The sequence below is a fragment of the Aquimarina sediminis genome, assembly GCF_002895435.1.
Lineage (GTDB): Bacteria > Bacteroidota > Bacteroidia > Flavobacteriales > Flavobacteriaceae > Aquimarina > Aquimarina sediminis.
This window is the reverse complement of record NZ_POYJ01000011.1, coordinates 57,672-115,342: the sequence shown is the minus strand read 5'-3', so window position 1 is coordinate 115,342 and position 57,671 is coordinate 57,672. Positions and strand designations below refer to the sequence as shown.

General features: G+C 33.9%; 49 protein-coding genes and 1 riboswitch (2 of these 50 cut by a window edge). Of the genes, 33 read left to right on the top strand and 16 right to left on the bottom strand.

The genetic code is table 11. The features are described from left to right. The 9 genes from bluB to C1X07_RS19765 all read left to right on the top strand — a co-directional run. Positions 1-9: the 3' portion of a 5,6-dimethylbenzimidazole synthase gene (bluB, locus tag C1X07_RS19805; protein ID WP_103071775.1), read on the top strand. Its footprint begins 648 nt before the window's first position; the window shows 9 of its 657 coding nt (coding positions 649-657); the start codon falls outside the window, past its left edge; it ends in the stop codon at positions 7-9. Positions 10-223: 214 nt separating this feature from the next. After that, positions 224-1,408 carry a precorrin-6y C5,15-methyltransferase (decarboxylating) subunit CbiE gene (gene cbiE / locus C1X07_RS19800; protein ID WP_103071774.1) on the top strand — a complete coding sequence of 395 codons (1,185 nt, stop codon included), beginning with the start codon at positions 224-226 and terminating at the stop codon, positions 1,406-1,408. Positions 1,409-1,466: 58 nt separating this feature from the next. Beyond that, positions 1,467-2,474, top strand: coding sequence for an NAD-dependent epimerase/dehydratase family protein (locus C1X07_RS19795; RefSeq protein ID WP_103071773.1), 1,008 nt, complete (start codon positions 1,467-1,469; stop codon positions 2,472-2,474). Further along, positions 2,471-3,484, top strand: coding sequence for a glycosyltransferase family 2 protein (locus C1X07_RS19790; RefSeq protein ID WP_103071772.1), 1,014 nt, complete (start codon positions 2,471-2,473; stop codon positions 3,482-3,484). The genes C1X07_RS19795 and C1X07_RS19790 overlap by 4 nt, the downstream gene beginning before the upstream one ends. Positions 3,485-3,584: 100 nt before the next feature. Further along, complete coding sequence (gene cobM, locus C1X07_RS19785; RefSeq protein ID WP_103071771.1) at positions 3,585-5,441, top strand: precorrin-4 C(11)-methyltransferase; 1,857 nt, start codon at positions 3,585-3,587, stop codon at positions 5,439-5,441. After that, positions 5,438-6,169 (top strand): precorrin-6A/cobalt-precorrin-6A reductase, encoded by a 732-nt coding sequence (locus C1X07_RS19780; protein ID WP_103071770.1) that lies wholly within the window; start codon positions 5,438-5,440, stop codon positions 6,167-6,169. Before cobM ends, C1X07_RS19780 begins: the two co-directional genes overlap by 4 nt. 245 nt (positions 6,170-6,414) lie before the next feature. Next, entirely contained in the window at positions 6,415-7,512 is a 1,098-nt protein-coding gene (locus tag C1X07_RS19775; protein ID WP_103071769.1) for a cobalt-precorrin-5B (C(1))-methyltransferase, read from the top strand. Then, positions 7,509-8,219 carry a hypothetical protein gene (locus C1X07_RS19770; RefSeq protein ID WP_103071768.1) on the top strand — a complete coding sequence of 237 codons (711 nt, stop codon included), beginning with the start codon at positions 7,509-7,511 and terminating at the stop codon, positions 8,217-8,219. Before C1X07_RS19775 ends, C1X07_RS19770 begins: the two co-directional genes overlap by 4 nt. A gap of 36 nt (positions 8,220-8,255) precedes the next feature. Next, positions 8,256-8,714, top strand: coding sequence for a tRNA (cytidine(34)-2'-O)-methyltransferase (locus tag C1X07_RS19765; RefSeq protein WP_103071767.1), 459 nt, complete (start codon positions 8,256-8,258; stop codon positions 8,712-8,714). A gap of 300 nt (positions 8,715-9,014) precedes the next feature. On the opposite strand, the gene C1X07_RS19760 is transcribed toward C1X07_RS19765, so the two are convergent. The 3 genes from C1X07_RS19760 to C1X07_RS19750 form a co-directional block, all read right to left on the bottom strand. Further along, positions 9,015-10,499: a S41 family peptidase gene (locus C1X07_RS19760; protein ID WP_103071766.1), complete on the bottom strand. Its 1,485-nt coding sequence runs from the start codon at positions 10,497-10,499 to the stop codon at positions 9,015-9,017. A gap of 89 nt (positions 10,500-10,588) precedes the next feature. Next, positions 10,589-11,377 carry an AraC family transcriptional regulator gene (locus tag C1X07_RS19755; protein ID WP_103071765.1) on the bottom strand — a complete coding sequence of 263 codons (789 nt, stop codon included), beginning with the start codon at positions 11,375-11,377 and terminating at the stop codon, positions 10,589-10,591. Positions 11,378-11,454: 77 nt separating this feature from the next. Further along, a complete protein-coding gene (locus C1X07_RS19750; protein WP_164914206.1) occupies positions 11,455-12,933 on the bottom strand; it encodes a DUF1254 domain-containing protein in 1,479 nt (492 codons plus the stop codon). 414 nt (positions 12,934-13,347) lie between these two features. On the opposite strand from C1X07_RS19750, the gene C1X07_RS19745 reads away from it, so the two are divergent. Then, positions 13,348-13,665: an Hpt domain-containing protein gene (locus tag C1X07_RS19745; RefSeq protein WP_103071763.1), complete on the top strand. Its 318-nt coding sequence runs from the start codon at positions 13,348-13,350 to the stop codon at positions 13,663-13,665. Positions 13,666-13,690: 25 nt separating this feature from the next. On the opposite strand, the gene C1X07_RS19740 is transcribed toward C1X07_RS19745, so the two are convergent. Continuing rightward, positions 13,691-14,854, bottom strand: a complete 1,164-nt coding sequence (locus C1X07_RS19740; RefSeq protein WP_103071762.1) for a response regulator — start codon at positions 14,852-14,854, stop codon at positions 13,691-13,693. 412 nt (positions 14,855-15,266) lie between these two features. Between C1X07_RS19740 and C1X07_RS19735 the strand changes: the two genes are divergently transcribed. The 18 genes from C1X07_RS19735 (at position 15,267) to C1X07_RS19650 (ending at position 37,579) form a co-directional block, all read left to right on the top strand. Then, positions 15,267-16,931 (top strand): AAA family ATPase, encoded by a 1,665-nt coding sequence (locus C1X07_RS19735; protein WP_103071761.1) that lies wholly within the window; start codon positions 15,267-15,269, stop codon positions 16,929-16,931. Between the two features lie 74 nt (positions 16,932-17,005). Then, positions 17,006-17,878 (top strand): helix-turn-helix domain-containing protein, encoded by an 873-nt coding sequence (locus tag C1X07_RS19730; RefSeq protein ID WP_103071760.1) that lies wholly within the window; start codon positions 17,006-17,008, stop codon positions 17,876-17,878. A 252-nt stretch (positions 17,879-18,130) separates the two neighbouring features. Then, the gene (locus C1X07_RS19725; protein WP_103071759.1) at positions 18,131-19,318 is read left to right on the top strand and encodes a serine hydrolase domain-containing protein; all 1,188 of its coding nucleotides are present in this window, start codon (positions 18,131-18,133) and stop codon (positions 19,316-19,318) included. Positions 19,319-19,634: 316 nt separating this feature from the next. After that, positions 19,635-20,930: a cobyrinate a,c-diamide synthase gene (locus tag C1X07_RS19720; RefSeq protein ID WP_103071758.1), complete on the top strand. Its 1,296-nt coding sequence runs from the start codon at positions 19,635-19,637 to the stop codon at positions 20,928-20,930. Continuing rightward, positions 20,921-24,667: a cobaltochelatase subunit CobN gene (cobN, locus tag C1X07_RS19715; RefSeq protein ID WP_103071757.1), complete on the top strand. Its 3,747-nt coding sequence runs from the start codon at positions 20,921-20,923 to the stop codon at positions 24,665-24,667. Before C1X07_RS19720 ends, cobN begins: the two co-directional genes overlap by 10 nt. Before the next feature lie 869 nt (positions 24,668-25,536). Further along, positions 25,537-27,372 (top strand): type VI secretion system Vgr family protein, encoded by a 1,836-nt coding sequence (locus tag C1X07_RS19710; RefSeq protein ID WP_103071756.1) that lies wholly within the window; start codon positions 25,537-25,539, stop codon positions 27,370-27,372. A gap of 12 nt (positions 27,373-27,384) precedes the next feature. Further along, positions 27,385-28,941, top strand: a complete 1,557-nt coding sequence (locus C1X07_RS19705) for a polymorphic toxin-type HINT domain-containing protein (protein WP_103071755.1) — start codon at positions 27,385-27,387, stop codon at positions 28,939-28,941. 4 nt (positions 28,942-28,945) lie between these two features. Next, complete coding sequence (locus C1X07_RS19700) at positions 28,946-29,308, top strand: hypothetical protein (protein ID WP_103071754.1); 363 nt, start codon at positions 28,946-28,948, stop codon at positions 29,306-29,308. A gap of 41 nt (positions 29,309-29,349) precedes the next feature. Next, on the top strand, positions 29,350-29,778 hold the full coding sequence (locus C1X07_RS19695) for a polymorphic toxin-type HINT domain-containing protein (protein WP_103071753.1): 429 nt from the start codon (positions 29,350-29,352) through the stop codon (positions 29,776-29,778). A 107-nt stretch (positions 29,779-29,885) separates the two neighbouring features. After that, positions 29,886-30,536, top strand: coding sequence for a hypothetical protein (locus C1X07_RS19690; protein ID WP_128755330.1), 651 nt, complete (start codon positions 29,886-29,888; stop codon positions 30,534-30,536). A 263-nt stretch (positions 30,537-30,799) separates the two neighbouring features. Next, positions 30,800-31,390 (top strand): Crp/Fnr family transcriptional regulator, encoded by a 591-nt coding sequence (locus C1X07_RS19685; protein ID WP_103071751.1) that lies wholly within the window; start codon positions 30,800-30,802, stop codon positions 31,388-31,390. 68 nt (positions 31,391-31,458) lie between these two features. Beyond that, entirely contained in the window at positions 31,459-32,085 is a 627-nt protein-coding gene (locus C1X07_RS19680) for an FMN-dependent NADH-azoreductase (protein ID WP_103071750.1), read from the top strand. A 125-nt stretch (positions 32,086-32,210) separates the two neighbouring features. Continuing rightward, positions 32,211-32,708: a ClbS/DfsB family four-helix bundle protein gene (locus C1X07_RS19675; RefSeq protein WP_103071749.1), complete on the top strand. Its 498-nt coding sequence runs from the start codon at positions 32,211-32,213 to the stop codon at positions 32,706-32,708. Between the two features lie 75 nt (positions 32,709-32,783). After that, complete coding sequence (locus C1X07_RS19670) at positions 32,784-33,362, top strand: DUF1287 domain-containing protein (protein WP_103071748.1); 579 nt, start codon at positions 32,784-32,786, stop codon at positions 33,360-33,362. A gap of 205 nt (positions 33,363-33,567) precedes the next feature. Further along, positions 33,568-34,485 (top strand): DUF6268 family outer membrane beta-barrel protein, encoded by a 918-nt coding sequence (locus C1X07_RS19665; RefSeq protein ID WP_103071747.1) that lies wholly within the window; start codon positions 33,568-33,570, stop codon positions 34,483-34,485. Between the two features lie 71 nt (positions 34,486-34,556). Further along, the gene (locus C1X07_RS19660; RefSeq protein WP_241507295.1) at positions 34,557-35,099 is read left to right on the top strand and encodes an HD domain-containing protein; all 543 of its coding nucleotides are present in this window, start codon (positions 34,557-34,559) and stop codon (positions 35,097-35,099) included. Between the two features lie 238 nt (positions 35,100-35,337). Further along, entirely contained in the window at positions 35,338-36,891 is a 1,554-nt protein-coding gene (locus C1X07_RS19655) for a phospholipase D family protein (RefSeq protein WP_103071746.1), read from the top strand. 178 nt (positions 36,892-37,069) lie between these two features. Further along, a complete protein-coding gene (locus C1X07_RS19650) occupies positions 37,070-37,579 on the top strand; it encodes a hypothetical protein (protein ID WP_103071745.1) in 510 nt (169 codons plus the stop codon). 26 nt (positions 37,580-37,605) lie between these two features. Here the strand turns inward: C1X07_RS19650 and C1X07_RS19645 are convergent, their stop codons facing one another. The 7 genes from C1X07_RS19645 to C1X07_RS19615 form a co-directional block, all read right to left on the bottom strand. After that, positions 37,606-38,007 (bottom strand): HIT family protein, encoded by a 402-nt coding sequence (locus C1X07_RS19645; protein ID WP_103071744.1) that lies wholly within the window; start codon positions 38,005-38,007, stop codon positions 37,606-37,608. Positions 38,008-38,033: 26 nt separating this feature from the next. Then, positions 38,034-38,972, bottom strand: a complete 939-nt coding sequence (locus C1X07_RS19640) for a sirohydrochlorin chelatase (RefSeq protein WP_103071743.1) — start codon at positions 38,970-38,972, stop codon at positions 38,034-38,036. Positions 38,973-39,125: 153 nt separating this feature from the next. After that, positions 39,126-39,848, bottom strand: coding sequence for a uroporphyrinogen-III C-methyltransferase (gene cobA, locus C1X07_RS19635; RefSeq protein WP_103071742.1), 723 nt, complete (start codon positions 39,846-39,848; stop codon positions 39,126-39,128). 2 nt (positions 39,849-39,850) lie between these two features. After that, the gene (locus C1X07_RS19630) at positions 39,851-40,666 is read right to left on the bottom strand and encodes a Rossmann-fold NAD(P)-binding domain-containing protein (protein WP_103071741.1); all 816 of its coding nucleotides are present in this window, start codon (positions 40,664-40,666) and stop codon (positions 39,851-39,853) included. Then, entirely contained in the window at positions 40,653-41,474 is an 822-nt protein-coding gene (locus C1X07_RS19625; RefSeq protein WP_103071740.1) for a (2Fe-2S) ferredoxin domain-containing protein, read from the bottom strand. The genes C1X07_RS19630 and C1X07_RS19625 overlap by 14 nt, the downstream gene beginning before the upstream one ends. 2 nt (positions 41,475-41,476) lie before the next feature. Then, positions 41,477-41,659 carry a hypothetical protein gene (locus C1X07_RS19620; protein ID WP_103071739.1) on the bottom strand — a complete coding sequence of 61 codons (183 nt, stop codon included), beginning with the start codon at positions 41,657-41,659 and terminating at the stop codon, positions 41,477-41,479. Between the two features lie 104 nt (positions 41,660-41,763). After that, positions 41,764-41,952, bottom strand: a riboswitch (cobalamin riboswitch). Positions 41,953-42,111: 159 nt separating this feature from the next. Then, positions 42,112-44,160, bottom strand: a complete 2,049-nt coding sequence (locus C1X07_RS19615; protein WP_103071738.1) for a discoidin domain-containing protein — start codon at positions 44,158-44,160, stop codon at positions 42,112-42,114. Between the two features lie 123 nt (positions 44,161-44,283). Here C1X07_RS19615 and C1X07_RS19610 point away from each other — a divergent pair, with 123 nt between their 5' ends. Both C1X07_RS19610 and C1X07_RS19605 read left to right on the top strand, forming a co-directional pair. Next, positions 44,284-44,718, top strand: coding sequence for a hypothetical protein (locus C1X07_RS19610; protein ID WP_103071737.1), 435 nt, complete (start codon positions 44,284-44,286; stop codon positions 44,716-44,718). A gap of 669 nt (positions 44,719-45,387) precedes the next feature. Next, on the top strand, positions 45,388-47,586 hold the full coding sequence (locus C1X07_RS19605; protein ID WP_103071736.1) for a response regulator: 2,199 nt from the start codon (positions 45,388-45,390) through the stop codon (positions 47,584-47,586). Between the two features lie 26 nt (positions 47,587-47,612). Here C1X07_RS19605 and C1X07_RS19600 read toward each other — a convergent pair whose 3' ends face one another. Genes C1X07_RS19600 through C1X07_RS19585 form a run of 4 tightly spaced genes read right to left on the bottom strand, consistent with a single transcriptional unit; the run spans position 47,613 to position 51,530 of the window. Next, a complete protein-coding gene (locus C1X07_RS19600) occupies positions 47,613-48,140 on the bottom strand; it encodes an AAA family ATPase (protein WP_103071735.1) in 528 nt (175 codons plus the stop codon). Next, positions 48,140-49,066, bottom strand: coding sequence for an adenosylcobinamide-phosphate synthase CbiB (cbiB, locus tag C1X07_RS19595; RefSeq protein ID WP_103071734.1), 927 nt, complete (start codon positions 49,064-49,066; stop codon positions 48,140-48,142). The genes C1X07_RS19600 and cbiB overlap by 1 nt, the downstream gene beginning before the upstream one ends. Next, positions 49,048-50,070, bottom strand: coding sequence for a pyridoxal phosphate-dependent aminotransferase (locus C1X07_RS19590; protein ID WP_103071733.1), 1,023 nt, complete (start codon positions 50,068-50,070; stop codon positions 49,048-49,050). Before C1X07_RS19590 ends, cbiB begins: the two co-directional genes overlap by 19 nt. Further along, on the bottom strand, positions 50,067-51,530 hold the full coding sequence (locus C1X07_RS19585; RefSeq protein WP_103071732.1) for a cobyric acid synthase: 1,464 nt from the start codon (positions 51,528-51,530) through the stop codon (positions 50,067-50,069). The genes C1X07_RS19590 and C1X07_RS19585 overlap by 4 nt, the downstream gene beginning before the upstream one ends. A 723-nt stretch (positions 51,531-52,253) precedes the next feature. On the opposite strand from C1X07_RS19585, the gene C1X07_RS19580 reads away from it, so the two are divergent. The 3 genes from C1X07_RS19580 to C1X07_RS19570 all read left to right on the top strand — a co-directional run bounded on the left by C1X07_RS19580 (position 52,254) and on the right by C1X07_RS19570 (position 56,747). Then, positions 52,254-52,976, top strand: a complete 723-nt coding sequence (locus tag C1X07_RS19580; protein ID WP_164914205.1) for a zinc-dependent peptidase — start codon at positions 52,254-52,256, stop codon at positions 52,974-52,976. A gap of 72 nt (positions 52,977-53,048) precedes the next feature. After that, positions 53,049-53,750: a Bax inhibitor-1/YccA family protein gene (locus tag C1X07_RS19575; RefSeq protein WP_103071730.1), complete on the top strand. Its 702-nt coding sequence runs from the start codon at positions 53,049-53,051 to the stop codon at positions 53,748-53,750. A 486-nt stretch (positions 53,751-54,236) separates the two neighbouring features. Then, the gene (locus C1X07_RS19570) at positions 54,237-56,747 is read left to right on the top strand and encodes a tail fiber domain-containing protein (protein ID WP_103071729.1); all 2,511 of its coding nucleotides are present in this window, start codon (positions 54,237-54,239) and stop codon (positions 56,745-56,747) included. Positions 56,748-56,789: 42 nt separating this feature from the next. On the opposite strand, the gene C1X07_RS19565 is transcribed toward C1X07_RS19570, so the two are convergent. Beyond that, positions 56,790-57,671 carry the 3' portion of a YpdA family putative bacillithiol disulfide reductase gene (locus tag C1X07_RS19565; RefSeq protein WP_103071728.1) on the bottom strand. 90 nt of this gene lie beyond the right edge of the window, so only the last 882 of its 972 coding nucleotides appear in the window; its start codon lies off the right edge, out of view; the stop codon is at positions 56,790-56,792.

Genomic DNA, 57,671 nt, shown 5'->3' with positions numbered 1-57,671 from the left:
TATATATAAAGTCATTAACATGTGAAATTTTTTCTTTTCTATTGTTTCGATGTCAAACTGAGCTTGTCGAAGTTTTTTAAACATATGATTTTCAAACGGATTTCGACAAGCTCAATCTCACAATAGTAAAATGAATAGAAAACTAAAAATTAGATTTAATCAAACTTTCGGAAGCTAGTGATATGAAGTAATTTCCTGAACTATAAAATATGATACTAAAATTATGATGACCTTTTACATTATAGGAATCAGAAATAAGATACCACTTTTTACTGAAGTACAGAAAGAGCGTATTTTAAATACAACTATATTTAGTGGAGGAAAGCGGCATCATAACTTAGTAAAAGATCTACTTCCTGAGGGATACCAATGGATTGCAATAGAATCCCCTATGATCAAAGTGTTTGAAGCCTATGAAGGAGTAACAGAAACCATTGTCGTTTTTGCTTCGGGAAATCCACTGTTTTACGGGTTTTCTAATACATTAAAAAGTAAATATCCACAAGCTGAAATAATAACGGTACCTTATTTTAGTTCCATTCAATTGTTGGCAAATGCAACAAATACAAATAGTAATCAGTTACAAACAGTAAGTGTTCATGGTAGGAGCTGGAAAGCTTTGGATAGTATTTTAATACAGCAACAAGAACTTATTGGTGTACTTACCGATACAGAAAAAACACCTGCCCATATTGCAAAAAGGTTGATGGCTTACGGGTATGATAACTATACAATGATTGTGGGTGAAGATTTGGAAGGAGAAAAAGAAAAAATAAAGAAATTAACCCTTTCTGAAGCCGCTATAGAAACGTTTCATCCTTTGAATTGTATTCTGTTAAAAAAGACGCACCATAGAAATATAGATTTTGGAATAAAAGATAAAGACTTTTTGGGATTACCAAACAGACCCAAAATGATTACCAAAATGCCTATTAGATTAACAACATTACATTTTTTGGATATTCTTAATACCAATACGTTATGGGATATAGGTTTTTGTACAGGATCTATTAGTATCGAGGCCAAACTGAAGCATCCTGATCTAGAAGTAATAGCTTTTGAAAAGAGACCAGAATGCGAGGCTATTATGGTAGAAAATCAAAAACGATTTGGAGTTCCGGGTATTCAAACAGTTATGGGAGATTTTTTTGATCAGAACTTAGAAGAATATTCCAAGCCTGATACCATTTTTATAGGAGGGCATGGCGGTAGATTAGAAGAGTTGTTTGTAAAAATGGTTCCTGTATTACAACCGCACACAAGTATAGTGATCAATGCTGTTAAAGAGAGTTCTATACAAACGTTTAAAGAAGGATGTGCCAAAATAGGATACACGATTACAGAAGAGTATATTGTAACCCTTGATGCGCACAATCCAATTACATTGCTCAAAGCAATTCGTAAATAGAAAATTCATTTTGAAGGATATTTTTCTAATATAGGATCAATTTATGTAGGTTTGCCGTATGGAAATAACTTCACTTGTCACTGGAGGAGCAGGCTTTATAGGTTCGCATGTAGTGAACCATTTACTAAAACAAAACCACAAAGTTGTAGTCTTGGACGATCTTTCTGGAGGAGTACAAGAAAATGTAAATGATGCAGCAATATTTTGTGAAGGTTCGATTCTTGATGTTGATCTGATCAATACACTATTTGAAGAACATAAATTTAACTATGTATACCATTTGGCAGCATATGCCGCAGAAGGACTAAGCCATTTTATCCGCAATTTTAATTATCAGAATAACCTGATTGGTAGTGTTAATCTTATCAATGCATCTGTTACATATGGAATCAAATGTTTTGTGTTTACATCTTCTATAGCCGTTTATGGGACAAATAGCTTACCCTTGGTAGAAACACAGTATCCACAACCAGAAGATCCATACGGAATAGCAAAATACGCTGTAGAGCTTGATCTGATAAACGCCAACAAAATGTTTGGTATGGATTATATTGTTTTCAGACCTCATAATGTATATGGTATTCATCAAAATATTGGAGATAAGTATCGTAATGTGGTAGGGATATTTATGAATCAGATTCTGGAAGATAAACCTTTGACTATTTTTGGAGACGGAGAACAGACAAGAGCCTTTACTCATATCGATGATGTTGCACCTTACATTGCCAATGCCGTAAATGTACGCGAAGCATATAATAAAGTTTTTAATGTAGGAAGTGATACCGTATATTCTGTAAAAGAATTAGCAATAGCTGTGTGCAAAGCAATGCAGTCGAATCTAAATATCAAACAATTAGAAAAACGAGAAGAAGTGATACATGCCTATGCCGATCATTCAAGTTTTAATGCTGTTTTTAAGCCAAAAACTCTTACTGATTTAGAAACAGGACTTTTAGAAATGGCAGCATGGGTAAAAGCATACGGATCACGGTCTAGCAAAGAATTTCAGAATATTGAAATAACTAAGAAACTACCCGCCTCTTGGAAAAAAAAATCAGGACAATGACAAAACAACCACTAGTAACCATTATAATGGCAGTTAAGGATACTGCCCCATATTTACGGGATTGTTTGGATTCTATATTGGCTCAGACATATAAAAATTGGGAGCTTATTGCTGTAAATGATCACTCATCAGACGATAGCCCAAAAATTTTACAGGAATATGCCAAAAAAGATTCCAGAGTTCGGTTTTTTAATAGTGATCGACCTAAGTTGATTCCAACATTACAGGTTGGTTATGCAGAAACCAGGGGAACGCTGATTAATAGAATGGATTCTGATGATAAGATGCCCGAGTATAAAATTCAGGTACTTGTCGATGAATGGAGTAAATATGGAAAAGGAACAGTGATAGCTGGAGGAACCGAGCATTTTGTGGATCAGGGTGTTGTGGGTGATGGTTTTATAAAGTATGAAAAATGGTTAAATGAGGTGGCAAGAACAAGCACTCATTATCAAGAGATCTATAGAGAATGTGTTATCCCTTCTCATTGCTGGTTACTACATAAAGATGATTTTGATGCTGCCGGAGCTTTTGATCCTATCATTTATCCAGAGGATTATGATCTGTGTTTTAGATTTTATAGATTAGGATTAACTGTGGTTGGGATAGACAAAATCTTACATCACTGGAGAGATAGATCCAATAGAATTTCTCGTACATGGGCAGAATATAAAGACAATCGTTATTTTGATCTTAAAATGCGTTTTTTTTATGAGTTAGATAGAGACAAAACACGACCATTGGTTTTATGGGGGGCTGGAAGAAATGGAAAAGATATGGCTAAACTCTTGCAGTCATATGATGATAAGTTTCATTGGGTATGCGATAATGAAAGAAAAATAGGAAAAGATATTTACGATGTACGATTAGAACATTACAATGATGTTAGAACAATAGAAAATGCTCAAATCATTATTGTTGTAGCATCTCCAGATGGGAAAAAAGAAATAGAAGAGATTCTTCTTTCCTGGGGTAAAAAAGCAGTTGCCGACTTTTGGTTTTTTGCTTGATGTTTGGTGCCAATTATCTCCATAAACATTTTTTAAGATGTCGGTAACCTAATATCTTTGTCTCATAGGAGAATTTAATAGCTTTTATCAAAAAGTATATATGTCAGAACAAACTACTAAAGTTGCCATACTTTGTTTTACGGATCAAGGAGTATCAATAGCCAAAATTTTGCAAAAAGAATTTTATAGATCTAAGCTTTTTACTACCAGATCTATAGAAGCAAGTAAGGATGTTAAACAGATTAATTCTGTATCAGAATTAATGGAAAACTCTTTTCACAATTATGACGCCTGGATTTTTGTGGGTGCTTTAGGAATTTGTGTTCGCAGTATTGCAGCCTACATTAAAGATAAAACGACTGACCCCGCAGTAATAAATGTGGATGATCAGGGAAAATTTGTGCAAGCAGTTCTTAGCGGACATATTGGTAAAGCAAACACACTTACTTCTCAGATTGGTAGAATACTTAATGCCCAACCTATACTATCCACTTCAAGTGACTTGCAAGATATCTGGTCATTGGATACTTTGGCAGAGCAGTACGGTTGGAAAATGAAAAGTTCAGTCTCTATAAATAGTGTCATATCGCTATTTGTAAATCGAAAACCCACAGCAGTATTACTAAAAGTTAAGGACAAAGGAACTCAGTATCTAGAAAAAACACATCCTGATTTTGTGGATGTTTATTATGAAAATGAGGCTTTTGATCATCATAAGTATGAGCTAATCATATATGTTGGCTATGAGGTAATGATATCCGAAACACCTGTGCTTTCATTTTACCCACCTTGCATTGCATTGGGTAGTGGTTGTGCCAAAGACATAGAACCATCATTATTGATAAAAGGACTGGAACAAGAATTAAAGAAGCAGAATATAGCCATAGAAAGTATCTGTGGTATTGGATCGGCAACGATCAAAAATGAAGAACAAGCCTACTTGGATTTTGCAGAGAATTATGATATTCCTTTTATTACCTATACAGGAGAGGAGTTAAACACAATTACCGTAGCAAATCCATCAGAGGTGGTAAAGAAAAAAGTAGGGGTTTATGGTGTTTCAGAAGCTGCTGCGGCTTTAATTTCTGGTCAGGAAGAATGGCTTGTAGAAAAAACCAAAGTAATTACATCATCTGGCAAAAAGTTTACTTATTCATTAAGTTTGTTGAAAGGGTATGAACGAAAAGCAAGTATCGCAATAGTGGGAGCAGGTTCTGGCGATCCGGAACTGTTAACCATAAAAGGGCAATACATTTTAGAAAATGCGGATTGTATCTTATATGCTGGTAGTCTGGTGCCTGAAGCCTTAACACATATGGCAAAAGAAGGAGCACTAGTACGTAATTCTGCCTCTATGACTCTAGAAGAACAGATATCCATTATGGATCAGTATTATGAACAAGGAAAATCTATAGTACGATTACATTCTGGAGACCCTTCTATTTACGGAGCGATACAAGAGCAGATGACCATTTTTGACGAAAAGGGCTATGACTATTATATCGTTCCCGGGATTTCTTCTTTTCAGGCAGCAGCGGCATACCTTAAATCAGAATTTACGATTCCCGAAGTAGCGCAAACTATAATTCTTACTCGAGGAGAAGGGAATACACCAATGCCAGAGCACGAAAAAATTGCTGATATGGCAAAATTAAGAGCTACCATGTGTATCTTCTTGAGTGTTGGTATTGCCAAAAAGATACAAGCACAACTGTTAGAACATTACCCAGAAGATACCCCGTTGGCAATACTATATCGCGTTAGCTGGGAAGATGAAGAAGTTTGGACGGGTACACTTGTAGAACTAACGACCATTATCAAAAAGAATAAATTAACCCGTACTGTACTTATTGTAGTAGGAGAAGCTGTAGGAGCGCGTAAAAACAGATCATGGTTATACGACGATAAATGGCATCATATTTTTAGAAAAAAAGAGAAAACAACCTCAAGCATATGATACTTGTTTTTGGAGGGACTACAGAAGGTAAACAGGTCGCCAAAATATTGGATGAATTAGAATATCCATATTACTATTCCACAAAAACAAAAGTAATATACGAAGGAAAAGGGACCCCAATATACGGTGAAATGACAATTCCCTTGCTCGAAACTTTTTGCGTAACCAATAAAGTAACATGTATTATTAATGCTTCACATCCATTTGCAATACAATTACATCAAACTATTGCCAACACCTCTATAAAAGTACCGTTGATACGATTTCAAAGAAAATTCCCTGAGAGAATAGTTCATTCTTTGATATCTTATGTAGATAGTTTTGAAGAAGCGATGGTCCGTTTTGATAAAAATAGATATACATCTCTGTTAGCATTGTCAGGTGTTCAGACTATAGCAAAGTTACAATCATATTGGAAAAGTAATCATACTTGGTTTCGTATTTTGGATCGTGATACTTCTAGAGTTGTTGCTAAAGAAGCGGGTTTTCCCAAAAACAATTTAATATTTGGATATCCGCAATCTAAGAATGAAGAAGTGATCTTGTTTCGTAAATTATCACCAGATGTTGTTTTTACCAAAGAAAGTGGTAGTAATGGCAAATTAGAAGAAAAAATTGAAGCTGCAATAGAAGTTAATATCCCTATAGTAATCCTCAAAAAACCTAAAATATCTAATCGGTATCTTTGTGTCACGACAAAAGAAGAATTAATAAAAATGATTTCTTGAAAAGGAGGAGTCGAAGGTCGGGTGTATGAAGACCAAAGATTGAAGCCTGATATTATCAAGGATATTAGAATTTTGAGGGCTAACTAATTGTAAAGAGTAACAGTATAAAAAATACATAAAAAATGAACCAGAGAGAGAGATAGGAAAGGTGAAATTTAAGAAAGTTGATTTAGTCACCAAATTGACCTACAACCTCCAGCTTCGAACCATAAAACAAATTCAATCAAGCCAGTAACTAGAATCTTTTGGGAGAATTACAAGACATACCAGATAAGCCATTACGAAGAGGATATACAACAGGCGCTTGTGCTACTGCTTGTACCAAAGCGGCTTTGCGGAGTTTGATCACCCAACAAAGGATTACAGAAGTACAGATCCAGTTACCCATTGGAGAACTTGTTACTTTTCAGGTTACAATAAATACGTTAAATTCAAAAGAATGCTCCTATACTACTATAAAAGATGCAGGTGATGATCCTGATGTTACTCATAAGGCAGAGATTACCGTATCAGTATCTCTTAATGATATAGGAGATGTTGTTTTTAAAAGAGGTGAAGGTGTAGGGTTAATAACTTTACCAGGTTTAGAGATTCCTGTGGGTGAACCAGCTATTAATCCTGTTCCACGTGATATGATGCGAATTGTTTGTAAAAAAATACTTTCGGATTATGGACTAGAAAAAAAGGGAGTTACCATAACTGTTTCGGTAAAAGATGGTGAAAAACTGGCTAAAAGAACATTAAATAGTCGTTTAGGAATACTATATGGTATTTCTATATTAGGAACAACAGGTATTGTAACCCCATTTTCTGCAGCTTCCTATATCGCTAGTATACGACAAGGAATCGATGTGGCAATTGCCAATGGTAATACAGAGTTATTAATAAACTCAGGCGCACGTAGCGAAAAAATGCTAAAATCTATATTCCCTCATGTTTCAGAAACTTCATGTATACATTACGGAAATTGGATACAGGAAACTTTTGAGAAAATTAATCAATCCCCCCAGATTTCCAAAGTGTCTATGGGAATTATGCTAGGTAAAGCGGCAAAACTGGCACAAGGAAACACCAATACCCACAGCGGAAAAACAACCTGGGATAAAGATTTTATATATCAACTGGCAATATCTGCGGGTTATTCTAAGGAAATTGCTAACAAAGTTTTAGCATTAAACATGGCAGGGCGTTTACGAGAAATATTTACTTTTACCGACCAAGAAAAATTTTACCAAAAACTAATACAACAATGCCATTATTATTGTCAGGAAATAGCCCCGAATATAGAGATTATGCTATATCTGATTAATAATGATGGTCACTTTATATCATATCCCAAATGAACTTAATGAATCTTGCTCGACCTCTCTTAGCGGGGGTTTTACATTCTTTTGAACCCGACCATATGTCGGCAGTATCTGTATTGGCAGCAGAAAATGCTATTCAGAAAAAGAAAATTTCTTTTAAAACTGCAATTACAGCATCACAATGGGCACTTGGGCATTCGGTTACTTTATTAATGTTTGGAGGAATTGCTTTAGCTTTTAGAGCCGCTCTGCATACTTTTGTAGAGAGTATTTCTTTTTTTGCAGAATTTTCTGTTGGACCAATTATGGTTTGGTTAGGGATTATGGCGATTAAACGAAATCATAAGATCAATGAGATGATGGCTGATCATAAGAAAATTGAAGCACATGATCATGTAGCTGGAAACCCTATACATCTACATGGAAAAAGGGGAGAAGAAATAGCTATGAATCCGATTAATCGATCATTTTGGGTAGGAATGCTTCATGGTTTGGCAGGAACAGGAGGAGCGCTTACCTCTGCATTGGTCATTAGTGCAGATACTGTCTCTGACGCTATCTGGATATTGATAGTAGAATCTATCGGAGTTATCCTTTCTATGGGGGTATATAGTTATGTTCTCATTTTTGCCATGAGCCGTTTTATAGAACGTAATGTTTCTATTTTTAAATGGATGAACGGAGTACTTGGTGTTATCTCTATCATAGTAGGGTTGATGGTATTAGAAAGCGTATTATTTTAGTAGTTCTATAAATAGATAGTATAGATATAATAAAACATGGCATACAACATTGTACTTATAGAACCTGAAATTCCTACGAATACAGGTAATATCGGTAGGCTTAGTTTAGCCTCGGGATCCCATTTACATCTGGTAAAACCATTTGGGTTTGAGTTAAGTGATTCACGGTTAAAAAGAGCTGGATTGGATTACTGGAAACATATTTCTGTGCATATGTATGAAAATATAGAAGAATTCTATACTGTGAATGAAGATAAAAAGATGGTATACCTCTCTAGTCATGCAAAAAAAGACTATTGTGATATACCGTTTGAGGATGATATGTTTTTTGTCTTCGGAAAAGAATCCGTTGGATTACCAGAGAATATAACTACCAAATATTGCAATCAACTATATAAAATACCTTTGTATAGTGATAAGATAAGAAGCTTAAATCTTGCCAATGCAGTTGGCATAGTAGTGTATGAAGGATTAAGAAACATGAGAAACGCCTAATTTTACCTTATTGAGGTTAAATCTTTAACCGTCTAGACCTTCTTGTCGGTCTTTTTGACGAAGTGTTTAACCATTCGCCTTCAATTTTTAAGAAAGAAGGTTAAAAATTTAACTCCTTACCTTAAAATTTTAACTACAAAGGTTGAAATTTCAATCAATACAGCTGAAAATTGCACTTCTAGAGTTAAACGGAAGGTCTTTTTGATTCAACATATGGTATTTTGAGTTAAATACTAGCCGTTTTAATAAAGCTGCCCCTTTTCATATCAGAAAAAATGTGCTTACCCACTCTGAAAAAGATTATTGATTTTTGATAAGATTCAAAGTAAAATCCATTTCTGGATCCGTACCCATTAATTTATCGGTGATAGATGGTCTTATGTAATGATCCGGAATTACTCCCCGATCGCATTGCTCTGAATCGACATTAAGAGTAAATAGCTCTCTTGGTATTCTAATGCGATTTTTAGAGTTGGGTAGTGTTAGCATTACTGTTGCTCCGCTTACATTTTGACATGCATTTCCTCCAACTTCTTCTCCTATAAACACAGCTCTATTGGCGTTTCTGATAAATGAAGTTATTTCACCAGAAGCAGAAAAAGAGAGACCATTGATTAATACATATACTTTACCTTTAAAAACAGTTTTGGCAGGTTTATGCTTTTGCATACCTGGAATTCCTTTTATGGTATAGACACCTCCTCTCTTTTTTAGACAAAACAGAGGATATAAAAAATTCATTACAAATCTACTGTTGTCATAAAGTTCGGGATCAGGTATCTTGTTGGTAATAGCGTACATATCTTTATTGAAAACAAAAGGTTTGTCAGAAAGATGGGAGAATAGTAGATGTGTTGGTTTTTCGTGCCCACCACCGTTACCCCGTAGGTCGATAATTAGATGTTTTACTCCTTTTTCTTCAATCTGCTCGAAGGATTTGTTAAAGAATTTTTTAAAATTTTGTTTTACTTTTTTTGCAAAATAGGTCGAGAATGTTTGTATTTTTAGAATCGCTACATCATTATCAATTTTTAGTTTTAAGACTGGCTCATTTGTTTCTCCCCACCATTTACCATCATCCTGATATCGATCCCATTTATTCTTTTTTATTTCCTTAACTGTGAGTCCTTTTACAGTTGATTTTGTAGTTTTTCCATTGGGAGTGATATATTCGATATCGTAAGATTGATAAACCCCTTCATGTGCGGCGTAGAACTCATTAAATCTATGCAAGGCTACCATTTGAGCAAATGTGGTCATATTACCATCTCTGGAAATCTTATTGCTTATTTGGGTAAACAGCGTCATAGCATCTTTGCCATTGATACTTTTGATAATACTTCCTTCTTTAATCAAGGAATTGGTAGAGTTGTTTTTAAGGATGTATAACTGACCATCGTCGGGGTATATTTCAAAGGGAAATAGTGTAAATGATTCCTTAATAGCTTTTTCATATTCTAGATTAGTAAGAATGTTGGTATGCCCATTTTTAATAAATTGCAGAAGGAGAACAATTTTTCTATAAAACATAATTGAAGACATAGGTGTATTTATAGACTTTTCAAGCTCATCAAATATGGTATCCATTTCTGTTTTATTGGTATAAGTGTATAATCCCGGATGAATAGTCTCAATGTGACGCCTCATAATTCTAAAATCTTCTTTTAATTCTTTTATAGAAAGCGTTTTGCCAAAATCAATACCCGAGATCTTTTGTTGCGCAAAAAGGATATTATTACTCCATAAGAATAGAGTTACAAACAATAATTTTGATGACTTGAACATAAATTGATTTTTGATAAACTAATTGTAGAATTCATCAAAATTACTCATTATACATCTAAAGCTATTGTATGATATTGCACATCATCTTGTTATAAAAGATATGCGTTTTGAAAAACTAGGGGAGTTACCCCTGTATACCGTTTAAAGTTTCTATAAAAATGAGGGGTATCATAAAAACCGCTATCAATAGCAGCATTAAAAATAGGAGAGCCTTCTTTAAGTAACTGTTTGCTTTTTTCTATTCTCTTTAGCAATACATAATTATTGGGCGTTAAACCGGTTTCCTGTTTAAACAGTCGAATAAATTTATACTTATTTAACCCAAATTGCGAGGAGGTTTTATCCAGAGAAAATGTACTAAGGGAAGTTTCGTTTATAAAAGATTGAAATAGTCGTGTTGTTTTATGTTTAAATTCTTGTTTTACACCGTATTGCGAGATCAGTTTTTTTAACGCTTTTATTAATCTGGGTTCAAAATTGATAGTATTGTTTTTAAAGTTTTGAGATAAAAAATACAATTCATTAAACAAATCATGATCATAGATTACTTTGTTTACAAAAAACACGTCTTCATTGTTATTAAATGTTTTTACAACCTCAGGAGAGATATAATATGTAAAAAATGAATTTCCAAAATCCTTATCACAGGGTGTTGCATGTACTTCATTGGGATTCACCACAGAAATAGCCCCTCTAGGTGCTTTTAATAATTTGTCTGATAGCTTTATACTAAATGTAGTATTTAGAATCAGTGCAATATTAAAGGTGTTATGTGTATGAAAAGGAAAATCTAATGTGTGATATTCTGCGTTTAATAACTCCAATCCATCTAGAATAGATAATTGGTTATACTCACATTTGTTTTTTAATACTTGCATAGTTTGAAAACATCTTTTTTATTAAACAAAAAACCTGTAAAAATATTTTGGTTTTACAGGTTTAATGTTGAAATGAATTATGATATTTTCAGAATTGGCGGAAGAAAGTTGATCATATTGTCAGGATTTTGAAGGTTTTCGGTTGGCAAATATATTCTATAACTAATCCTAAATATTCCAGATGCGGGAGCGGGGAGCCAATTAGTATATTTCTTTTCTTCATTTGGCTTATCATGCTGAATGTATATATCTAAAGAACCGTCATCATTAAATAACAACTCTTGTTTTGGCATAATGCTACCTACTTTGTATCTATTTATTTTGTTGTCAACGAATTGAAGATTATGGTTGTACATGGTTAATGACCAGAAGCCTAAACCATAGGTAGGAGCTATCTGATCTTGTTTAAAATGGATAACATATTTATTTTCTCCATTTAAGAATTCTGCTTTTTTATGAGTATAAGATTCATTAGTACTGAAGCATAAAGCTTCTTCCCAATCATGTACAAACAGATCTTCTAGGGCTCCGGCAGCTCTGCTAAAATAATCAAACCCATAAGTTCCTGGTTGTAGATTGTTCCACCTTGTTTCATGTGTGGTGCCTCTGTTTTTTACTTTCCATTTTAGGATATCTTCAGCAGAATCTTTAAGAGCTCTAATAAGCCCTTTTTTGATATATGGGTCTAGTCCTCCATTTTTTTCTTGATATAGGAGAGATTGGATAGTATATAGGGTTGCTCTATCTTTTTCTTGAGGCATATCTACATTTCCTAAAGTTAATAGTTGCTTATAAAAACCTAATTCACTATCGTATTCTAGAAAATCATACTGTTTTGGTGTAATTGTATTTACCTCACCAAGATAACCCCATTGGCTTAAGTTTGTTAGATGGAATTGATCATGTAAGGTATTCATTATTGTAATATCCTCTTCGGTTTCTACCACCCCTATTCTAATGGCAAACATGCCTTTGTCCTGAGGGAATCTAATAATTCTATTAGCACTAATATGGCTAGGTAGTTTACCTGACCAATTTGAAGCAACTAGTGCAAAATCACCTCCTTTTCCTTTGGTGGAACGGGTACCAATATAGGCTATGTTATTAGTATAAACATCAGTAAATTCTATAGACCAATATCGGTCTGTGATATCAGGAGCTGTTAATATCAAGGGTTCTTTTTCTACATCAATCAAGGCACTGCAATATCCAGTATCGTTATTAGGGGTATAAGGCAAAACAGCCGCAGTAGCAAGTTTTGTCATCTTTCCGATTTTATTTATAGGAGCAGCCGGAGCAACATGTTGTGCAATGGCTAAAGATTCAGGATTTAACCGAATTCTTCTTTCACGCTGAAATATCATTAAAGGAAGCCCAAAAATGTATGCCTGTACACCTACAGAATAAGCCCAATCTTCTTTTCCTTTATTATCTCTTTCTTTAATTTCTTTGTCAGTCAGGTTTTCGCTGCCCATGTTTATCCCCATTAAATCAGCAGGAGTTACATGCCATTGTTTAATTTTGGTCTCTTTTTCATTTAATAATTCTAAATTCATGTGATATATTTGATTATTGGTTAAAATCATCTTTTAAAAATGGTCTTATTCTTTAATCTTGCTTGTCTAACCCTAGCCTTTAACTATAAACAATAATGCTATAGAGGTTATCTTCTATAATACTAGATATGAGCTTAGCAATTAGGAAGTAATTCGCTTTTTTGAACAAGATTTTATCATATAATGTAAAGTGATGTTGGTATATAGTCTAAATTAGTAATAAACAGTGGATTACAAGGGTAGGTAAACCGCAATATTATAGTGTATTTCCCTCTAAATGTGAGTAAAAAAGAGTGTGTTCACTTGGTCTGATACGTGTTATTTCTATAGTAGATGGATGAATCGTAATACTAAGGAATACTTTTTTGACTACTTTTAGGATATCGAATATATTCTAATTAAAAACCAACTATAATGGAACAACCAAATTTGTCAGAAATAAATGAGATATCTAATGGTGATACATCTTTTGAAGAGCGGATGCTTTCTGTTATAAAAAGAGAATTCCCAATAGAAAAAGAGCAATACTTTGATTGTTTGAAAGATAAAAACCTACTAAAAGCAGCAGAGTTTGTGCATAAGCTGAAGCATAAGGTTAGCATTTTTGGACTTGAGAAAGGCTATGGTATTGCGACTGATTATGAAAATAACCTGAAAGAAGGAAGCTACGACCTTAAGGAAGATTTTGAAAAAGTCCTAAAAAAAATAACAGAATACATCAAAACACTATAATCTTTTTTAGAACTGATTTTCTATTCTATTTAAACTTTGATTTGATTTTAAAATTATAATAATATGCGATTTGAGCAAGTTGCCCTACAATTTTTATAGAATCTTTCATTGATAACTTTGAACCATCTGCATGTACCCAACGTTTTAGCGGTTGTTCACATATGTAGGAAACTGCTTTTTCTTTTCCATAAAATTTGCGCATCTTCATAAAGATCTCTACATCAAATAACCACTTGGTAATAAACTTTTCTCGAAACATTTCATTAGCTATTTCTCTATCCATTATTTTGGCTCCACATTGGGTGTCGTTAAAAGACATGTTCAGGATGTTTCTAATAATAAGATTAATCGTTTTACTTATTATTTTTCTAGCGGATTCTTTGGTGATATTGGCTCCCATTCTACTCATTCTCGACCCGCTTACAATTTTAAATTTTGAAGATTCTATAGTTTTTACCAAATCATCAAAATCTTTAAAATCTGTCGATAGGTCGGCATCCAGATATCCAATATAATCTAATTGTGAGTCTTTGGCAAGATGAAGAACACCTTGTCGTACAGCTTCCCCTTTTCCTCCATTTTTAACACAATTATAAACACTAATGTTATCTTCTCTTCCCTTAGATAATTTTTTTAATACTTCTAACGTATTATCAGTACTTCCATCATTAACAAAACACAAATGATATCCCAGATTACTATGTGCAAAATCAGTAAATTCTTTACTCAAAATTCTTGTTTCTTCATTATAACAAGGAATGACAACTCCAACACAATGCCTTTGTAACATTTGACCTTTGGAGTTGTTTTCTGGTTTTTTCTTTGGTCTTATACCAAAAATTCTTGCTATACGCGCCGAAATTTCATTAAGAGATAATGGTTTTTTCATGTAATCGTCTATGCCTAGATCAAAACCATCTATAATGGTGTCTTCACTGGTATTACCGGACATCACCAAAATCTTAACATCTGATTTTTTTTCCTGACGAATCTTCTCTATTACTTCAAGACCAGACATTCCATCCATATTAATGTCCACAATTACAATATCTGGTTTATAACTATCAAAAAGATCAAGTCCTGATTGCCCATCACTCGCACATTTAATAGTATACCCTAAATCCGAAAGATGTTTTTCTAAGGATAATAATACGAGTTGTTGGTCGTCTATTGCTAAAATTTTCTTCATTAAAAGTAGGTTCTATGGTATAACAATTCAATAAATCAAATTGATACACTGATATACAAAAACGGGATAATTGGATAAGGGAGCAGAAGTAGAACTTCTTTAACGAATATTATGTTTAAAGGGTTTAATATTCGCATACATTTTGACAAAAATTGAACGTCTTTTTGTTTAAAAAGAAATCAATAGTTCTTCTAAAATAGGAAATTATTGGGAAACTAAGGCTGTGATTTATTTAATATTTTATAAAAACCATTTCAGTTATCGGTATTATTTAAAATAAGAATATTGGTTTACATTATTTTGACATTGATTTAGTTTCCTTTTTTTATATATAAAATAGGAGATATAAATAATATTACATGTCAATTCTACTTATATAAATCCGTATTTTTACCATCATACAAAAATACATATGCAGTCAAAATATACTTATCCCTTTGCCGCAATACCTGATCAGGAAGATTTAAAGTTATGTTTACTACTTAATCTGGTAGATCCAAGCATTGGGGGAGTATTGGCAACCGGGGATAAAGGAACTGCCAAAACTACTATGGTACGAGGGTTAAGTCAATTAATGGGAGAGGATTTTCCTTTTGTAAATCTACCTATTGGTGCTACAGAAGACAGGGTGTTAGGAAGTATTAACCTAGAAGCATTGATCAACCAGAAAACTGTAATTGTAGATAAAGGACTGTTAGCGCAAGCACATCGCGGGTTTTTGTATATCGATGAGGTAAATCTACTTAATGATTACCTGATGGATGTATTATTGGATTCATCTGCAACAGGAGGATATCATCTGGAGCGTGAAGGGATTTCTCAATGGATGGATAGTCGTTTTTGTCTTGTAGGAACCATGAATCCAGAAGAAGGAGCACTACGACCACAACTATTGGATCGATTTGGATTAAGTGTTACAATCCAAACACCAAAAGAAATAAAAACACGAACCCAGATTGCAATGCAACGCCTTAGTTTTGATAGTGATCCTCTTGCATTTTATAAAGAATTCGAGCAAGAGGAGAAAAATATAAAAACTCAAGTATTACTAGCTAAAGAACAACTTAATAAAGTTAGTATTCCTGAAGCCATACAAGAACAATGTGCTAAACTTACTATCACTAATAAAGTGGAAGGAATGAGGGCAGATATACTATTATTAAAAACGGCAAGAGCCTATGCTGCGTATCATAATAAAGAGGAAGTAACTTTAGAGATGATAAAGATAATTGCACCGTTTGTATTACAACATCGTACTAAAGAATACACGCCACCATCTGATCAAAATAAAGAAGAGTCTTCCGAGCAAAAAGATCAAAACTCTCAGGAAGAAACCACTCCTCAGAATGGGCAAGACTCTACATCTTTTCAATTACCTAAAGCCGTGCAACAAGGATTGAAATTTTCGGCACCAAAAGCTACCAAAAAACAAGAAATACAAATAGAGACCTCACAAAAACTACATGTAGTATCTCATCCTGCAAAGCAACAATCAGAAATTGCTATAGTACAATCTGTAAGAAACTACCTTACCACCGGTAGATTTACAACGATATATAAACAAGCCACAGAAAAAGCAATGGCAAGAATTATATTTTTGGTAGATACCAGTGCTTCTATGGCATTAGATCAACAAATGGGATATCTTAAAGGAATCATCAAAAAAACCATTGCTTCCTATCCTTTGCAAAAAGTGCAATATGCAATTATAGGTTTACAAGATGCATCGGCAAAGATTATTCAGGAATTTACGACCAATGTGCAACAGATTTCGGATACTAATTACCAATTGAGAACGGCGGGTAAAACCAATCTGGGAGAAGCCTTTTTAAAAGTGTACGAACTGTTGAGATCTGTGAATATGCAAACAACACAACTATTTGTGTTTACAGATGGGAAGATAAATACAGGAACAACGCAGCCATTTCACTATGCAGTAAGTACCTATAAAAAATATCTTTCAAGAATTACAAAAGCTACAATTGTAGATACTGAGACAGGTTTTGTACGATTAGGTAAAGCAAAACAAATGGCACAACAGCTAAAGTTGAATTATATTTCTATTTCTGATTTTTGATTTTTGATATGTAGAATGGTGTGGAGAAGTTGATATCATAAGATAAAATTAATATACAATGTAAATAACAGCGTATGGAAGTGTTAGAAATAATATTATTAACATTGGCATACACACTTGGGATCATTGCTTTATTCTTAGGAGTGATATGTTATACCCGAAAAATAGAAACGCTCGAAACTATTTTTTTTGCAATTTCTTTGTTGCTATTAATGATTGCAATATCTATTGCAAACTTTTGGGAACCTAATACCACTGCTGTTAAAACACATGTTTTAGTATTGATTTCAATGGTATTGGTGGGGCTTACTACTCCCTTAAGTATCTTTCCTGATAGACGAATTTCTGTAAAATCGGTATTTATAAAAATACTTATTGGCATTTCGGTTTTAATGCTTTTAATAGTAGTGTTGGACTATTTCTATAAATTATCTGGCATAATAGAAAAAAGTGTTTATATCTATCTGTTTCTTTCTGTAGCATGTTCTATGATTTTGATAAGAAAGACAAAACCAATTGCAAGAACAGTCTACAGAGAAAAAATGGAAAGAACAATAACTATAATCTGTTTGGTTGTTTTACCCATTACTCTCTTTATAGATTCTTTTCCTGAGAAAATTTTTGCGATAGATATGCAAGATATTAGAATTGGATTTACGCTCCCTCTGTTTTTTATTTTCCTGTTTATATATAAGATAAAAGATGATGTTAATCGATTATCCTTATTTAAAACTGAAAAAGCAATTAAGGAGCAAAATCTTAAGAATTACTCTTTTACTAAGAGAGAGCTAGAGGTAGTACACCTAATTGTAAAAGGAGCTACATATAGTCAGATAGCCGAAGAATTATTTATTTCTATTCCCACAGTAAAAACACATGTAACCAATATTTACAAAAAAGCGAAGGTTACTAATAAGGTTGAACTCATTCACTTATTACTTAATTAGTTTTTTATACCATTTACACTTTGAATTTGTCTCAATAAAATTCTCTATTTTAGCTATGCTTCAGAATAAAAATATCTGATTTTCTTTTTCGGTAAATTCAAAATGTAAATAGCGTTGTTATCAGCAGTTTGGTTGTAGTCATACTTTTGTATGATATTCTTGTATTTGTCTTTTTTAATACATTTTCCTGATTGTAGGTCGATCAATGATAGAGTTTATTTGCTAAAAGAATAAACTTTTAAAAAACAGAAAATGAAGACAAACAATCTACTACAATTAATCTTAGGAGTATGTATTATCTTATTTTTTTCATGTTCAGATGAAGATGATCTCTCAACTGATAAAATCAATTGTAATGCAGAACACCCAAAAAACACCGTTTATCAAGATCTGATAAATAATTATACCCAAAGTGGAAGTGTAGGTCTGGCTCTTTTGATTGCTGACCCAGAAGATGGTCTGTGGATGGGTTCTTCGGGCTATGCCAATCTTAAAAATAAGATTAAAATGAAGCCAGATTATTTACACCACACAGCTAGTATTTATAAGACCTTTATTGCGACGATTATCATGCAATTGGTCGAAGAAAACAAAATTGACATTAATGATAAATTAAAGAAATATGTTGACTCAGATATTACAAACAGAATTGCGAATGGGAGTGATATCTCTATCAAAAATTTATTACAACATAGAACAGGGGTTAGAGATATCTTTGAAAATGATTTTTTTGAAGGCTTTTTTATGAATCCAACAAAACAATATACTATTAAAGAGTTATTAGAGTACGTTTATGATGAGGGACCTCTATTCGAGGAAGGAACAGAATATCATTATTCAGATGCTAATTATTCCTTATTAACTTTGGTTATTGATAAAGTTGAAGGTAGTCATATCAATTCTATAAGAACTCGAATTTTTAAAAAACTGGATCTACAAGATAGCTACTTTTTAGAACAGTACAGTCAGGAGCCTATTGGGTTGGTAGATAGTTATTGGGATATAGAGAATAATGGTAGTTTTGAAAATATTTCAGAAATTCAAAATGCGGTTACTTCGGGCTTAAGAGGGTCTGATGGCGTGGTAATGTCTACATATGATTTATACCTGTTTATGAGGGCATTAGTAAAAGGTAGCTTGGTTAAAGATATCTCGTCCATGAAGGATTTTATAGCAACACCCACAGAAATACAGGAGCAAGAAGGAGTTAAAGGGTATGGGTATGGTTTAATGCAGCTCAATTTGGGAGGTAAAGATTGGTATGGACATCTGGGTAATCATGTTGGTTCTGGTGCAATAATGCTCTATAATCAAGAAACCGTAGTACTATGTATAGCGTTTCAGAATACAGGTACGTTTTTCTCAGAAGAATCCAAAGCTAAGTTCTTTTATCACCTGATAAGAGATGTTGAGAGTGCTGTGCTAAATGAAATCAAATGATATCTTACTATTTTCAAATAGTTGTATTCTGGTTCTGACATGTACTTAATCAAAAAAACATTTTTACCTTAAACCAAAGTAAAAGTTCGGTTACGTAATGACTGTACCGAACTTTTCTATTAACAGGGGAATTGAAAAAAAAGTTATACTAGATCAACTCAAACCCAAAATGATATGATTATAGATCAGGGAATACTATTTTTGATAAAACATAACGAGTAAAATAACTTTGCTTTTCCTGTTGTTAGATGTTATTCACTGCGCTATCTTTGGTTTTCTAAAGGTAGTAGTCCAATATCTATAATTCTTTTAACTCATGTCAAAAGCATTTTTAATTGCAGCTCCCTGGAGTAACTCAGGCAAGACAACACTTACTCTAGGTATGTCGCGCTGGTATAGTAATCAGGGGTACAGGGTGCAATCTTTTAAATGTGGTCCTGATTATATTGATACCATACATCATACTGCCGCTACTCAAAAGCCAGCTATAAATCTAGACACAGTGATGATGCCACAAAAACATATGATCGATGTTTTTGAACGATATAGTACCGATGCCGATATCAGTATTGTAGAAGGAGTTATGGGATTGTTTGACGGAGCTCAAAAAGATAAGGGAAGTTCTGCCGAGATTGCCAAAATACTTGATATACCTGTGATTTTAGTAGTTAATGCAGGAGCAATGGCCTATACTATAGCTCCAATTTTACATGGTTTAAAAACATTTGATTCCGAAGTGAAGATTGCAGGTGTTATTTTTAATTTTGTAAAAACAGCTTCACATTATGCCTTTCTTAAAGAAGCCTGCAATACGGTTGGGATTCCGTCTTTGGGATACATTCCTCCAAATGATGAAATTGCGATCCCATCTCGCCACTTGGGGTTGCATATCGACGGTAGTTTTGAACATGTGATTGAAAAAGCAGCGACTCATATAGCAACTCATGTTTCATTACCTAAGCTTTTAGAATATACTAAAACATTACCGAATAGGATATATGAAAATGTAGATAAAAAAGAAACTTCAAAAAAATATACTATAGCTGTTGCCAGGGATGAAGCGTTTACATTTACGTATCATGAAAACTTAAAATGGTTAGAAGCTATTGGAGAGATAATATATTTTAGCCCTATTCATGATCAGACACTTCCCAAAGCTGATGCGATTTATTTGGCAGGAGGATATCCAGAATTATACTTGAAAGCTTTATCGGATAATGTAGTGATGAGGCAACAAATAAAAAAAGCTGCAGATCAAGGGATTAAAATACTGGCCGAATGTGGTGGTATGATGTATTTGGGAGCTACCATAATTGATGAAGAAGGGAAAGAATTTCCTATGGCTGGAGTATTTTCTCTAAGTACGTCAATGCAGGATAAAAAACTATCTCTGGGATATCGAAAAGTAGTATATGAAAATCAAGAAGTATGGGGGCACGAATTTCATTACTCAAAAGTGATCAATGATGATAGTATACCAACAATAGCCCAAGTGTTTTCAGCTAGAGAACACTTAGTGGCAACAAAAATATATCAATATCAAAACGTGTATGCTAGCTACATTCATCTGTATTGGGCAGCACTAGAAGAACCTAAAAACTTATGCATTTAATAGCTACAATCCCAGGAGGGTGGAACCCAAATGATGATGGTATTTTTTATATCGAACAACAACCCGGTGATATTGTATTTCTGAGTGCAGCAGATACCGAGATTCATACCCTCAATGAGGCATATAAAGAAGTGTACAAAGCCGAAGGAGACCAATTGCCGAGTTTGCGAATGACCAATCTGGTGTACCTCAAACAAGAACTTACCATTGATACTTATATAGAAGAAGTGCTAAGTAAAGCAAAAGTCATTGTGTGTAGTATGTTAGGAGGATTATCATATTATAAATATCTGGTAGAATCGTTGGTTAATCTTCAAAAAGAAGTTGGTAATACAGTACTGTTTTTGCCAGCTCATGAGCCCGATTTTGAACTGATGAAATTATCATCGGTTGATATACAAATTGTACATCGATGCAGACAATATTTGCAAGAAGGAGGAAAAGAAAATGCCATAGCCTTATTTAATTATTTACGAGAAACTTTTTTTGGAGCTGTACTTACAGTAGCTGCTCCTAGATCTATCTCAGATACATTTCTATATACCAAAGCTACCGGAATGACCACACAAGAGATTTTAGAATCTACAATGGATGGATCAAAGCCTACTGCAGTACTACTAGCATACCGTACTCATTATCTCTCTGATAATATGCAACCACTGCATGTAATAAGTACAGCTTTACATAACCGGGGTATGAATACTTTTGTGGTATTTGCAAGTAACTTGAGAGATGCTAGATTATTGAAGCAGGTAGAGAGTTTAATGACTAATAATGGCGGGCGCAAGATTCATACGATTATTAATACTACAGGGTTTACAATTAAACCCATGGATGGGTCAGAATTTATTTTCGAAAAGTTAAAAATTCCGGTATTGCAAGCCATATTTTCTACAGCTAATAAAGAAGTATGGACCGAAGGTCTTTTTGGGTTACCACCTACAGATATTGCCATGAATATAGCTTTGCCAGAGATAGATGGTCGTATTATCGGTCGTGCAGTATCATTTAAAAAAGAAATTGTTAAAGACACGCTCACCGATAGTTCTATCCTGAAATATGAAGCACATATACCAGCATGCGAATTTATAGCAGAGTTGGCACAACGATGGGCGACGCTACAGTATAAAAAGAATGGAGATAAAAAAGTCGCTGTTATTCTACCTAACTATCCCAATAAAGATAGCCGTTTAGCGAATGGGGTGGGTCTTGATACACCAGAGAGTTGTATTGTTTTGTTAGAAGCACTTAAAGCCAAAGGATATAATATAGGCGAGCAACTACCGGCAAGTGGTACAGAGTTGATGCACTGGATTACTCAAGTGACCACAAATGATGTAGCAACAACAATGACCAGACCTCATGCATTGGTTTTTGGACGCGCAGATTTTGACACCTGTTTTTCTGCACTGTCAAAAGAACTACAAGATAAAGTAACAGCCCAATGGGGGCAACCAGAAGATGACCCTTATTATACAGGTAATGGGTTTATTGTTTCTGGATTTTTATTGGGCAATATATTTGTAAGCATTCAACCTTCGCGAGGGTATAATCAAGACCCGCAGGCAATCTATCATTCTCCTGATTTACCACCTACATATCAGTATTTGGCTTATTACTTCTGGTTACAACAAAACTATCAGGCAGATGCCGTAATACATTTGGGAAAACATGGAAACCTAGAATGGTTACCAGGAAAAAGTGTCTCTCTAGACCCTGAAACCTGTTTTCCAGCAGCCGTTTTTGGAGCATTACCTCATTTTTATCCTTTTATCATTAATGATCCGGGAGAAGGAACACAAGCCAAGCGACGTAATCAGGCAGTAATCATAGATCATCTGATTCCGCCAATGACCCGAGCAGAAAGCTATGGGAGCTTAATGAAATTAGAACATCTGGTAGACGAGTATTATGAAGCTTCATCTCTGGATCCAAAACGATCCCGAATATTAGAAAAAGAAATTGCAGCATTAGTAAATGAAACCAAATTAAATGTCGATTTAGGGATAGCCTCGGATGATGTAGATGAATTATTAGTTAAACTAGATGGGTATTTATGCGAATTAAAAGAAGCACAAATTAGGGATGGTTTACATATTTTTGGAAAGGCACCCGTTGATGAACAGCTAATAGACTTATTGATCGCATTGCACAGAGTACCTGCTTATCATCGAGAAGGGATAACACAGGTACTGGCTAAAGACTTGGGTATACAGGAAGATATTCTAAAAATAGAGTATACAGAACTCTTAGAAGTAACCATAGAAGGTCTTTTTTGCAAAACAGCCGGCCAAGTTATTGCACAGCTAGAAAACATAGCAAAAAGAACACTCACAACATATATAGAAGAAGATCATCTACCTGATCAGTATCCAAAAACCGCATTGTTATTACAACAGATAAAGGCGGGTACACTTATAAAAATACAACAAACCACAGATGAAATAACCTGCCTTTTAGAAGGTCTTAATGGATATTATGTGCCTTCGGGACCATCGGGAGCTCCTACACGAGGTAGATTGGATCTATTGCCTACAGGAAGGAATTTTTATTCTGTAGATGTACGTACCATACCTACAGAAACTGCATATCGCCTGGGAGAAAAAAGTGCACAACTAATAATTGATAGATACCTACAGGAAAATGGAGACTATCCTGAAACCATTGGGATTTCGGTATGGGGAACCTCGACCATGCGTACAGGAGGTGATGATATTGCGCAGGCATTTGTATTAATGGGAGTACGACCTATCTGGAAAAATACGAATCGTAGAGTAACAGATTTTGAGGTGATCCCCCTTATAAAACTTGGGAGACCTAGAGTAGATGTAACATTGCGAATTTCTGGTTTTTTTAGAGATGCATTTCCAGATGTAATCAATCTTTTTAATGCTGTTGTGATGCGTGTGGCTAATCTGGATGAAACTGTTGAGGATAACCCAATCAGAAAGCGATTTTTAGAAGAACAAGCGCAATGGAAAAAGCAAGGCTTGCCAGAAGAAGAAGCCTCACAAAGAGCTTTGTATCGAGTTTTTGGTTCTAAGCCAGGGGCATATGGAGCCGGGTTACAGGCCGTAATTGATGAGAAAAACTGGAAGACACAGGAAGATCTTGCCAAAGTGTATATCAATTGGAGTGGATATGCCTATGGAAATTCTAAAAAAGGAGTATCGGCCCATGAATCATTCCAATACCGATTACAAGCCATGCAAATAGTAATGCAAAATCAGGATAACCGAGAACACGATATTTTGGATAGTGATGATTATTATCAATTTCATGGAGGATTGGCAAATGCCGTAAAAAGTGTAAAAGGAGATGATGCAGAAATCTATTTTGGGGATCACTCCAGACCCGAAACTCCCAAAGTAAAAACATTAAAAGAAGAACTGCTAAAAGTATATCGATCCCGTGTTATCAATCCAAAATGGATCGCAGGAGTACAACGGCATGGATATAAAGGAGCCTTTGAAATGGCAGCAACACTGGATTATCTGTTTGCCTATGATGCAACGACCAATCTGATCGATGATTTTATGTATGAAGGCATTACAGAAAGCTATTTGCTAACACCAGAAAATAAAGAGTTTATAAAACAGAATAACCCCTGGGCGCTAAAAGATATGAGCGAACGACTACTCGAAGCCATACAAAGAGGAATGTGGGCAAATCCATCTGATGAGGTAAAAGAACAACTTGAAGAACTATATATGGAAGGCGAAGGGGTGGTAGAATAAGCAGTTATTGTTGGAGGTAGGAGGTTAGAAGTCCAACCTCGAGCTCTTTTTTAAAGATCGACAATCAAAGCCCTAACTAAACTACATTGATAATCCGGGTTAAAGCAACCGCAACAACGTTTTGTAGGAGTAACAGAAGCTCCCTGCATCAATGTAACTGCTATTGTAGTAGAACAAAACCTTCCTGCATGGTGCAGCAACATTTTGTAGGGGCAACAGAAGCTCCCTGCATCAATGTAACTGCCATTGTGGTAGAAGAAAACCTTCCTGCATGGTGCAGCAACGTTTTGTAGGAGCAACAGAAGCTCACTGCATCAATGTAACCGCTATAACCTTCTGCACTGTTCTGGGATCTCCGACTGAGTAAACACGACGTTTACGAATCTTTCTTAGGTTTGCTTTCATAAATTGACATATTTATGGTCAACCTATATCAGGGACGGACAACGGACAACCTCTGACTTCCGACTTCCGACTTCGATCCAAAAAAATAAGTAAATAAAATTCAAAATATACTTAGGTACGAAGTGGAATTTATATTGAAAATTTGTAACTTCATATCCGTAAATTTTTATTAAAAAAATTACGATAAAATGATAGGTGACTATACCTGTCATACCGTATCTGTGTGAATAATCAGATACAAAACTACAAGAGGCATTTTTGAATAAACCCCGCTCTTTTTAAAAGATAAAAGAGATAGTGTTACCAAAATACTCTGTAGTATATAATTCACCCCACTTATATATAGGATATCAAAAAAATGATATTCACTAATCTCTATATAGCAAATTTATGTTGCTGTAGTATGGATAGTGTGTTTCAAAAAAATGAATAGAAACGATTCTTAAAACCTAAAATAGAAGACCATGGCATTGCAGTCCAATATTCAAATTTTTATAGGAGGTGTACCAATACTTACCTATAAAAAGTTATCCTTACAACAGGATATTGATTCTCATCATATTTTAACGTTGGTATGTCGTATGGATATGCTAGAAAAACTAGATCAGGAGATGGCTTCAGAGAGTAAAAACTTTCTGGGAGAAATCATTACCCTTCAGATCAGTTCGAGCGAAAGTTTCTCTGGCTATGGTAATCTGGAGTTCAAAGGGGTAGTTGTAAAAGTAAATAATACCAAAGGCTTTGATAATGGAGATGAAGATACGGTAGAGATACAAGCCCAAAGTGCCAGTATCATTGCCGATGATGGTCCACATTTTGCCTCTCATAATGATGTGAGTCTGGCAGAAATACTGGATGTCACATTTCAGGGATATGATCAGTCCAAATTAGAAACCAGTTTTAGTCCCCAGACCACTGCCAATATCCATTACAGCGTGCAGCATAATGATAGTGCTTATCAGTATGCCAGTAGATTGGCAGCGCAATATGGCGAGTGGTTTTATTATGATGGCAAAGCTCTGGTTTTTGGAAGACCACAGGATAGTGAAGAGGTAGTGTTAACCTATGGTCAGAACCTTAAAAAATTCACTTTGGAGCTTAATCCGGTTCCTAACAATTTTAAATATTTTACCAACGATTATCTTGTAGACGAGCTACATGAGAAAACCACAACAGAAATCGATACCGGAGTCAATGGGTATAACGGTTTTGCCAGTAGTAAAAGCGAACAGATTTATGCCAAAGAAACCAGTGTTTACCTTAATCCCTATACCGATACAGCCCTAAAACAACGATTTGACACCCAGGTAGAGCAACAAAAGAAAGCAAAAGAGCTCAAGCAGGTGTTGATCAAAGGAGTCAGTGATAATCCCTCGGTATACCTGGGGCAGGTTATCAAAATACAAGAAGGGTTTGCCGCACAGGGGAGCTATCGTATCACCAAAGTACGACATGTCGCTACCGAAAATGGGAACTATCTGAATCATTTTGAGGGAGTAACGGCAGATATCGATATTTATCCCAATACCAATCCGATGTCGTTTCCCAGAAGCGAATCTCAGGTAGCTACCGTTACAGACAATGCAGATCCCGATGGCTTGAGTCGTATCAAAGTGCAGTTCCCGTGGCAAAAACCAGATGGAGAGATGACCCCATGGCTACGTATGGTCACCCCGCATTCTGGTGGCGAAAAAGGATTTCACTTTATCCCCGAGATAGGAGAAGAAGTACTCGTAGGTTTTGAAGGAGGCAATGCAGAGCGCCCCTATGTGATTGGGGCATTGTATACCGGTACCAAAAAACCCGAAAGCTGGAAAACAGAAACCAATGATATCAAAGCCATACGTACCCGTAGCGGTAATCAGGTTATTATGAATGATCAGGATGGTAGTATTACCATAGCAGACCCTAGTGGTAATGTGGTCGTGATGCAGGGTAATGGAGAGGTGATTATAAAAGCACCCAATAAGCTTACCCTCGCCTCTACCGATATCAATATCATAGCAGGCAATAGTATCAATATGATGGCAAAACCTGATCCCGAATCCGAAAATGGAGGAGAAGGCATTATCAATATCATGGCAGAAAAACTAATAGATGTACAGGCAGAGAACGAAACCATTAGCATGGCATCAAAACAAGATATGAATCTGTTTAGTACAGAAGCAGCGACCAATATAGCAGCCAAAACAGATATGAATATTAATGGAGAAGCTACCGTGAATGTAGACGGAAACAATATCGCTGTAAAGGGTGGTAGTAAGATAAATATAGAATCCTCTGATACAGACATTGTATAAATCTGATACGCTATGCCAAACGATTTAGAATACCTTGTACATGGAGCCTATCTTACCTGTGATAAAGGAGCATTGCCCGTACCTTTTACACCAACATCCAATACGCATATCAAGATCAGTAAATGTCTGGTAAGCACCAGTGCAGATAAGATCCCCATGGCTAATATATCCTCTTTTGGGGCATGCAGTGTCAAAAACGGAAGCCCCTGTGTGCCGGCACCAACAGCATGGAAAGATACCTATAAGGTAAAAGTAAAAGGGCAGCAGACCCTGCTGTTCAAAAGTAGTATACAATGTAGTACAGGAGGCAAGATAGCCCCCATAACCAGTGGGCAGGTGCCTATCTCTCCCGAGGAGTTGGATTCGCTATTAGAAGAACATGGCGAAGAGGAAGACAGCGGCTGGGGATTTTGGGATTTTGTAGAACTTGTTCCCGTAGTAGGTAGTGTAGTCGGTATCGTGCGAGAAGCTGCCAAAGGCAACTGGGGTATGGTTGCTATGAATGTGGGATTTCTGGCTATGGATATCGCCGGAGTAGTAAGTTTTGGAGCCACCACTGCCGCCGCTACTGCTGCCAAGGCAGGAGTCAAAGCAGGTATAAAGACCGCCGCCAAAGCGGCTGCCAAAGCCACCTCCAAGGCAGGACTCAAAGCAGCAGGAAAAGCCGTAAGCAAAGGATTTGCAACCGCCGTAGGCAAAGCTGTAGACAAGATTGCCCTGAGCAAAAGTGTCGTATGTGTTACAGCATGTTTTGTTGAAGGTACATGTATAACTACTGATAGAGGAAAAGTTAAAATAGAACAAATAGCCATTGGTGATAAAGTTTTAGCTTTTAATTCTAAAAACGGTAAAAACGAATATCAAAAAGTTACCAACACAGTGGTTAACAAAGTAGATTACATTCTAAAATTAAAATTTCATAATGAAGAAATAGTTACTACGGAAATTCATCCTTTTTATGTTAATGGAGATTGGATACTAGCAGAAAAATTACAAGTAGGTACTATGGTGACTACTGAGAAAGGAAGGTTAAAAAAAATACTATCTATCGAAAGAATAAAACAAGTTGACACCATAGTTTATAATTTAGAAATAAACAACTTGCATAATTTTTATGTAGGCGAGAATGGAATATTAGTTCATAATGGTCCTTGTGAGAAAGGTTTAAAATGGATGGTAGGGAAATATGATGAATTGGCAAAAATGGCAAAAGGCGTAGGTCTGGACTCACATCACTTAGTACAAGCCGAAAAAATGAAAGCCCTATTAGGTAGAGTAGGAAAAAACTTTGATTATAATAAAGGAGCTAGTATTTTAGTTCCTCTAAAAGGTCATAGAAGAAGAATTAAAAGTAGTATAAAAACTTTAAGTCGTTGGACAAGTAAGAAATCTAATAAATATATTGATGATGCGCTTGCAGAGGGTAAAAAGATAAATGAAATAGGTAGGGATTTAATGGCAAAAGATATTAAAGAGATGAGACGAGTATATAAAGATGTTCCCAACAAAAAACTAAAAGAGCTTATTGAGCTCAATAAAAAGAACTACCCAGAAATATTTAAAAAATAAAACAATGAATAAAGAGGATTTTATATTAAAGTTAAAACAGTATGGTGTTTTAGAAAATTTGAAATCATACCGTGAAGATTTTAATGCTGAATTAGATGGTAAGGAAGAAAATATTCCTTTTGTTACTTTTATTAAACTTTATAAAGAATCAAGTGACGAAAACAAAAAACACCTTATTCATTTCATGAAACAAGTTATTGAAGACAGTTTATCCATCTTTTTGGGTTTATTGGACGGTTCTTCAAATATAAATCAAGAAGGTAAATTTAAATTATACTATGATGAAGAGGGAGAAGAGCCGTATCTAGTAAACAATAGAGAAGAAGATGATTTACTAACGCTTTGGTATGAAGATGATGAGGATTAATAGTACAACCTAAAATAATAGTTTTTAAATCTCCATGTTAAATGGAGATTTTTTTAGTTAAATATGTATTTGCATGCTTTACAGAAGGTACCAAAATAGCAGTACCACAAGGGCACAAAAATATCGAAGACATACAGGTAGGTGACCTCGTATGGGCATATAATGAGCAAACCGGTAAGAGTGACCTCAAAAAAGTGGTACATACCATAGAGCAACAGGTAGATGCCACAATACAACTTACGCTGGGCAAAGAAACCATAGAAACCACCGCAGAACACCCCTTCTATACCCAGACCGGGTGGAAAGACGCTGCCGACCTTACTACCACCGATCAGGTAAAAACAAAGAATAACAACTGGCAGCGTGTAGAGGCTACTAATTTCTTGTATACTAAAAAGAAAGTCTATAACTTTGAAGTAGCCGATTGGTATACCTATTTTGTAGGTACATGGGAGTGGTGGGAGAAATGATATTAGAAGTACCTAAACAGACAAAACAAATAGCAGATGATGTTTTGCAATATGCAGATGAGGTAGGTGTGAAAACAAGAGATATAACGGGTAAAATTTATTAATAAATGAAATATAAATTTGAATTCTGGAATTCCCATAGAAAGAAATTTATGGGTGAAAAGAGCGCAATAAGAAGATGGGATTTATGGAATAAAGAAAATAGACTTAAGGATTTTGAAAAAGCCAATATAAATAGTTCTGAAGATTTAGCAAGAGAAAACCATAAAGATAGTAAAGCTTATGAATTTTCGGTACTAGATGAAGGTGATTATATTTTTTGTAGTGTTACCATAAATCCATTAAATAAGCATGTTGGAGTTCATTTTTTTGATCCTGGTACAAGAAAGTATCTTACATACCTTTTTACAGAGGTAAAACCCAAAGAGCAGCTTTTTTTAAGAGAAATTTGGTATTATCATTTTACCAAAGAATTTACAGATCAGGAAGAGTATCGTATGCACTATGTATTTGATGAAGAGGGTAATGTAGCCGTGCGTAAGTATGATGATAAAAATCAGAAGATGTCAGATTTTGAGAGTAAAGAACCTATGGATATTAGAGGGCTTTATGAACCATATCCAGAGTTTGATCAATATGATGGAATCATAAAACTAGAGCGAGAAATACCTTTTATAGAAGATACCATTAAAAAATATTTTTATAAAGATGGTAAACGTTTTTATAAAGATGAAGATGGCAATCTGATAGAAGATTAAAAAATTATACTGATTTTAACAAGGCTGATTCTAATATATCAGCCTTTTTCTTTGAGATAAAAAAAGGAAAAACCATAAAATGTTAAACTGGAAAGTATAAAAGTAGAAAGTCTATAACTTTGAAGTAGCCTATTGGCATACCTGTTTGGGGATTTATATTGCTAAATGAAAAAAGTATTATACCTGGTGTATAATTAATGAGTTCGTTTGTTAAAACGAATACGATAATGTAATTATGTATTTTACAAAAAAACAAGTATAAGATGCCAAAATCAAAAGAACAACTACTCGTAAATATTTCGAAACACATTCAACTGTCTCCTGAAGAAATAAAACAATTTGATACTTTTTGGACAGAAAAAACTTTGGAGAAAGGGGAGTATTTATTGAGAAATGGTGAAACTTGTCGAACCGATAATTATATTATTTCTGGCGCTTTAAAAGCATTTTATATTAACTCCAAAAGTGGAAGAGAAGAAATACTCTATTTTGCAATAGATGACTGGTGGGCATCTGATATCGATAGTTTTCAAAAACAGAAACCATCAAATTATAATATTCAAGCACTAGAAAAAACCGAATTGCTTCAAATCAGCAGGTATTCTTTTGAAAAAATGTTGGAGCAAATCCCTAAACTTGAAAGGTACTTTCGAGTCATTTTGGAAAGTTATGTAGGAAGTCTGCAAAGAAGGATTATTCATAATAATGTCCACGATGCCGAACAAAGGTACTTGGAGTTTATAGAGAAGTATCCAAAAATAACAGATAAAGTACCTCAGTATCTAATTGCCTCTTATTTGGGAATTTCGGCAGAATTTTTAAGTAGAATTCGCCAAAAACAAAAGCTTTATTGAACTAGGTCAATTTTTCTTGCGTTTTTAATAAAGAACTTTGCTTTTTTTAAACTAAATATTAAAAGCAGATGAACAAAGTATTAATCATTAACGCAAGTGTGAGAGAAGAAAGGTCTCATAGTAGAAAATTAACTCAAATTTTTACTGAAAACTGGAAAAAGCAACATCCCAAAAGTTTATTCACGAATAGAGAAGTTGGGCTAGATATAATACCTTCTATCAATGAGAATTGGATTTCCAGTGCATTTACCAAACCAGTAGATAGAACCGAACAAAACCAAAAAGGAGTTAAACTTAGTGATGAGTTGGTCAAGGAATTAAAAGAGAATGATGTTTATGTTATAGGAACCCCAATGTACAATTGGTCAATCCCAAGTGGGCTAAAAGCATATATTGATCAAATTATGCGTATCAACGAGACTTGGAAATTTCGCTCTGGAGAACCTGATGGAGATTATGTGGGATTACTTAAGAACAAAAAAATGTTCATTTTGTCAAGCAGGGGCGATACAGGGTATGGAGAAAATGAAAAAAACGAGAAAATGAACTTTCAAACAACCTATTTGAAATTTGTATTTGGTATAATGGGGGTTCAGGATATAACTATTATTTCTTTAGATAATGAAGAGTTTGGAGGAGAAATATTTAAAAAATCTAAAGAGAGAATTTATAAGCAAATCAATTTGATTAGATAATATTAGTGTTAATGTGGTATGTGAAATATTATAAATAGATATTGCATCAAAAAAAATCAGTAATTTTCTGTACGCTATATTTCATGAAAATCGCTAGCCGTAAAAAGCAATAAAACAAATACAAAATGCCACGACCAAAATCAAAAGAGGAACTAGTAGAGCTAAGTCAGAAGAATTATGACAAATTATTAGAATTGGTAGCATCCTATTCAAAAGAAGAAATTGAAAAAGAATTTCCGCCAGGTACGTTAAATAGAAACATAAAAGATGTTTTGGCTCATTTGCATAAATGGCATTTGATGATGTTAGATTGGTATACTATAGGGATGGCAGGTAAAAAACCTGATATGCCAGCCAAAGGCTATACCTGGAAAACTTTACCAGAACTTAATAGAAAGATACAAGAAGAATACCAGGATATGCAAATAGATAAAGCTAGAGAATTACTAGATTGTTCTTATCTAGATATTCAAAAACTAATACAAAAGCATACTAATGAAGAACTCTTTGAAAAAAAACGATATAAATGGACAGGAAGTACTTCGCTTGGTGCTTACCTGATTTCTAATACCTCAAGCCATTATGATTGGGCTTTTAAACTCATAAAAAAGTCAATAAAATGATGTATAAGCGACCTTATTAACATTATATGGATAATATAGTTAAAAACACATCAAACCTAAACCATTTGTAGATACATGAGAAAAGAATTTTTGATATTATTTTTGATGCTGACCAGCATTAGTTTTTCTCAAGTAGAAACACAACAAAGAAGCCTTTCTGACTGTGCTCTGGAGCTTACAAAGCAAAAAGTGACCTATGACCCAAGTTACTTTTCGATAGACTACCCAAACGGAGATGTCCCGGCAGATAAGGGAGTGTGTACAGACGTAATTATTCGCAGTTATAGAAAAATTGGAGTTGATCTACAAAAATTAGTGCACGAGGATATGAAATCTCATTTTGATAAATATCCCAGGAACTGGGGACTAAAAAGAACAGATAAAAATATAGATCATAGAAGAGTACCCAATCTGATGACATTTTTTAAACGAAAAGGAGCCGAAAAACCAATTACCCAAAACCCAAAGGATTACCTTCCCGGAGATGTGGTATGTTGGAGTCTGGGAGGAGGGCTAACTCATATCGGAATTGTGGTTGATAAAAAATCAAAAGACCAAAAGAACTTCTTGATAGTGCATAATATAGGAGGAGGACAAGTTTTAGAAGACTGCCTTTTTGACTATAAAATTATTGGTCACTATAGATACAAGTGAAAATTGTTTTTGCGTTTTGAGTAAAAATAAGGTAAAACTATTCTTAATAGCTAGCGGAGATTTTGTTGGAGACATTTTTTTGATCAGCATTAAGTGAGGTAGTGTATAATTGTAAAAAGAAAGGTGTGGTATAATCAGCAAAAAACAGGTAACATCTCATTTTTTATTTACTAATTTTGCACAAAATTTTATTAAACCAAACCAAATGAATAGAAAGATCTTTAGTTTATGTTTTGTTGCCTTTTTTGTAGCAGTAAATATGTTTGCTCAAAAAGAAACAGAAAGTGCAGAATATCCAAGATTGACCAAGTTGCCAGTTTTATCTACAGATTTTTTTTACTATGGGAAATCGGACTTCGAAGCAAATGGGTTACAGGGAGAAATTGATATGCAAGAATGGTCCACTGTTTTGCAATATGTGATACCTTTAAAAGAGAAAAAATGGTATTTTTCTAATCGCCTTCAATACACACTGTTTAATTATAATACGCAACTTGAAGGGATTGATGATATTTCCAAAGAGTTTCATTCTATTGCCTATACTGCGGGGATAACAAAAGTTTTACCCAAAAGATGGAGCGTAACACTTAATCTGTCTCCGACCTTAGCTACAGATTTTGAAGAATCATTAAGTTCTGATGATCTAATTCTTCAGTTTTCTGCCTTGGCTATGAAGCGTTCAAGTCCATATTTTAGCTATGGTTTTGGATTGGCGTATACTACAAGATTCGGTAGCCCAACGGTATTACCACTTTTAAGCTTGACGTACAAAAAGAACAATTTTACTACTTTGGCAATACTTCCGGCATATATAGCACAGTATTATTCATTTAATGAGGATAAATACAGAATGGGGCTTAAAGTAGCTACTTTTGGAAATTTATATAATGCAGAATTAGATCAAATTGGGGCTAACCTTGATCTAAATCGTGTGTCCTATTCCAGAATTACATTTGGACCAGACTTCAGAGCAAAATTATTTAATGATTTTTACCTTAATTTAGGTGGAGGTATGGCATTTAGAAATATATTAGAGTTTCAGGATTCTGACCTGAATACTGCGTTTGATTTTGATACAGACAATAAATTCTTTTTTAATGTAGGGATTAAATTGTTGAAGTAATAGGGGAGCACTTTATCTATGTAGTAAAATAGAATACTTCTTTGGGGTGTACTTTTTAATATGAGTAATATATGGCTATGACACAAGAATTATATCAAAAAGCAATGAAATTTGCTGGAGAAAAACATTTTGATCAAAAAGTACCCGGAACAAATGCTAATTACCTGTTGCATATTTCTAATGTAGCAATGGAAATATTGGTAGCTTACAATAACAAACCCGATTTTGATATTGATTTTGCAGTGCAAACAGCCATTTTACATGATACTATAGAGGACACAACTTGTGATTATAGTGAAATAGAAATAGAATTTGGAGAACGAGTTGCCAAAGCCGTTCAGGCATTGACAAAGGATAAGGTATTGCCATCCAAAAAGGAAAGTATGCTGGATAGCCTAACTCGAATTAACCAGTTAGAAAAAGAAGTAGGAATGGTTAAGCTTGCCGATCGAATCACTAATCTGCAATCCCCACCTGGCTATTGGAACCAAAAGAAGATAATCAACTATCAGGAAGAAGCGGTTATAATTGTAGATTCGTTGCAAGATAAAAACGAATACCTAGAATCCAGATTAAGAGCTAAAATTGAGGCTTACAAGCAGTACATAGCGTAGTAACAAATAGATACATTTATAAAGGGTGTAAAAATAAAGATTGGTTTTATATATATCACCCAAATATGTCAGAACCCTCTTGGTTGTAATTTGTTAATTCGGAAGAAAATTCCTTAGCTTTGGCGTAACAAATTAACCTTAATATTATTAAAACTTCATCTACTTAAATAAGATATTTTACTAATATGAGTCGGCATATATTAGTGAAGTGTCAGTATGATGTCTGATAAATTACCAAATGATAAAACAGAACATATCTTTCTTAAAATTCGGATACTATCTTGCCATTTTTATACTCATGGTATCGTGCACTCAAACAAAAAACAAGACTGTATTAAATGAAACAGATTTTTGTTCAAGTATTCATAGAAATGATTCCCTGAGCTTGTCTAAAGAGTTAGAAGATGTTTCTTCATTGATGAAGTCCAAGACTGGAGTATATGTTTTAGAAGATGGAAGTGGTTCTATGGTGGCTCGAGCTTGGTTAAGCGAGTATGCAGAAAAGACTATAGATATTCAATACTTTATTTTTTCGATGGATAATATTGGCCTCATTGCTTGTGATTATTTGGTAAGAGCGGCAGATCGTGGAGTTAAAGTCAGGATTCTTGTAGATGATATTATGGTAGATGCCGATATCGAAGATGTTTTAACTCTTGATTCTCATGAGAACATTTCTATAAAAGTATACAATCCTGGAGTTAATTTGGGGAAAAGTCTTTATAGTAAAGTCAAGAAATTTGCTACAGAGTTTAGGTCAGCAAACCAGCGTATGCATAACAAGACTTTTATCGTTGATGATAAAGTGGTGATTACCGGTGGAAGGAATATTGCAGATGAATATTTTGATTATGATCATGAGTATAATTTTAGGGATCGAGATGTTCTTTTATTAGGTAAAGAAACCAAAAAAGTAAAAAGTTCTTTCAACGAGTTCTGGAACCATTCTTTAAGTATAAAAGTTACAGATATCTCTGAAGATACTGTTGAAAATGAAGATAATAAAAACAAGTTTGATAAACTACATGAATATGCCTGTAATCCTGATAATTTCTGGCCTCAAGTACGTACAAGAATAGAAAAACTACCCACTACCTTTGACTTGATTAAAAGTTCTGGAGATTTGGTATGGTTGGATGATGTAGACTTTATTTCTGACCTACCTGGAAAAAATGATGGGACAAGTGGTCTGGGAGGAGGAGGTATTTCTACCAGTGCACTTGTGGAGTTAGTGAAAAATGCCAAATCATCGATAGCGATTCAAACCCCATATTTGATTACTACAGAATTGAGTCAGAATTTGTTTAAAGAGGCTGTAGAGCGTGGTGTGGAAATAAGAATTCTAACCAATAGTTTAGCCTCTACCGATAATGTCGAAGCGTTTAGTAGCTATCAGTCTGATAGAAAAAAATTACTAAAAACAGGTGTAAAAATATATGAGTTTCGACCTGATGCGGCAGAACGTACAAGGATAATGACAGGAGAGTTACAAGAAAAATTAGAATACAAACCTATTTTTGGTCTTCATGCAAAATCAATGGTAATAGATGAAAAAATAACAGTCATCGGTACTTTTAACCTGGATCCCAGAAGTGCTAATCTAAACACAGAATGTGTGGTTGTCATTGATTCTGATAAAGTAGCCGGTAGTGTGCTAAAAGGAATGGAAATAGAGTTTAGACCCGAAAACTCCTGGGAGACCACCTTAGAGTACAACCCTGATAGCGAAGTGAGTAATTATAAACGTGTTAAGACCTGGACAAGAAAAGTTCTTCCAAAAGAAATCTTGTAAAGGATTATGAATTGAAAATATCTCCGCTTTTATCTTATAATTTTTGAGTAACATAATTTTAGAGGAATAGAAGAAGATCAGTAAAGTACACCTGATTTATTGTGAGATCCAATGTGTTCTTGAGTAAGTAATGGGTTTAGTCTACGTCTAATCTGTGTATAAACAGTTATTTTACTTTATGGAGGTTACAAAATTTCATCAATTGTGTGCAGCATACAATAAAGCTCAAAACAACTTTGAAGAGTATAAAAAAAGTTGTCATGTATTTTCTGTTGAGATTGTAAAAGAGTTAAAAGCATATTATAATATACCGGAAAGTCAATTTTCACTATTTAAAATTAATAAAGAAAAAGGGTTTGAGCTTGTTCCGTCTGCTTTAATTCATGCAATCTCTCTTGAGCAAGATTTTTTCTGGCATTTTGGTATAGGTCTCACCGTATGTAAAGCACCAGAAACATTACCGGAAGAGCTAATACTTATTCATTTAATGTTTAGGAAAAGTGAAAAAGGTTCTTATTTAGTTAAGTATGCGCATAGCAAAGAAGAGTTTGAAGTTAAGAAAGGAGATTCGTCTTCATATAAGGTGTTTTTTGATTTTTTATTTGAGATAATTGTTTCCTCTTATAATGAACAACTTCAGCTTTTTGTAGGAGAAAAAACTACTAGAAAATTAGGGTTTAGAAAGTAATCTATAGTACCATTTTTGACTTGAGTCTACTTTAATTTTTCTATCATCCTATCAAAATCTTGTACCCACTCGGGATGTGTAATCCATCTAAGGTTTTGACCATCGCCTCGTTTCCTCGGAAGAATATGAAAATGAAGATGAAACACCTCCTGTTGTGCTTCTGCGCCAGAGTTGCTGATAATTTGGATATTACTGATTCCCAATTTTTCTTCATACAGTTTACATACCTTTTTGACCACGGTAGTAACGGCACTCAACTCTTTTTCGGGGATATCAAAAATATTGGTATAATGTTTTTTTGGGATTACCAAAGTATGATATCTATTGGCTGGATTGATGTCTAAAAAAGCATAGGCATCTTCGGTCTCATATATTTTCCAGGAGTTGGCTTCTCCTTTTACAATTTTACAGAATATACAGTTGATCATAAGAGATATTTAGAGTTATACAAAGGTCAAATCCCCAATATCTTTTTTACTTTGCTTCCTAAAGAGTTTTTCTGCACACCCGGTTTTTCATCTTCTTCAAAAAGGATACCTTTTACATTAAGGTGGTGACCGATTTGCTCTTTACCATAATCTTGCTCGAATCCAACTACTTGCTTTCGATATTTACAGAGTTGGCAATTCATATGTGCAACACCGGTTTTGGCTTCTTCCAATCGTTCATCAAATGCTTGTAAGAGTAGTTCGTCGGTTCCAAAAGGTGCTGTATATACATACTCTTGATTAGAGGTAGAGTTCATAGCTGTAACATGACCATAGATGCGTTCTAATAATACTCCTGTAAAAAAGAAAAATGGAATAACGATGGTTCTTTTAAAACCTAATTTTTCAATCATCTGTAGAGACTCATCTACTTTGGGGTATGCTGTTCCGCTATAGGCGGTAGTGGCAAATCCAAATCCCATTCCTTCCCAGAGCATACTGGTCAATTTGCACACATCACTATTGGCATCGGGATCGGTAGTTCCTCTACCTATGACAACCAGGCAGGTCTCTTTTCTACTTATCGGAGATAGATTTGATTCAACTTCTTCAATTCGTTTTACTGCGAGATCCAGCAAAAAGGAACTAACTCCAATATGCTTTCCCATGTTGATAGTTAGGTCATTATGGTAACTTTGTATAGTGTTTAGTTCATATGGAATATCATTTTTGGCATGGGAGCCAGCAAATAAAATTACTGGTAGTGCATATATTTTTCGTATACCATTAAGGTACATCCGCTCTACAGCAGCTTCATAAGTGGGATGGTTGAATTCTAGAAAACCGTAATCTACTTCATAGTCATCTCTATAGCGTTCTTGTAAGATTGTTACTAATCTTTTAAAAGAAGTCACGGCAGCTTCTCTTCTGCTTCCATGCCCACAAAGTAATATACCTTCTTTCATGTACTATTTTCTTATAATTTTCAGTTTGTATTATAAATAACCAAAACACTCAAAAGAATAATTCTGATCGTTTTATAACAAAATTAGAGTATATTTTGTTATTCAACTATAATTTGAAAAGATTCCTGTTATGGTCAGAAATACAGAATCAGCTTATAGAATTGGATTGGCGCCAATGATCAAAACTACTGGCATTTGTATTGTGCTATTTTTTATCTGTTCCTCTATATTACCCAATGTACCTGTGATAATTCCCTGATCTGCTCGCGAGACGTTTGAAGCGGCGTTCACCGGGATAGTGTCATCATCACATACTTCTAAAAGTTTAGGGATGATTCTATGCAGGCTTTTGAGTCCCATATAAATAGAAATCGTATTGCCAGCTTTAAGCATATGAGCAATACCGTTAAGTTGTTCAAACGAATAATCAGCAGTATGCGCGGTACATATAAGCATGGCGTTTGATTTATTTCGCTCTGTAACCGGAATATTAAAAATATTTGCTGCGGCTAATGCTGCAGAAATACCGGGTATCACCTCAAAAGGAACATTTTTTTCTTTTAAATAACGAGCCTCCTCAGCTGCTCTTCCATATACATATGGATCTCCTGATTTGAGACGCACCACTTTTTTGCCCTGGGAATGATAACTGAATAGTAATTCATTAATCTTTTGTTGACGTTCAATTTGATCAGAAGCATCCCCAAATTTTCGACCTACATATATTTTTTCTCCAGTAGTATTAATTGACAATATTGTATTAGAAACAAGGTTGTCATGAAGAATTACATCTGCTTTTTCAATAAGACGAGATGCTTTTATGGTTAGTAACTCTGGGTCTCCGGGGCCAGCGCCTACAATTGCTACGGCATGCATTATTATATTAATTTTAAAGGATCGGGGTGAATATATGCATAGTCTAAAAGTGCTTTACTCTTAGCATTAGATATTATCTTATATTTTATAGTTTCTTGGGTGATAAAATTAGGAGGGGTAAGACCTATTTTGGTTGCTGCAAGAGTATAGAAGTCTTTTCTCAAAGGGTGTCGGTCTGAGCAGCCGTTTATGATTTCCCCCCATGCATCTTTTTCTATAACCGCATTGATTAATCCTATACAATCATCTCTATGGATTACATTTATCGGGGCATCTCCATTTTGTACATTTTTTTTATTAGCAAGAAACCTACCAGGTAAACGATCATAACCTATAAGCCCTGACAGTCGAATGATCGTTAGGCGATCTTCAAATAGCTTTTTTAATAATAGCTCAACTGCTATAATAGCCTTGCCAGATTCTTTCTCGGGAGCAGCCAATAACGTCTCAGAAACTTCTCCATTAGTGTTTTGATATACAGAAGTAGAGCTAATAAAAATTATTTTTTGCGTTTTAGAAATAAAAGGGAGAATACTCTGTATTTGCTCTTGATAAACTTCTATAATATTAGGAATACGTCTAGGAGGAAAATTAATGATAATAATTTCACTTCCTGATACAAAATCTATGTATTCTTTTTTTGAGGAGTCTCCTAGAGTCAAAAGATAGGGGGAGATCCCTTTTTCTCTCAACGTTTCTATTTTACTGTTTGTAGTGGTAGATCCTTTTATATGATCTCCCTTAGTAATACGATCAATAGCTAAAGGTAATCCTAGCCATCCACAGCCTAATATGCTTATGTTTTTATACTTCTTCACTTACTTTTATATGATCTGGTGACATGGATAGATAAATAGTAAGAATATGATTCCAGGTAGTAATATCTTCTTCTTTTATCCATAGTGTAACCAGGTGTTTTCCTTTTTTATTTTTTAGGCGTATTGCCTTGGTAAAGATAGTAGTTTTTTTAAGCCAAATGACTTCTGCTATACTTACTTTACGATCAGCTATTTCATGAGAAATATCTTTGGGTATACCTGCAATGGTTAACCTTAATTGAAGTTCATTTCCATTAATTTTTACTTCATAATCATCTGTGTAATCTACTTGGTGGGATGATTTTATTTCAATTATATCAGCATCATAGGGTTGTACAGAAATTGGTTTAGGGTCATGAAACAAATACTGAAATAGGGGATACAAATGTTGATCAGAAGCAAATGATCTGGCTACCAAAACTTCGCCTAATATAGGATCTGTTTTTTGTTTAAACACCACAGGCGTTATACTTCTTTCATTTTCTGTAGCTACATTAGACCATCCTTCTCTGTATAAAAGATATTCATCAACGGGTTGTTTTTTTTCTAGATGTGATTTTATAATAGATACAGCTTTGTCGGGAGTCAGGTTTTTATACCAAAAATTGCCTGGTTGTATAATCCAGGTGGGTGCATCTTCACATCTACCATTGCATCTTGTCTTTATGGTATGCGTTGTATCCCAAAGACCATTATTACGAAGATATCCTCTTGCTTCTCGAATAGCAATTTCACTCTTTGCTTTGCGACAAGAACCTCCATCACAAAATTGAAAAGTGGTATCTACTTTACTCAGTTTTTTCCCCATGGTTATAAGAAATTGATGGTGGTTAAAACTGAATTGAAATTATGAAAATGCCCCATATCCATGGGTGTCACAGCATGATAGCTATAATTGATATCATCTTTGGCTATTTTGGGATAAGTGTTGACTAGTGAAAAAGCAAATAAGCCACACAAAATCATTACACCACAAAACATATTTTTTTTCATTTAAAAACCTAAGTTATGTGGGAAAAGTTATAGAGATAAAAAGAATCTTTTCTAGATAAAAATAAGATCCTTAGTTATATCTAACTCTTTACCCGAGAGTTATTGTAATATCTAGATTAATGGCAGGTCTCCTGACTTTACATAATTATAATCACCTTCCCATAATTTTAATACAGTGGTATATTGATTACAATTTTTGAATATGTATTACAGTTGCGGGAACAGTTTTGGATTTTCACCAAATTCCCTTTTCATCTTTTATTTCTAAAAGAACCATAAAATCAGTAGCGAAGATACTTTTTTTTGCTCTAACAAGCAGATGGATTTACATATTCCTGATAGTCATGTTATTTTGATAGATTTTTTAAGTTATTTTTTTTATGAAAAAGGAGTGGTTTTAAACTCATGCCTTACTTAACTATTTTGTGTTTCAATTTTTTTGAAGATTTAAATCAATTTATATAAATCTTTTTTGTTTCAATTTTATTATCAATGTCTACTCTTATTATATAGGTTCCTTTTGAAAAATGTTGGGAAGGTATCTCAATTATATTATATCCTTGAGTAAGGTTTTTGTCTTTTCTTAAAACACTAATCCCTTGTATTGTATAGATTTCTATAGATGCTTTGTTATCAGTATTAAGATGGACTCCTAATTTAATTTTATCTCCTTGTTTGACAGGATTATAATCGTTGTAAAGCGTATATTTCTCATTACTAACCGAGGTTAATGATGGATTTATCGTTTTACTGGTGGTAGGAGAATCGAGAGGATTAGTATCTGATGGATTGCCGTAGGCTTCAAACTCTATAATGTGTACACCAATATTGGCAGAGTTATAGTTCATATTAACTCTTAGGTAACGTGCAGGCAAATTGTCTATGTTAAATGTGTTTCCATGGTTTGTTGCAGGGATAGTATTATCATTAAAATCTATGATTTTATTCCAGTTGATATTATCTATTGATGCTTCAACGTCATATTTGTAATATCTTGTTCCGTCATAATAATTAGTTATAATAATTTTATTTATATCATAAATGCCTTCTAGATCTACCTTCCACCATTGAGAATGTGGGTTTGCACCCCACCAGTTATTTAAATCATAATTATTATCCACTGCATTAGAACTTGGGTGACCCGATTCGTGACTTGATGCACTTGTGGATTTGTTTAGAGCTAAGTTAGAAGGAGCGGTAATTGAACTTAGATCACCATAGGCTTCGAATTCTATAATATGAACACCAATATTGGCTGAATTATAGTTCATATTAACTCTTAGGTAACGGGCAGATGGATTGTTAACGTTAAATGTGTTTCCTAGATTAGTTGCGGGATTGGTGTTATCATTAAAATCTACGATTTTACTCCAGTTAACCCCATCCATAGATGCTTCAATATCATATTTGTAATACCTGGTTCCATCATAATAATTGGTTACAACTATTTTATTTATATCAAAGTTGTCTTCTAGGTCTACCATCCACCATTGAGAGTGTGGGTTTGCACCCCACCAGTTATTTAAATCATAATTGTTATCTACTGCATTAGAACTTGGGTGACCAGTTTCGTGACTTGATGAACTTGTGGGTTTATTCAAAGCTATGTTAGAGTCTAATTCTGGGGGAGATATGGTTCTAAAGTATTGTTTTCCTATCCAAGCGTTATGACCAGAATCCCATGTGCTAGAATGAAAATTGTCTGAAATCCCCGAAGTCGTTACGGCCCAGGTGCCAACACTTACCATATAATCTTCATTAAATACATTTTGCTCTTTCGTATTTGTATGGTATTCTGTAAAGAGATTCATAGTAACACTATTAATGTTTTTGGCAAGATCTTGTATGATTAGCGAAGAATATATATGATCAGAGTGATCGTTTGGATTTATAGTAGAATTATTATCTGCAATATTAAAAGTAATAGGAGTATTAATAGAAGATTCTAGTTCTACTATAGATTGGATTGTTGTTTTTAAATCTGTAAGAGAAGTATATGTAGTACTGTTATCAATAGCAGAAATATTTGTTATAGAACCATTATATAATTTCTGCAAGCTAGTATTATTGTGTATACCATATCCTGATCCATTAGGTCTCCCATCTGGTAGTCTAAGAAAGTAAGCAATTACATTTCTATATGAAAATCTAAGGATTTGATGCCCGTTTATAGTAACTATAGATTGGCTCATATTTGCTCCCAAACCTGCACCAGAAGTAAAGGTGTTGGACATGAACCTAATCGCTCTAAGGCTCCCTTCTTCTCTTGCTAAATAATAGTTATTGTTTCCAATACCCGCTCCGGCGTCTCCAGCTGTAGTGTGTAAAAAAATAGTTTTATTATTGTTCTTTACGCTGTTATACGCGTTTGGATTCATAAATAACTGCCAGTCATCAGGATGTGCCGTTACATACACATCTGTAGAATTCTGAGAATTTACTTTTGAAGAAAGAGATAAAACAATTAGTGTAAGAATAATTAGATTTAAAGTACTTTTCATGATTGCCCCTTGATTTGTAGTTGTCTGTAACAATATAATGCAATATTATTGGATGTCTATTAATCCAACGCAACCAAGTGCTAGTTTTTCCGTCTAAGAATAAACATTCTAATTTAGGTAATCATGAAAATACTATTTATAAAATTCATTATAATTATTGTTCTAGGGTCTACTTTTACAAATTGTAATAAAGGTGATGACGAATCTTCTACCGCTTCAAAAGAACAAGTTATTGTTGATCCAAACGACTATAATATTGCACCAACTGATAATTTAACCATAAACAGTATGAAAATTGAAGGTCATATTTTGAAGATTAACTATAGTTCTAGTGGTTGTTCTGGAGATTCCTGGGTAATAAAATTGATTGATTCGGGAACAGTTTTTGAATCTGATCCGCCACGAAGAGATTTGGTGCTTTCTTTGAAAAATAAGGAGATGTGCGAAGCTTACATTACCAAAGAAATAAGCTTTGATATCTCAAAATTACAAGTTGAGGGTAATCGTGTGAAACTATATATTACCAATACTAAGGACGAAATACTATATCAATACTAGGTCGTTTGTTTAAGTAAATTACATATTTCTAAAAAGTTACTTGGTTGGATTTATAAGGCGATTAGAGAAGTAATATCAGTAATCTACGCTAAGAAAAGAACGATAAAGACTATTCAAAAAAATAAAAAAAACAATTCTTCTTATGAGTAGTAATTTTTTTTAGGATATAAATTTTGAATAGTATTATAAAAATCACCAGAAAAACTCGTTTTTTGGTGATTTTTCTTTGTTTTAAGGGTTATTTACGTGCTTAATGGCTATTTTGTGTAGTTATTACTGACACTTCAGTGTAAGTGAATATCTACAGAGAAATCATGCCCGAATTGATATATTTTAGTGTTATTTGTAAGTGTATTACTATCTTTAGGGGTAAGGAAGCAATACATCAAAGCCTTGAAGAATGGGGCTTCAAGGCTTTTTTTTATTATCCTTTTTTTGCTTTGTATATTTATTACTTTAATCAAGTATGGTTTTTGAAAAGAGAATATACAGTTTAACATTGGTACACGAACTCTTCCTTATTGTGATTTTGTAAAGTTTCAAAAGCATTTATAACACCTGTATTAAGATCACAAGAAAGTTTTTGAAAATGGATTTTGCGAATATGTGACGATCCAATATGGCAGAACTCAATGCCTTAACAGAGTGAAAATTATAGATAATCTTCAGATGAAAACAAAGATATTCATATATATCTTGTGTTTATTTATTAAACCATTGGCAGCTCAGGTTGCTAATAGAGTGAGTCTCGATAGCATAAGAAAAATTATAAAAAAATCTGAAGAGTTAGTTATAAAACCATCAGAAAAAGAAAGAAATAAAGCGGTGCATCTTTTGGAACTTGCAGAGAGTTTAGCTGAAACTATTGATAATCCTGTGTTTAAAATAGAAGTGAATAGAAAGATGATGGATTACTTTCACTGGAATAAGGATACTATAAAGGCTAAAGAGTATTTAGCTAAGAATTTAGAAATTATCAAGAAAACAAATAACAAAAGACAGCTAGGATTCTATTATGAAGATTTGGGAGTATATAAAAATGTTCAAGGAAACAAAGAAGAAGCGTATCGCTCTTATCTTGTTGCAGAACAGCTCTTACGGAAATATGGAGAGACCAAAGATAATATTGATATTAATTATAATCTTAGTTCTCAAAATGTAAAAAGACAACAGTGGGATAAGTCTGTAAAGTATGCTTTAAAATCTTTAGCTGCTATAGAAGAAGCAAAGGTTAATCAGAATAGAAAAAAGTATCTATACTTGTTTTTGGCTGAGAGTTATACAAACTTAGGACAATATAAAGAAGCAAAAAAATGTTTTCAGGCCATAGAAAAGGAAAAGCCTTCTTATGCTTCCGACTTATACTTTAATTCATTAATGTTTTCTAAAAAAGGGTTGTTTTTTAAGAAACAAGGAAACAATAAAGAAGCAGTTGTTTATTATGGTCAAGCCTATGAGAATTTGATAAAGAGTTATTCTCTAAAAATGCAAGAAGTAAGTACATCCCTTACTTTATCTAATAAATTAAACCTAGAACAGGAGGAGAATAAACGAATTAGGATAGAAAATAAACTAAAAACAGAAGAAATAAAGAATGATAAATATATCATGCTCTTTGGTACTATAATTATTTTGGCATTGATAATAATTAGTGTGTTACTATACAAAAAATCTAAGTTTAAAACCAAGGTTAATCGTTTGTTAAAAGAAAATTATAAAAAATTAGTAGAGGCAAATAGAGAAACTGATAAAGCTTTAAAAGTCAAATCTAATTTTTTGGATTCGGTAACTCATGAGCTTTTAACTCCTCTTAATACAATAAGAGGAACAAACTTTTTAATGCAAAAAGAAAAGCTATCTAATGATCAGATTAATCGTACAAAATTAATCGATTTATCTGCAGATCATTTGTTGAATCTAATTAACGATGTTATTCATCTTAATGATTTAGGAAAAGAAAAATTTGATTTTAAAACTGAAAATTTTGACCTAAAATCGTTGCTGAATAACCTAATTGATTCATCACTAGAACTCAAGAATAATAACAGTGAGGTTTACAGAGAAATAGATACAGCTATCCCCGATGTATTAAAAGGGGATGTGTTGAGAGTTTCTCAAATTTTTACAAAAATATTTGATAATGCACTAAAATTTACAAAAGATGGGGATGTTTATGTCGCTGCAATTTTAATTTCTAAAACAAAAAACAATGCAAAAATTGAATTTTCGATAAAGGATACAGGAATTGGGATGACAGAGGAGCAAGTCAATAGAGCTTTTGAAGCATTTAATCAAGGGTCAGTTAATATTAATAGAGAATACGGAGGTACGGGGTTAGGGCTGTCTCTTGTGAAAAAAATGCTACTAACATTAGGAAGTGATATTGTTTTGAAATCCAAAATAGGAAAAGGTACTTTGGTTTCTTTTGTTATAAATTTTGAAATACCTAAACCTCAACAAATTGCTCAACATGTCGATTCTGTAAATGACTCTAATCCTTTAAAGAATGAAGCCAATGTTTTACTGGTAGAGGATAATAAAGTAAATCAACTGATCACAAAAAAAATAATTTCTAATTATGGTTTTTATTGTGATTCTGCTTATGATGGCACAGAAGCAGTAAAAATGGTTAGAGAAAATAAATATTCGATGGTGTTAATGGATATTATGATGCCAAAGATGGATGGTTTTGAAGCTACAACTATTATAAGAGAGTTCAATACTATGATACCTATTGTTGCGTTAACTACATTATCAGAAAAATTGAATAAAAAGAGGTTTAATGAAGTAGGTATCGTTAAAGTTTTAAATAAGCCTGTAAACCCAGAACAGTTACATCAAACTCTGGTAGATTATTGTTTGTCTTAATACTGATGTATGGTATGTAAAAAAGATTATGAGATAAAAGATTTTATAAAATCAACACGTTCTTCCAGGGTAGTTTTTGGAAGTAATTCTATACTAAAATTTAAACTTTCATATACTTCAGTAAGATATTGATGAATATGTACCGCTTCTGGATAGGACTGTAAGCGTTGAGGATCAGTAGTGTAAATTTCTTTCCATGGGGGTAATAAAAACACGGTAGGTGCGTAGTACTTTTTGTAAGAAAAATCTAGCAGATGTTTTGGTATCACATAATCTTTGGATTTTAGATATGCCATAATATCGGGCAATCCACGATCAGAAAATGAGTTTTTTTCTACAGGAAGCTGTAGTTCTTCAATGGTGTGTAGGTATACTAAATGGGCAAATCCAGAAAGATCAGCCCAAGGAGTTTTATTACTTTTTTTCTGCTGTTGTTCTATGATTATTTTTCTTGAAACTTCGGCAAAACATAAGTAATTGTTTTCTTGTAAAGCATTGATTAAACTTGTTTTTCCAGTACCTGGCGCTCCTGTAATAATGTATCTTTTATGCATTATATATAGTAATAAACGGTACAGATTAGGAGTATAAAAATAAGGGTGACCTTTTGATTGATTCTTGCTACTGTTTTTATTTCATTATCCTTTAAAACTCTATCTGTTTCTCCTATATATGGCTTGTCGACTAACTTGCCATGGTAATAATTTGGTCCACCAAATTTGCAATCCAAAATTGCAGCTAATGCTGCTTCTGGATATCCGGCATTAGGGCTAGAGTGTTGCTTCCCGTACTTTATTACAAAAGGGATTTTGTGAAGTTTTAAGGTAACTAATAACATTAGCAAGGCGGTAATCCTAGCTGGGATGTAATTGGCAACATCATCTAATTTGGCAGCAAATCTTCCGAATTCTTTATACCTCTTGTTTTTATATCCGATCATTGAGTCCAATGTATTAATCATTTTATAACTCATTGCCCCAGTAATGCCAAATAGGGCATAATAAAAAAGTGGAGCAATTACTCCATCACTTAGGTTTTCGGATAGTGTTTCAAAAACAGCCGTCTTTATTTGTTGAGAATTTAATTGATCGGTTTCTCTCCCAACAATCCATGCTAATCGTTTTCTGCCAGATTCTATTCCTTTTTGTAGTGCTTCGAAAACAGCTTTTCCTTCTGATATCAAACTTTTGTTAGCCAATGCATAAAAAACAAATATTGATGTAAAAGTGTAATATAGAACGGTGTATGGAGCAAATAGAGTGGTTGCTATATAAAAAAATAAGATGGTAATGACTAGTAAGATTATAGTAAGAATCCTACCTTTTTGAAATGCAAAGGGAGGAACGTTTAATTGTTCTTCGCCATATTGTATTGCGTTACCATACAAACGTATGGGATGAGGTAGCCATCTGGGATCCCCAAATATTAAATCAAGAATATATCCAATTAGTAAAGGAATAATTACTGTAGTGTACTCCATTGTTGTAAAGCATTAATCAATAATTCATTTTTATCTCTACTCTGACAGGCAATACGAATATAATGACCATCCAATCCTCTAAAATTTGAAGCATCTCTAATGAGAAGATGATGTGTGTGTACGAGATAATCTTTTAAAATTGAAGCTTTTGGAGTGTCTAATTTTACCAAAAAATAATTTGTTTCAGAGTAAATGACTGTAAAACCATCTATTGCATTAATCTGTTGTTGTAACTTAGAGCAGTATTCAAGAAGTACTGCCATATTGGGGCGAATAATTTTATAATTATTAAATATGTATTTCCCTGCTTCGATAGCCATCGTATTAACGCTCCATGGCATTTTTGACTGTTGTAGTTCTTTACCAATTTTTGCGTTGCATAAAATATACCCTAGTCTCAATCCCGGGATAGAAAAAAGTTTAGTTAACGATTTTACAATAATAAGATTTGTAAAGGCATCTAAAAGAGAAACACATGATGTGATTTTAAATGTAAAATCAATGTAAGCTTCGTCAATAATGAATGTAGTATCAGGAAAATCAGCTAATAATGTTTTTATCTCTGCAATCGTATTACTAATTCCATCTGGATTATTAGGGTTACACAAAAACACCAGATCATTATCAAAAGAGGTTTTGGTTACCTCGGCACGATTATAATAACGAATGCATATATCGTTACTTTTACAAGCGTCTTCATATTCAGAAAATGTAGGAATACCGATCGCAGCATTTTTACTCCTAAAAAGATGTGTAATATTATAAAATGCTTCTGTGGCTCCGTTGGTCATCAATACCTGAGAAGGTTGTAGCTGGTGATGATTAGCTACCATTTTTGTTAATACATCTGCATTTGGAGTAGGATAATTAGCAATATGAGTTAGTTGCTGCTTTAGGTGTGATACTATTTTTTCAGAAGTTCTTTCATACCATACATTAGAACTAAAATTGGCTTTAAATTTTATATTGTAACGATATGCATCATCACCGTGTCCATATATCATGATATCGTATGATTTTCAGAGATAATACTATTTACGTCAATGTTATCTTCTAACAAATCAGCTAATTTGTTATAATTTTTTTCTTTGTATGCTTGATAATCAAAGTACGTTTTTGCTTTAGTGAAACCTTTTAGAAGATCCTCAATGATAGGAGAATGATCTAAGATTCCATGAATATATGTCCCCCAACAATTTTCATGCATATATCCTTCTGGTTGTCCAGAGATATGATTAAGCGGTTTGTTTCTATCTATTGTAGTTTCTCCCATATGAATTTCATATCCTGTAAACGTTTCTAATGTGTTTTTAAATGTAAAACTACATTGTGTTGTTGTTTTTTCTGCAGTTAATTTGGTAGCTATTGGAAAAATACCTAATCCAGGAATGGTTTTAATATCGGTTTCTACTCCCAAAGGGTCTTCAATAGTTTTTCCTAACATTTGATAACCACCACAAATACCGATAATAGTTTTCTTGGACTCATATGCTTCTAATATTACCTTGGCAATTCCCTTTTCTCGAAGAAATACAAGATCTTGTATCGTATTCTTACTTCCGGGTAATATAATAATATCTGCATCAGAAATACTGTTAGGGTCATTAGAGTAAAAAACATGAGTTCTTGAGTCTTTTTCTAATACATTAAAATCTGTATAATTAGAAATGTAAGGAAGTAGTACAATTGCTATGTTTACCTGCCCATTTATTACTGATTGGCTTTTTTTTTGTAATCCTACAGAGTCTTCTTCTTCAATATAAATGTCTTTAGCATAAGGGATAACTCCTATAACAGGAACACCAGTTAGTTTTTCTAATATCTTTTTTCCTTCTTCAAATAGGGAAATATCTCCTCTGAATTTGTTAATTACGACTCCCTTGATCATCTTTTTTTCCCAAGGTTCGAGAAGGGCAATAGAACCATATACACTAGCAAAAACACCTCCTTTGTCGATGTCTGCTATAAGATAAACATCTGCGTCTGCTGCTTTTGCCATTCGCATATTTACAATATCTCTATGTTTTAGATTGAGTTCACTAATGCTTCCAGCACCTTCTAAGACTACAGGATTGTATATTTCCTGTAATCGCAAAAAAGCCATTTTTGCTTCTTCAAAAAGATGTTCCTTGTTATTTCCTAAAAAATATTCTTTGATAGTTTGATCACCTATAGGTTTCCCGTGTAAAACGATTTGTGACTTGTTTGCACCAGAAGGTTTTAACAAGATAGGGTTCATATCGGTAGAGCAATCAATCTTACATGCTTCTGCTTGTACTGCTTGCGCTCTTCCTATTTCTAACCCATCTGGAGTTACAAAACTATTAAGGGACATGTTTTGTGCCTTAAAAGGAGCAGGAGAATATCCTTTTCGCTTCAAGAGTCTACAAATACCAGTCACTAAAATGCTTTTTCCAACGTCTGAACCTGTCCCCACAAACATTATAGGGCGTAATTTTTTCATTCTTATATACTCAACGAATTGATTTCAAAATTAGTTAAATAATCTGGTATATAATCACATCCTTGTGTTGAGATTTTTCAATTCATTTTTGGTAGCTTGTAATAGTTTGTTTAATCTTCTTTTTTGTAATCTACATGTTGAATTTGAGATATCTTCTTTAGTTCGATACATTAGAGATTCACAGTATTTGATTTGATTTGCAACGGGAAGTTTTGAAATAACATTTTTGAATAGATGATCTAAATGGGACAACGATTTTGGGGTATTCTTACGAAATAGAAACATTTAATACATAATTTTAGCCTTGTTAGATATATTATATTTTAAGTAAACACCGACTATTTCTAAGTCTATCAAATTTCGTTCCCAATCCTATATAAAATCGTTAAAATTCTTATAAGAGTTGGTAAGGTTTGTGAACAGTTCTGATTTGTTTATTTTAAAGGAAAGATGATGCGTAATAATGAAGTCATGAAAGCAAGAGAAATAGAATTAATTAGTGTTAAATTGTTGTTTTAATACCATTTTCAATTCTAAAACGTTATTTTTAAAAGCCTTAACCTACATTTTTCCTAGTATTTGAATCATTATATCACAATTTTATTAACGTTTGAAGAAGAGTTTTCTAATTCAATATTCCAGAACATAATTGGGGTAGCAGTTACGGTGTTAATCGTTTCGATCTGCGTATATTATGTTTTACGATATTTAGAATCTATCTATGTGAAATATAATAAAAAACCATATTTCATACATTTTTATCCTTTTCCAAAAGAGTTACCTCTTCATTTACAGGTGTTTCTTGATGAAAATGATTTTTATAATACCCTTAATAAAAGAAGGAAAAAGTACTTTGGGCATAGGGCTGTACGTTTTCTGGAAGAAACTAATTTTGTGTCTAGAGAAGGACTGATGATCGACGATTTTATGCGTATGCAAATTACCATAATGATAACTCAACTTACCTTTGGAATGCGTCATTATCTGCTAGAATATTTAGACACCATTATTTTATACCCAACATCTTTCTATTCAATTTTAAATAAAACAGAGAATATAGGAGAGTTTAATCCAAGATCTAAAGCATTAGTTTTATCATGGAAAGATTTTCAAAAAGGTAATCTTCATCAGGATAAAGGAAAAAGTTTAGGTATCCACGAGATTACACATGCAATACACTATAACTCCATTAAGAATAATAATATTAGTTGCGAGATTTTTTATGATACATTTTTGTTGTTAGAACAATATTTGGGGTCCCTTGAGATAAGAGAAAAGATAGTAGAAACTAAAATATTGAGAGAATATGCTTACACTAATAAATTTGAATTTATTGCGGTATTGGTTGAAGTTTTTATGGAGTCGCCACAAGAATTAAAGGAAAAATTCCCAGAGATATACAATTATGTTGTACAGATGCTAAATTTTAGATATTTTGAAGACTAATTTGGTCGCTATTCTGAAGAATAACCTATATTTAGACTGTAAAAACAAATTTAATTTTATCGATATATAGATATGGAAGAATTTCAACAAATACTGCCCGTTAGTTCACTTACTGATGAAAAAAGAGTAGTATTCTATAAAAAGACTTATACACATCTTGCAATGGCTGTTTTACTTTTTGTTATTGTGGAATGGATATTTTTTCAGATAGAACCTTTAGTTAATTTTGCATTTTCCATGACTCAGGGCTGGAGATGGTTAGTGATGCTAGGTGGGTTTATGTTAGCAACTAATTACGCTGAGAAAATGGCACATAAAAACCATAATATTAACCAGCAATATTTAGGATTGTTATTGTATGTAGTAGCAGAGGCTTTTATTTTTATTCCACTAATTGGATATGCAATGATGATTGCAGAAAGTGGGGGTGTTAATATACTAAACCAAGCAGCAATTTTAACTTTATCCTTGTTTACAGGGCTTTCGGCAATTGTTCTAATCACTAAGAAGGATTTTTCATTTTTAAAATCAATGCTGACCATTGGTTTTTTTATTGCAATAGGATTAATTGTTGCAGGTATGATTTTCGGATTTAACTTGGGTCTATGGTTTAGTGTTGGTATGGTGGTGTTGGCCTCTGGATCCATATTATACCAAACCTCTAATATGGTACATAAATACTCTGAAGATCAATATGTGGGAGCATCACTTGGGTTGTTTGCATCATTGATGTTACTTTTTTGGTACATATTGAGTATTCTGTCCAGAGAATAAAACCAAATAATTGATATATAAATAAAAGCCAAACAACATCCTTGTTTGGCTTTTTTATGGATTTATGGTTGGCTATTGAGATATTTGGATAAGCGAGGATAGTTTCAAGAACATACATTTTATCATCGATATTTAGCTCAAAATACTTTCCGCTTTTACGAACTAACCATGGGTTAATCAATACATCTAACTTAGATAAAGGGGTGTTGATCTAAAAAAAAAGGTATACTCCTATTTTAGACCTATACTTGTTATAGAGGTGGTTTATGTTTTTCATGAGTGCTAAGAAATAAAAAGAGAAAACAGAGTAGTTATCTACCTCTATGATAATAGAAAGAATTTTGGTTGTCTTAATGCTAGAAGTGTGTATTTTATCGATAAAAAATACCATTTTGTCCTTGTTGAGGCAAAAATAACACTAATAGAACTTAAAAATAAAAGTTAAAATGTTATCTTATAGAGTTCTAAAAAAACCCTTGAATTACCATGAAAAAAATTACTTTGTTCTTGGTTGTTATAGTAATAACCTTACCCCTACATTCTCAAATTGGAGCAGAAGCTGTTTTTGCTCTACCGAGCCTTACCGATGCAGAGATGCTCAGTGTCGTCACTCCTACAACAGGTAGCTTAACCTATAATACAACTCAAGGTCGGCTCTATTTTTATGATGGAACGCAGTGGCAAACAGTGGCAGAATTCGATAATCTTGGCGACCATACTGCTACTCAAAATATAGAATTAGATGACAATTGGTTAAGTAATGATGGTGATAACGAGGGAATACGAATTAATGATGATGGTTACGTTGGTATTGGTACCGCTAATCCTACATCGCAATTGTCTTTGTTTGGTAGTACTACTGGAGCTGCTACAGATTTTGCTGTATTACATGTTAGGCAAAACACAGGTTGGAGTGGCGCAGAACCATGGGCATTATACGTAGAGGGTTATAGCTATTTTAATGGATTTAGGGTTAACGGACAGGATGCTATTCGCTCAGTATACCTAAGAACTGGTCAATTTGGATTTGCAACTGGTGATACAAGTCCAATAACATTTACGCAAAGTAATTCGGCAGAACGAATGCGTATTCATACGAATGGTTTTGTGGGGATGGGAACAAACAATCCTACTGTGAGATTAGATGTTAATGGAAATGCCAGAATCCGTAGTATTGCTACTGGAGCTGCTAGTGATGAAGTATTGACTGCAGATGCTAATGGTAATATTAGAAAGGTTACAATGGCTTCTTTAAATGATGGTGATGCTTGGGGTGTTACAGGTGAAGACATAGCTTCAACGATTAGTAGAACAGGGAATGTTGGGATAGGATCGACTACGCCCGTATCGCAATTCGAGGTAGCGTCTGCCAATCGAACAGGAACACATACTCCTGGAGATACTTTTTATGTAACAGGTAGTTATGGTCAACGATCAAATGGAGCTGAGTTTGTACATACCAATGGTACTCGTGGAATTGGTTTTGGATGGGAAGGGATATATGCTACAGGAAGTGCTGCCAACAGCAACATATCTTTAAATTCTAAAGGTACAGGAGTTGTAGATTTTTATACAAACAATACTTTTAGAATGCGAGTTAACGGAGCAGGTAATGTTGGAATAGGGACTGGAGCCCCATCAACAAGGCTAGATGTTAATGGAAACGCCAGGATTCGTACTATCCCAACTGGAGCTGCGAGTGATGAAGTGTTGACTGCAGATACAAATGGAAATATCAGAAAAGTTACAGTTGCGAGCCTTGGAGATGGGGATGCCTGGGGAGTAACTGGAGAAAACTTAACTAGTGCTATCAAACGATCTGGGCGCGTAGATGTGGGAGGAACCAATACAGGATTTGTAAGATTGAACTCGGGTAATGGTAGCAATAATGGGTATATGGCAATCTATCAGCCTAGTGGTACCAGACAAGGTTATATAGGGTGGGGTAATGGTGATATGAGATATATAGCAGAAGCAGGAGGACAACATTATTTTAATAGCAGGGTTGGGATAGGAACGGCTGCACCAGGATTTTTGTTGCATGTCTCAGGTCGGATGAAAATGGATGGTGGTGACGCCGGAACATGGATTGAGGCTGGAGCAAATGATTGGTTTTTTGGTAGAAGTGGAGGTAATCTACGTTTTTTTAATGCCGTAGATAGAGTTACTATTACACCAGCCGGAAGAGTAGGTATAGGAACCACCGCTCCGGGCTATGCTCTAGATGTAAGAGCAGGTGGGGTTACAAGCCCTAATCAAGCTAGGCGATATTTTAGTCAAGGTGCTGCTTTAACGGCTAATACATCCCCTTCTGGTAATATTAAAATTTATACCAATGGATGGTATTATAGTAATGGAGGAGGATATATAGCTGCTTCTGATCAACGAATCAAAAATATTATCGGAATATCCAATAGTGAAGAAGATTTGTCTAAATTATTGGCTATCGATGTGGTTGATTATACATATAAAGATCAAATATCAAACAGTTCTACTCCACAAAAAAAGGTAATCGCGCAACAGTTAGAAAAAGTATTGCCACACGCCGTAGGAAAAACAACTTCTATAATTCCTAATGTTTTTGAACAAGCTAGAAAAACCAAAGCCCTAAACAATACAACAGAAATAACTACCACTTCTAAACATATGTTTAAGAATGGAGATAAAGTGCGTTTGATTGTAAAAAGTTCTGGCGAAAAAGAATATATAGTGACCGTAAAGAATGATTATGTATTTGAAATTCCTGAGGTTGTAACCGATGGTGTTTTTGTATATGGAAAAGAAGTTGATGATTTTAGAAACGTGGATTATGATGCAGTTTCGATGTTAAATGTATCTGCAACCCAAGAGTTGTTTAAGATTATTGAACAGCAACAAAAAGAAATAAATAATCTAAATGTATTAAATGCAGAACTGAAGAGTGATAGTCATGAAATGAAAAATGAAATTACTGTTTTAAAAGAACAAATGTTGATGGTTCTTGATAAAATGAACTAATGCTATAATGTTTTTAGGTTGATAAAAAGAAAGACCTTTAACTTAGTGTAATTGTTTTTCTGTGATAGATTTTAATATTGTTTTTGCATGTATTCTTGAATTCTCAATAAACCAAATATGAGTATCCATACCACCACAGATGACTCCTGCTAAGTAGAGGTTTTTAATATTAGTTTCCATAGTTTCCTTGTTGTATTGAGGGTATAGTTTTTGATCATCAGAGAGTTTAATTCCTATTTTTTTCAAAAACTCAAAATTTGGTTTGTACCCTGTTAATGCCAAAACATAATCATTTTGAATACTAAAATTGCCTTCGGGTGTTTGGATATTAATTTTTTCAGGCAATATTTCTTTTATCACAACATTGTAAAACGCTTTGATACTGCCTTCGGCAATTCTATTTTCTATATCAGGTCTTACCCAATATTTTACACGTTTTCCGATTTCTGATCCACGAATGAGCATTGTTACTTCTGCACCTTTTCTATAGCATTCTAGGGCAGCATCCACAGCAGAATTACTAGCGCCAATAACTGCTAGTTTTTGTTTAGCAAAAAAATGAGGGTCTTTATAGTAGTGAGAAACTTTTGAGAGTTTTTCTCCAGGAACATCTATTGTATTAGGAAGATCGTAAAACCCGGTGGCTACTATGATATATGAAGAGGTATATCGATCTTTGTCTGTTTCAACGTAAAAGATATCTTCCTTTTTGCTTACTGCGCTTACTTTTTCAAATAAATTAATATTTAAATCATTAGAAGTTACGATTCGGCGATAATATTCTAATGCTTCATTGCGCTTGGGCTTTGCTTCATTACTTATAAAAGGGATCTCGTCAATTTCAAGTTTTTCAGAAGACGAAAAAAATTGCATATTAAGAGGGTAGTTGTATAAAGAGTTGGTGATAGGACCTTTTTCTATAAT

Excerpts from the sequence above, each read along its gene's own strand:
- cbiE (WP_103071774.1), top strand. The coding sequence starts at position 224 with ATGATGACCTTTTACATTATAGGAATCAGAAATAAGATACCACTTTTT.
- C1X07_RS19795 (WP_103071773.1), top strand. The coding sequence starts at position 1,467 with ATGGAAATAACTTCACTTGTCACTGGAGGAGCAGGCTTTATAGGTTCG.
- C1X07_RS19790 (WP_103071772.1), top strand. The coding sequence starts at position 2,471 with ATGACAAAACAACCACTAGTAACCATTATAATGGCAGTTAAGGATACT.
- cobM (WP_103071771.1), top strand. The coding sequence starts at position 3,585 with ATGTCAGAACAAACTACTAAAGTTGCCATACTTTGTTTTACGGATCAA.
- C1X07_RS19780 (WP_103071770.1), top strand. The coding sequence starts at position 5,438 with ATGATACTTGTTTTTGGAGGGACTACAGAAGGTAAACAGGTCGCCAAA.
- C1X07_RS19770 (WP_103071768.1), top strand. The coding sequence starts at position 7,509 with ATGAACTTAATGAATCTTGCTCGACCTCTCTTAGCGGGGGTTTTACAT.
- C1X07_RS19765 (WP_103071767.1), top strand. The coding sequence starts at position 8,256 with ATGGCATACAACATTGTACTTATAGAACCTGAAATTCCTACGAATACA.
- C1X07_RS19760 (WP_103071766.1), bottom strand. The coding sequence starts at position 10,499 with ATGTTCAAGTCATCAAAATTATTGTTTGTAACTCTATTCTTATGGAGT.
- C1X07_RS19755 (WP_103071765.1), bottom strand. The coding sequence starts at position 11,377 with ATGCAAGTATTAAAAAACAAATGTGAGTATAACCAATTATCTATTCTA.
- C1X07_RS19750 (WP_164914206.1), bottom strand. The coding sequence starts at position 12,933 with ATGAATTTAGAATTATTAAATGAAAAAGAGACCAAAATTAAACAATGG.
- C1X07_RS19745 (WP_103071763.1), top strand. The coding sequence starts at position 13,348 with ATGGAACAACCAAATTTGTCAGAAATAAATGAGATATCTAATGGTGAT.
- C1X07_RS19740 (WP_103071762.1), bottom strand. The coding sequence starts at position 14,854 with ATGAAGAAAATTTTAGCAATAGACGACCAACAACTCGTATTATTATCC.
- C1X07_RS19735 (WP_103071761.1), top strand. The coding sequence starts at position 15,267 with ATGCAGTCAAAATATACTTATCCCTTTGCCGCAATACCTGATCAGGAA.
- C1X07_RS19730 (WP_103071760.1), top strand. The coding sequence starts at position 17,006 with ATGGAAGTGTTAGAAATAATATTATTAACATTGGCATACACACTTGGG.
- C1X07_RS19725 (WP_103071759.1), top strand. The coding sequence starts at position 18,131 with ATGAAGACAAACAATCTACTACAATTAATCTTAGGAGTATGTATTATC.
- C1X07_RS19720 (WP_103071758.1), top strand. The coding sequence starts at position 19,635 with ATGTCAAAAGCATTTTTAATTGCAGCTCCCTGGAGTAACTCAGGCAAG.
- cobN (WP_103071757.1), top strand. The coding sequence starts at position 20,921 with ATGCATTTAATAGCTACAATCCCAGGAGGGTGGAACCCAAATGATGAT.
- C1X07_RS19710 (WP_103071756.1), top strand. The coding sequence starts at position 25,537 with ATGGCATTGCAGTCCAATATTCAAATTTTTATAGGAGGTGTACCAATA.
- C1X07_RS19705 (WP_103071755.1), top strand. The coding sequence starts at position 27,385 with ATGCCAAACGATTTAGAATACCTTGTACATGGAGCCTATCTTACCTGT.
- C1X07_RS19700 (WP_103071754.1), top strand. The coding sequence starts at position 28,946 with ATGAATAAAGAGGATTTTATATTAAAGTTAAAACAGTATGGTGTTTTA.
- C1X07_RS19695 (WP_103071753.1), top strand. The coding sequence starts at position 29,350 with ATGGAGATTTTTTTAGTTAAATATGTATTTGCATGCTTTACAGAAGGT.
- C1X07_RS19690 (WP_128755330.1), top strand. The coding sequence starts at position 29,886 with ATGAAATATAAATTTGAATTCTGGAATTCCCATAGAAAGAAATTTATG.
- C1X07_RS19685 (WP_103071751.1), top strand. The coding sequence starts at position 30,800 with ATGCCAAAATCAAAAGAACAACTACTCGTAAATATTTCGAAACACATT.
- C1X07_RS19680 (WP_103071750.1), top strand. The coding sequence starts at position 31,459 with ATGAACAAAGTATTAATCATTAACGCAAGTGTGAGAGAAGAAAGGTCT.
- C1X07_RS19675 (WP_103071749.1), top strand. The coding sequence starts at position 32,211 with ATGCCACGACCAAAATCAAAAGAGGAACTAGTAGAGCTAAGTCAGAAG.
- C1X07_RS19670 (WP_103071748.1), top strand. The coding sequence starts at position 32,784 with ATGAGAAAAGAATTTTTGATATTATTTTTGATGCTGACCAGCATTAGT.
- C1X07_RS19665 (WP_103071747.1), top strand. The coding sequence starts at position 33,568 with ATGAATAGAAAGATCTTTAGTTTATGTTTTGTTGCCTTTTTTGTAGCA.
- C1X07_RS19660 (WP_241507295.1), top strand. The coding sequence starts at position 34,557 with ATGGCTATGACACAAGAATTATATCAAAAAGCAATGAAATTTGCTGGA.
- C1X07_RS19655 (WP_103071746.1), top strand. The coding sequence starts at position 35,338 with ATGATAAAACAGAACATATCTTTCTTAAAATTCGGATACTATCTTGCC.
- C1X07_RS19650 (WP_103071745.1), top strand. The coding sequence starts at position 37,070 with ATGGAGGTTACAAAATTTCATCAATTGTGTGCAGCATACAATAAAGCT.
- C1X07_RS19645 (WP_103071744.1), bottom strand. The coding sequence starts at position 38,007 with ATGATCAACTGTATATTCTGTAAAATTGTAAAAGGAGAAGCCAACTCC.
- C1X07_RS19640 (WP_103071743.1), bottom strand. The coding sequence starts at position 38,972 with ATGAAAGAAGGTATATTACTTTGTGGGCATGGAAGCAGAAGAGAAGCT.
- cobA (WP_103071742.1), bottom strand. The coding sequence starts at position 39,848 with ATGCATGCCGTAGCAATTGTAGGCGCTGGCCCCGGAGACCCAGAGTTA.
- C1X07_RS19625 (WP_103071740.1), bottom strand. The coding sequence starts at position 41,474 with ATGGGGAAAAAACTGAGTAAAGTAGATACCACTTTTCAATTTTGTGAT.
- C1X07_RS19620 (WP_103071739.1), bottom strand. The coding sequence starts at position 41,659 with ATGAAAAAAAATATGTTTTGTGGTGTAATGATTTTGTGTGGCTTATTT.
- C1X07_RS19615 (WP_103071738.1), bottom strand. The coding sequence starts at position 44,160 with ATGAAAAGTACTTTAAATCTAATTATTCTTACACTAATTGTTTTATCT.
- C1X07_RS19610 (WP_103071737.1), top strand. The coding sequence starts at position 44,284 with ATGAAAATACTATTTATAAAATTCATTATAATTATTGTTCTAGGGTCT.
- C1X07_RS19605 (WP_103071736.1), top strand. The coding sequence starts at position 45,388 with ATGAAAACAAAGATATTCATATATATCTTGTGTTTATTTATTAAACCA.
- C1X07_RS19600 (WP_103071735.1), bottom strand. The coding sequence starts at position 48,140 with ATGCATAAAAGATACATTATTACAGGAGCGCCAGGTACTGGAAAAACA.
- cbiB (WP_103071734.1), bottom strand. The coding sequence starts at position 49,066 with ATGGAGTACACTACAGTAATTATTCCTTTACTAATTGGATATATTCTT.
- C1X07_RS19590 (WP_103071733.1), bottom strand. The coding sequence starts at position 50,070 with ATGATATATGGACACGGTGATGATGCATATCGTTACAATATAAAATTT.
- C1X07_RS19585 (WP_103071732.1), bottom strand. The coding sequence starts at position 51,530 with ATGAAAAAATTACGCCCTATAATGTTTGTGGGGACAGGTTCAGACGTT.
- C1X07_RS19575 (WP_103071730.1), top strand. The coding sequence starts at position 53,049 with ATGGAAGAATTTCAACAAATACTGCCCGTTAGTTCACTTACTGATGAA.
- C1X07_RS19570 (WP_103071729.1), top strand. The coding sequence starts at position 54,237 with ATGAAAAAAATTACTTTGTTCTTGGTTGTTATAGTAATAACCTTACCC.